This window comes from Variovorax sp. YR266 (assembly GCF_900107295.1).
Taxonomy (GTDB): Bacteria; Pseudomonadota; Gammaproteobacteria; order Burkholderiales; family Burkholderiaceae_C; genus Variovorax.
Genome location: NZ_FNPM01000009.1, coordinates 333495 through 388671 on the forward strand (window position 1 = coordinate 333495; position 55177 = coordinate 388671).

The following is a 55177-nucleotide window of genomic DNA, read 5'->3' on the forward strand; positions in this document are numbered from 1 at the left end:
GCTGAACAGGCTCAGCTCCATGCCGGGCGTGCCCTGCGTGACGCCGTCGCACATGGCGGGTACGCCGCCGGCCACCTGCGCGGTGGCGCCGAGGCGGCGAGCCTCCTGCTTGATGATGTCCGGGTAGCCCTGGTACGGCGCGTGGGCCGAGAGCATGTCGTTGTAGGCTGTGACGATGCCGATGTTGGGTGCGCGCTCGGTCACCACGCGGAACTTGTCGTTGGCCGGGATGCCGGCCACGGCGTGCGCCACGTTGGCGCAGCCCATGCGGTCGGAGCCGCGGTCGCGGGCGCGGATTTCGGCAAGGCGGGTGAGGTAGGCGCCGCGCAGCCCCTGGCTGCGCTCGCGGATGCGATCGGTAACGTCGCGGACGGTGGGGTTTGTGCTGCTGCTCATGGGGGTACGTGGCTCTTGCTGCATGTCGCCAGGGCGACTGTGGGCCTGGAGGCCCATGGTAACAAGCCGGGCGCGAAAGCCCGATGAAATCCGGGCGCCAGGCAATACGAATTTACCCATTCGAGCCTTGCAGGGAGGCGCACGCAAAAAAGCCCGGCGTCACCGGGCTTCTTCTCTGATCTGGCAATCGGAGCGCGTGGCGCTCAGTCGACCAGCTTCACCTCGACGCGGCGCGCCTCGGCGTTGTTGCCAGTGCCGGCCGTCACGGCGGGCTTCTGCAGGTCGACCTTGGCCGCCGGAACACCCAGGCCCACGAGCACGTCGCGCACCATCTCGGCGCGCTTCTTCGCCAGCTGTTCGTTGATGGCGGCGTCGCCGGTGGTGTCGTGGAAGCCCGAGATCACCGCCTTGCGGCCGCTCTCGACACCCTTGATGACCGCGGCCAGTGCCTCGGCGGCGCCCGGTGCGAGATCGGCGCTGCCGGTCGCGAAGTAGAAGCTCACCACGCCGTCGACCACGCGGACGCTGGCGCCGTCGGGGATCGTGACCGTCACCGTCTCTGTGACCTCGGCCACCTTGGGCGCAGCTCCGGGTGCGGGCGCCGAGATTGTCACTGCCGCAGCGGGCTTGGCGGCCGCCGGGTTGTGCCCCTTGTGCCAGAGCACGATGCCCACCACGAAGAAGATCACCAGGGCGATCAGCGCCATGACGAATCCGATGATGAAATTCTGCTGGCTGTCGTCGTCGCTCATTGCGGGTCTTGCTCCGTAGGAAAGAGGTCGGTAAATAATGGTGCGGTGAACCATGATCAGGAAATTGTAGGCGTCGGCCCTGACACCCCCGTGTCGGACCCTGCGCCGAACCCCGGTCCGCCGGGACTCGACCCCATGCCCAAGCCCCTGCGCGACCCGCAGCCGATGCTCGAGCGCGCCATCGCCGACTGGGGCGGGCATGAGGACCTCTGGCTCTTCGGCTACGGCTCGCTGATCTGGCGGCCCGAATTCAGCTTCACTGAACGCCGACCTGCCTGGGTGCACGGCTGGCACCGCGCGCTGAAGATGTGGAGCCGCGTGAACCGCGGCAGCGTGCAGACGCCGGGCCTCGTGTTCGGACTGCTCTCGGGCGGCAGCTGCCGCGGCATGGTGTTCCGCGTGCCGAAGGCCGAGGGCCTCGAAACCCTGGGCCGGCTCTGGCTGCGCGAGATGCCGACCGGCGTGTACGACCCCAGGTGGCTGCAATGCGGCACGGCCGAGGGCCATGTGCGCGCGCTGGCGTTCACGCTGTCGCGGCGCAGCCCCAACTTCACGGGCGAGCTCAGCGACGAGCGCTACCGCCACATCTTCGCCCACGCGGTGGGCCGCTACGGCAGCTCGCTCGACTACGCGCAGCAGACGCTGCTGGAGCTGCAGCGGCATTCGATCCACGACGCCGCGCTGGCACGGCTGGTGGCGCTGGCCGCGGCGAAGGAACAGGAGCAGCGCCAGTCAGGGAACGCTGCTGATTGCGATGCACCGCAGGCTCCGGTATATGTTCCGGGGTCTCCAGACAAATCCGAATCCTCCCAACCTTCCGGACCCTCCAAGGAAAACACATGAACCAACGTCGTCTCATCGCCACCGGCGCCGCCCTCCTCGCCTCGGCCCTCCTGGCCGCCTGCGGCAGCATGGGCGGCAAGCCGAGCACGGCCGTCGAACTGGTGCCGACCGCCGCGATCACGCCCAACCCGACGCGTGGCACGGTGACCTTCACCGCCCTCGAGCATGGCGTGCGCGTGTCGGGCGAGGTGCGCGGCCTGGTGCCGGGCAGCGAGCACGGCTTCCACATCCACGAAAAGGGCGACTGCGGCGACAACGGCAATGCCTCGGGCGGCCACTTCAACCCGACCGGCGGCACGCACGGCAAGTTCGCCGCGCCAGGCAGCCATGCCGGCGAACTGCCGAGCCTGCGGGCCGACGCCAACGGCATGGCGCGCTTCAGCGTGGAAGACCACGCGATCTCGCTGACCCCGGGCGCCGCCAACAGCGTGGTCGGCCGTGCGCTGGTGGTGCACCGCGACCCCGACGATTTCACGACGCAGCCGGCAGGCAACTCGGGCCCGCGCATCGCCTGCGCCGTGATCGCCAAGCCCTGATCGAATAGAAAAGGCTAGGCGTTCACGCGCGCCAGCCACAGCGCCTCGGCCTGCGCCAGCGCCTCGGGCGTGTCGATGTCGGTGACCACGCCGACATCGTCCACCGCCAGGTCGGCGACCGAATCGATGGCGCGCATCGACCGCAGGATGGACGATGCGCCGAGGCCTCCCTCCAAGGTAGCGAGCTGCGCGCCGCACCCGGCGGCAAAGCCCACCGGATGCCCGCGCTCTCCCCGGTACTGCGGCTGCACGGCATTCACCCGGCCGCCAAGGGCAGCAGCCACGGCCTGCAGCGTCGCGGGCAGCACCAGCGGCAGGTCGCCCGGCAGGATCAGCCAGCCCTGCGCGTCGGACGTGGCACGCACGGCAGCCGCGATCGAGTCGCCCATGCCGGGGTGCCCCGCGTCTTCCACATGCCACGGCAGGCCGCTGGCGCGCACCGCGTCGAGCGTGCGCTCCAGCACCGGCTTGCCGGCGAGCAGAGCCTTCAGCTTCGATCCCGTGCCGCCAGCTGCAATGAAGCGCTCGCCGCGGCCCGAGGCCAGCACGATCACTACCGGGGAATTCGCCTTCTGTGTCGTCATGGGCCGAGTATGTGCGCAACAATCCCGGCATGACTTCCCCTCTCTCCAATGACGCACTGGCGGCACTGCGCAAGAGCTACGAGCGAGCCGAGCTCGGCGAGGCCCACAGCGCCGGCGATCCGATGAAGCAGTTCGAACGCTGGCTCACCGAAGCCATAGACGCGCAGGTGCCCGAGCCCAACGCGATGACGCTGTGCACCGTGGGCAGCGACCTGCGGCCGTCGAGCCGCATCGTTCTCATCAAGGGCTACGACGCGCGCGGCATCGTCTGGTACACCAACTACGAAAGCCGCAAGGGCCGCGAGCTGTCGGGCAATCCGTACGCATCGCTGCAGTTCCACTGGGTCGAGCTGGAGCGCGTGGTGCGCATCGAGGGCCGCGTCGAGAAGGCGGGCGCCGAAGAGAGCGACGCCTACTTCGCAAGCCGCCCGCTCGACTCGCGCATCGGCGCCTGGGCCAGCCCGCAGAGCGAAGTGATCAGCGGACGCGACGTGCTGGTGAAGAACGCAGCCGTGTTCGCCGCCAAGCACCTGCTCTCGCCGCCGCGCCCGCCGCACTGGGGCGGCTATCGGCTGGTGCCCGACCGCTGGGAATTCTGGCAAGGCCGCAAGAGCCGGCTGCACGACCGGCTGCGCTACCGGCTCGAAGGCAGCGACTGGGTGCGCGAGCGCCTCGCCCCCTGAGCCGCGTCGTCAGGCCTCGCAGCCTACGACCTTGAATTCGACGCGCCGGTCCAGCGCGTCACTCGCATCATCGGCCCCCGTTCCGACGATGTTCTCGCGAAAGCCCATGCCCGATTCGCGCAGCTTCTTCGACAGCGGCGGCGCCTCGCCCACCAGTCGGGCCTTCACGCTCACCGCGCGCTGCAGCGACAGCCGCTCGTTCACCGCCTCCGAGCCCGTGCGGCTCGTGTGGCCCGTGACCACCACGCACGAATCGATCTGCGCCGCCTGCCGCGCAATCTGGCGCAGCCACATCGGATAGGCGGTGCTGATCTTCGGATCGGACAGGAAATCGGTCGAGCCCGGCTTGAACAGGAACTTCACGCTCAGGTTGTTGGTTTCGAGCCCCAGGCGCGCGATGGTGCCGAAGGTCTTCTCGGCATCGGCAGTGCGGCCGAGCTGCGATTGCGTGAGGTACAGCCCGCTGTAGATGCGCAGCTGCTGGCCGTCGGGCCGTTTCGACGCGGCCTCGTAGCGGCTCAGCGCCTCGCTCATGCGGCCGGCCTCGTAGGCAGCGGTGGCTTCCTGCAGCACGGTCGAGGTTGGCAGGCGCTCCAGGTACAGCGCGTCGGCGGCCTGGCCGGGTTGGGTTTCGGCGGTGCGGATGTAGCCTTCGACGCCGCGGTCCTTGCCGTTCACCGGGCTGTCGCGGAAGAAGGCGGTGGGCCGCGTGTCGAGCGCGGCATCGCTGATGCGCGTGACCGACTGCGCAATCACCACGCCGCTCTTGATCTCGGTCAGCGCAAGGTTCAGCCGGTACGGCCCGCCCGAGGCGTCCTTGTCGCGCACCAGCGTGCCGTTCAGCACGTACTGTGCGTTGCCGATTTCGCTGGCGTTGAACGGCGTGACGGTGAACTGCTTGAACTGTGCCTGCATGCGCTGGACGATGCGCTGTTCCGCCACGCGCGTCACCTCGGTCTGCTGGCCGCTCGCGCCTTCGAGCAGCGGGTCGATCACGATGCGGCGCTGCGTGAGCGTCGATTCCACCTTGGCCAGGAAGGCCGGCAGCTTCTGCGTCTGCACCATCAGGTCGTCCACTGCCTGGTTCACGGCCTGGTCGAAAGGCATGGCGTTGCCGGGCGCGGGGCGGTGCGCGCAGGCGGCGGCAAGTACGGCGGCTGCGCACAGCGCGAACACGCGCAGTGCCACGCGGACTCGTTGGGTGGTGGTCGTCATCAGCATTGGCTCCTCAATGTCTTCATGTCCTGGTCCGACAGCGGCTCGCCGACGGCGGCGCGCATGTTGATTTCGCTGCAGCGCTTCGATGGCGCGGCGCGCGGCGCGGCGGCTTCGCGTTGCACTGGCGGCGGTGATGGCGGTGCGGCCGGCTGCTGTGCGCGCGTCCTGATCACCGGCTTCGGCTTCAGCGGCGCCTCGTCCGTCTTTTCAGACTTCTCGGCGGGCGACGGCTCGGCCGGCTCGCGCGGCACGTTCGCCGACAGGCACGGCGTGCGGCACGGCTTGGCCGCGCCAGCGGGCTCCGCGGCCTGCGCGGGACGGCCGTGCAGCGCGATCACCATCGCGACCACCGCCATAGCAAGAAGGGGCGAAGAGCGCGCCGGGTGAATCATCAGCCGGCAAATGTAGGGTGCCGGCGGCCCCGCGCCATCTCGCCAAACGGCCACCCTGCCAAACGGCATAGGCACGCGGCGAAGCGCTCTAAGGCGAAAGTCCGCTCAACGCCAAGGAGAAGAGACCGAAGGACTCAGGGCAGCCACTGCACACACATCATCACGAGCGTGAGCGTGACGAGCCCCAGCACCGTCGACACAGCGACGCTGGCCGTCACCAGGTCTTCGGACGTGCGGTAGCGCTGCGAGAACAGGAACACGTTGGCGCCGATCGGCAGCGCCGCTGCCACAACCATCACCGTGAGCGGAATGCCGCGCACGCCCAGCAGCCAGCCGATGACGGCCACCAGCAGCGGATGCAGCAGGTTCTTCACCAGCGCCTGCACCAGCGCGCCGCGCCAGTGCCGGCCGATGGGCGTGAGCGCGAGCGTGATGCCCACCATCACCAGCGCGATCGGCCCGAAAGCCTGGCCCAGCAGCTGGATCGGCTTGTCGATGACCTCGGGCATGACCAGCCCGGTCTGCGCGAACAACAGGCCCGCGATGATCGGCATCGGCACGGGGTGAATGATGGCGTTGCGCAGCGCGCGCATCACGGTGCGCGCCATCGACGGCCGCTTGTCTGCGCCAGCGGCGCCAGCCTGCTCGCGCGCGACGGCCAGCTCCAGCACCACCGTGGCGCTCGTCAGCAGCACCAGCGAATGCAGCGAGATCAGCGTGAGCAGCACCACCATGCCCTCCTCGCCGTATGCGAGGCCGATCAGCGCGATGCCGATCATCACGGTGTTGCTGTAGGTGTTGGCCAGCGCGAGCACCGCCGCCGTGCGGTTGAACCCGCGCAGCGCCAGCGTGCCCGCGAACAGCAGGCCCGAGGCGATGAAGTACGCCGCCACGGGCTTGAGGCTCAACTGCTCGACGTGCACCGTGCTCATGGCGCGGAACAGCAGCGCAGGCGCGAGCAGCAGGAAGATGAGGTGCGACAGGTCTTTCACCGCATTGCCGCCGATCCAGCGGCGCTTGCCTGCCAGATAGCCGACAGCGATGAGCAGGACGACGGGAAGGAGCGAGGAGATGACGATGGAATTCACTCGGCGAGGATAGCCGAGGGACTCCTTCGTCTTCGCCCGCCCCCTTGCGCCCTTAGAACGTCACGCGCAGGCCGACCTTCAGCGTCCGCCCCGGCAACGGTGCGTTCGGATACACCGTCGTCGTCAGGATCGAGGTCGCGCTGTAGGCCAGCTTGTTCGTGATGTTATCCATGCGCGCATACCAGGTGAGGTTGGCGCGCTGCACCTTCATGCGGTAGGTGATGGCCGCATTCCACAGCGTGTATGCATCGGTTTCGCGCGCGCCCACCGACGGAATGCGGTGCTGCGCTGCGTTGTAGTCGAAGCCGAAGCGCGCGCCCCACGGGCCGTTGGCATAGGCCAGCGTTGCGCCCAGGCGCAGCGGCGCGATGCGCGGCAGCGGCTCGCCGGTGTCGAGGTTCTTCGCGCGCACGATGTCGCCGCGCCACTCGAGGTCGAGCGTGCCCGCGTCGCCCATGCGTGCGAAGCCGTCGGTGCCCAGCAGGCGCAGGTTGCCGTTGGCCTCGATGCCGGTGAAGCGCGCGCGCACGCCGCTGTAGACGTACTCAGCCAGCGTGTCGGTGGCGCCGGGCTCGGCCACGTTGCCCTCTTCATCGAGGTTGCGCCCCGATGCCGTCAGGCCGATGTAGTTGCTGAAGCGCGTGACATACGCGTTGACGCGGGCCGTGTTGGGCCCCGACTTCCATTGAGCGCCCAGGTCGAGGCCGGTGGACTTTTCCTTCTTCAGGTTCGGGTCGCCCACCTCCCATGCGGCCGTTGCCACGTGGGGGCCGTTGGCCAGCAGCTCGTAGTCTTTCGGCGCGCGCTCGGTATAGGCGAGGTTCGAAGTCAGCTGCCACTGCGGCGCGAGGTTGACCAGCGCACCGAAGGCCGCACTGTGCGGATTGAAGGTGCGCTCGCCAACAGCAAAGCGCGTGACCGTCGGATCGTCCGGGTAGCCCAGCGAGCGGATGCGGACCTGCTCGGTGCGCGCACCGAAACTCAGGCGGCCCCATGAAGTGCCGTATTCCTCGTACATGAACAGCGCGTTGGAGCGCGTGCGGCTGTGCGGTGCAAAGGCCTCCTCGCCGTCGGCGGCGAAGCGGTTGGTTTCGCTGCTGAAGCCGACCAGGCCTTCGAAGTTGCCGATCTTCTGGTGGCGCGCCTCGATGCGCAGGTCGTTGCTCATGTTCGAGAACGTGGTGCCGGCTTCGCCGCCCTCGAACTCGGTGTGGCGGTAGTCCGTATGACTCAGTTTCGCGTGGATGCTGCTGATGAAGCCGCCCGGGCGCCACTCGCCTTCGATCGCATAGCGGTCGGACTTCATGCCGATGGTCACGTCGTCTTCAGCCACGGTGCCGTACTTGCTGCGGTAGGTGCTGACCGAGGCGCCGATGTAGCCCTGGTCGAAGAACATCGTGCCGCCGACGGCGCCGCCGTGCGCTTCGTTGGCCGAGTTGCAGATCTTGCGCGCAGTCCACGGCGAGCCGGGCTTGCTGCATTCGAGCGTGATCGGCACCGACACGTCTTTCGAGTCGCGGTTGAAGGCGTCGACGTGGATCGCCAGGCGTTCGTTGCCGCCTTCGAGCACTACACCGCCGTTCTTTTCCTTGTTGCCGGTGGAGTAACCCAGGTCGGCGCGGCCGCCGAAGCCGTTGATCGGCTCCGTCGGAATGCGGTTGTCGATCACGTTGACCACGCCGCCGACGGCGCTGCCGCCGTACTGCAGCGCCGAGGGGCCGCGCAGCACCTCGATGCGGTCGGTCACAAGTGCATCGACCGGCACGGCGTGGTCGTAGCTCAGCGCCGAGGCGTCGGGCGCGCCGCCGCCGTTCTGCAGGATGCGGATGCGGTCGCCGTCCTGGCCGCGAATGATCGGGCGGCTGGCGTTGGGGCCGAAGTAGCTGCTGCTCACGCCGGGCACGTTGTCGAGCGTTTCGCCGAGCGTCGATTGGGAGCGCAGCAGCAGCTTGTCGCCCGACAGCGTGGTGGTCGGCGCGATCAGGTCGCTGGCGCCGAGCGGGTTGCCGGTGACGGTGACTTCGCGCAGGCTGGTGGCGTCGGCGGGTTGGGCCTGCGCCTGGGCCAGGCTTGCGAAAGAGGCAAGCGAAAGAACGGCAACGCCGATGGCGTTGCGAGGGAAATTGGGAGTCATGAATGGACACTCGTTGAAATCAAGGGACGACCGGCCGCCACCCACGCCAAGCGGGTGCGGCAGTCGGAACACATCGGAAATTCAGCGAGTGGAAGGCGGACCGCGTGCGTCGAACAGCACGATCCAGCGGGCGACGGCTTCGCCCTGCAGATACGCGAAGGTGGCCGACGGCAGCACCATCGGCAGCACCACCAGCGGCACGCCGGGCGCGCTGAAGCCGTGCGACAGCCGGTCGTACAGCCGGCACTCGGCGTCGGTCTTGTCGCCGAACAGCGCATGCAGCCAGGTGTGCCGCTGCGCCGGGGCGTGCGCGCCCGAAGCCACGGTAGTGGCAGCGGTCGCGCGCTCGGCGGACAGGGCCCAGGCGCGATCGCCCGGCACGTGCAGCGTGGCATGCACGAGGCCGAGCGTCGACGTCACCCACACTGCGACGAGCAGCATGAAGGCGACTGTGCGCGAGAGCCTCGTGTGCGTCATCTGCGTGCGACCTGCATCAGAAGTGCGTGGTCATGCTCACGTACAGGCTGCGCCGCGTGCCGTACTGCGGCGCACCCACGCCCACGCCCGTGCCGTCGCGCAGCAGGTAGCTCTTGTCGAACAGGTTCAGGATGGCGATGCGCCCGACGATGTCGCCGCCCGAAGCCTCCTTCCAGGTGTGCGAATAGGCGGCGTTGACCACCGCGTAGTGCGGCAGCGCCGCGCTGTTGGGCGCGCCGCCGTCGGGGGTGCGGCGCAGGCCGCTGCCGAAGATCAGGTCGCCGCTGACCTGGTTGTCGCCGAAGCGGTAGCTGGCGCCGCCCGACAGCGTGTAGGTCTGGTCGTGGTCCAGGTACACGTAGTGGTTGGCGATGTAGCTCAGCTCATCGGCGCCGAATAGCGACTGGCTCGACACGATGTCCTTGCCCATCGCCTTCTGGTAGGCGAAATTCGCGTAGGCCGACCAGTGGTCGTCGCTGTAGCGGGCCGACAGCTCCAGCCCGCGCGCGAAGCCCTTGGCATAGTTGAACGGCGACAGGATCAGCGCCTGGCCGAACTGGCCTTCGTCGAGCAGGTTGGTGATGTCCTTGTAGTACACGTCGGCCGACAGCGACAGGTTGGCATTCACCTTGTGGTCCACGCCCAGGTCGAAGTAATGGGTGCGCTCCGCCTTCACCGCATCGGAGTTGGCAACCTCCGGCTGGTTGGTGGTGCCCGCATACAGATTGATGCTCTGCTGCGAGGCCAGCTCCTGCGGCGGCGGCGTGAAGTAGCGCGCGTAGCCCGCGTGCAGCGCCGTGTCGTCCGACAGCTTGTACGCAAGGTTCAGCCGCGGGCTCCACTGGTGCTCCTTGGTGAAAGCGTCGACGCTGTCGTAGCGCAAGCCGTAGTTGAAGGTCAGCTTCGGGTCGATGCGCCATTCGTCCTGCAGGTAGAGGCTGGCGAGCTGGCCGACCTTGCTGGAGTTGTCGTTGATCAGCAGCGGCGTGTTGCCTACCTGCGCGCCGGTGTCGTCGACCAGGAACACGTTCACCGCATTGATGCTGCGCGTGGTCTGCCGCGTGTAGGCGCCCCCGAAGCGCAGCGTGTGGGCATCGTTCAGCTTGTACGACGCATCGGCCTGCAGGCCGTTGGACGAGTTGGAGCGCAGGGTGTCGGAGGCCACGCCGTTGTAGATCAGGTCGCCCACGGCGTCGGGCACGTAGTGCAGGCTCGAGTACTGGTGGAAGGCCGAGAGCTGGAAGTCCAGCGCGCCCACCGTCTTCTGGTATGACAGCGCGACGAAGCGCGTGGCTTCGGTCTGGCGCTCGCGCACATCGGACGACGGCAGCCCGTTGTAGCCCGTGCCCAGGTCGCTGTAGCCGGCCAGCGAGAAGGACGGCGTCTGGTTCGGGTTGGTCGGAATCTGGAACTTGCCGTTGTAGGTGCCGAACATCAGACCCAGGCGCGTATCGGCGTCGAGGTAGTACGAGAGGTTGCCGAAGGTCTTGCCCTGCCGTGTGCGGTCGTTCTGCGCGTTGAGCGTGGGCTGCGGGTTCTCGATGCCGTTGGTGTTGGACACCAGGCTGCCCGACAGGTAGTAGCTCAGGTTGCCGGTGGTGCCGTAGACGGAGCCGCTTTCTTCCAGCGTGTTGTGGCTGCCGAAGGTAAAGCCGAGCGAACCGCCGGGCTTGCCGAAGCCCTGCTTGGTCTGGATGTCGACCACCCCGGCAGTGCGCAGGCCGTATTGCGCGGGCAAGGCGCCGGTCAGGAAGTTGACCGAGTCGATGTAGCGCGTGTCCAGCGACTGGCCGAAGCCCGAAATACCTTCGGGCAGCTGCACGCCGTTGACGCGGTACTGCACGTTGCCGTGGTCGTCGCGCACATGCAGCGAGCCGGAAGCCTTCGAGTCCTTGGCCACGCCGGGCAGTGTCAGCAGCACGTCGTCGAGCGGCGTGGCGTCGCCCTTGCCGAGCGCGTCGATGGCCGCGCGGTCGATGCGGTAGACGGTCGCGCCGACCTCGGGCGAGAGTTCCATGCGCGCCTTCTTGAGGCGCTCGGACTGGATCTCCACGGTAGACAGCGTGCCTTCGGCGCTGGGCGCGACGGTGGTGGTCGTGGTGGTCGCGTCCTGGGCGAAGGCCGACCAGGACAGCAGTGAAAGAACGGCAATGCCAACGGCACTGCGACGGAAATTGGGAATCATGAATGGACACTCGTTGAATCGATGAACGATCTGCCGCAGCCCGCGCGATGCGGGCTGCGGCAGCCGGAACACAGGGAGATTCAGCGAGAGGAAGGCGGACCGCGCGCGTCGAAGAGCGCGATCCAGCGGGCGACGACCTCGCCCTGCAGATAGGCGAAGGTGGCCGACGGCAGCAGCATCGGCAGCACCACCAGCGGCACGCTGGGCACGGCGGAACCGTGCTCCAGCTGGTCGTACAGCCGGCATTCGGCGTCGGTGTGCTCGCCGAACAGGCTGCCCAGCCCGTGAGCCGCGTGGTCGTGCGCGCCGCTGCGCGATGCCTGCTGCACCTGCACCGCCGCCTCGGCGTGCGAGAGGCCCGGCACGTGCAGCGAACGGTGCATGACCCCCAGCGTGCCCGCAATCCACAGCGCGAACGCCAGCGCGACGATGAACGCGCGCGACGAACGGGAGGGAGACTGGCGGGCCATGCGCATGGGACGGAAGGCGATCAGGCCTTCAGGCGCGAGGCGAAGGTCTTCTGGAACTTCTCGACCTTCGGGCCCACGACGAATGCGCAGTAGCCCTGGTTCGGGTTGTTCAGGAAGTAGTCCTGGTGGTAGGCCTCGGCCGTCGAGTAGTTGGCGAGCTTTGCCACTTCGGTGACGACGGGCGAGTGATAGGTCTTGCTGGCCTCGATCTCGCGGATGACCCCTTCGGCCACCTCTTTCTGGGCGTCGCTGGTGTAGTAGATGCCGCTGCGGTACTGGGTGCCGACGTCGTTGCCCTGGCGGTTGAGCGTGGTCGGGTCGTGCACGACGAAGAAGATTTCGAGGATTTCACGCAGGCTGATCTGCGCCGGGTCGAAATCTAGCTTCACCACCTCGGCATGGCCGGTGCGGCCGGTGCAGACCTGCTCATAGGTCGGGTTGACGGTCTGGCCGTTGCAATAGCCCGATTCCACGTCCAGCACGCCCTGCACCCGGTCGAACACCGCCTCGGTGCACCAGAAGCAGCCACCGCCCAGCACGATGGTTGCGGTCGGCGACGGTGAAGTGGACATGGTGCTGCTCCGGCAGGTTGGAAAAAGACGAACCCGATATTGTCGCGGCTTGACGTGACGGATGCCGGTCACTACATTACTAACCCGCGAGTCATTAACATCATGCCCACGCCCCGCTCCTTCGTCGAAAAGATCTGCCCGGTGCACGCCAAGCGCGAGCGCCGGAAAGAGGCGCGTCCCGGCGAACTGCTGGCCGCCGCGCTCGATCTGTTCGTCGAAAAGGGCTTTGCCGCCACCCGTTCCGAGGAAGTGGCGGCGCGTGCCGGCGTCTCCAAGGGCACCCTCTTTCTCTACTTTCCGAGCAAGGAAGAGCTGTTCAAGGCCGTGGTCATGGAAAACCTCGGCGGCCGTTTCACGGAGTGGAATGCCGAGTTCGAGGCCTTCGAAGGCACCACGGCCGAGATGCTGCGCTACTGCATGAACGTGTGGTGGGAGCGCGTCGGCAAGACCCAGGCCTCGGGCCTGACCAAGCTCATGATGAGCGAGGGCGCCAACTTTCCCGAACTGGCGGAGTTCTACCGCCGCGAGGTGGTCCGGCCCGGCCACGAGCTGCTGCGGCGCATTTTCAAGCGCGGCATCGACAGCGGCGAGTTCGCGCCGATGGACATCGACCACGCGATCTATTCGGTGGTGGCGCCCATGGTCTTCCTCATGCTCTGGAAGCATTCGGCCATGGTCTGCGTCGACGGCGCATCGGCGCTCGACCCCGAAAAGTACGTCGCCGTGCAGGCCGACGTGGTGATCAACGGGCTCAGCGCGCACCCCGGAAGGCCGAGCGTGCCGCCGGTGTCACCGCCGGCACCTAAAATTGAAGGTTTGTCCTGAGCCCACTAGGAAAACCACGCCATGAACCCCACCCCCACCCTCGAGCGCTTGCGCTTCAACATGATCGAACAGCAGATCCGCCCCTGGGATGTGCTGGAAACGGACATCCTCGAACTGCTGGCCGAAATCCACCGCGAAGACTACGTGCCGGAAGAACACCGCACGCTGTCTTTCTTCGACATGGAACTGCCCCTGCTCGACGGCTCCGTGCCCGGCGAATTCATGCTGTCGCCCAAGGTCGAGGCACGCACGCTGCAAGACCTGCACATCCAGAAGCACGAATCGGTGCTCGAGATCGGCACCGGCTCCGGCTTCATGGCCGCCCTGCTGGGCGCCCGCGCCGCCCAGGTGCTGTCGCTTGAAATCAACCCCGTGCTGGCCGCCCGCGCCGCCGAGACGCTGCGCCGCAACGGCGTGACCAACGTCGAAGTGCGCAATGCCGACGGCGCCGTGCCCCTGGCCAGCGGCCCGAGCTTCGACGTGATCGTGCTGAGCGGCTCGGTCGCCCGCATTCCGCAGAACCTGCTGGGTTCGCTCAAGGTCGGCGGCCGCCTCTCGGCCATCGTGGGCGAAGAGCCGATGATGCGCGCCCACTTCGTCACCCGCTCGAGCGAAAGCAAGTGGGACACCATCCAGCCCTGGGACATCGTGGCCCCGCGCCTGCTGAACTTCCCCGAGCCCTCGCGCTTCTCGTTCTGAGCCGGCGGTTGACCGAATGATCGACCAAGTCCGCCCCGCCGACCTTGCCGCCTGGTTCGCCCAGAACGCCGATGCCACCCCCGTGCTGCTCGACGTGCGCGAGCCCTGGGAACTGCAGACGGCGAGCGTCGCGCCCCAAGGCTTCACCCTGGTGGCGATTCCGATGAACGAGATTCCCGGGCGGCTGGCCGAACTGAACGACGGCCAGTCCGAACTTCGAATTGCATGCCTGTGCCATCACGGCGCGCGCAGCCAGCGCGTGGCCGCCTTTTTGAACCAGAACGGCTTTGACCAGCTCGCCAACGTGGCGGGCGGCATCGACGCCTGGTCTTCGCACGACCCCTCGGTCCCGCGCTACTGATTCTTTCTTCAAGGACGTTCAATGCCTTCCAGGCCCCGGCTTTCGCCTCTTTCCGCAGCGCTCGCAAGCATCTTCGCAGCCCTGCTCGCATCGCCGGCCCTGACCCAGGCCCAGACACTGAACGAACTCTATGACGCCGCCCGCGGCTACGACGCCACCTACCAGGGCGCGCGGGCCCAGTACGAGGCCAACGTCGCGCGTGCCGCGCAGGCCAAGGCCGGCATCCTGCCCGCCGTGGGGCTCACGGCCGGCGTGACGCGCAGCGACCTCGACATCGACACTCTCACGGGCAGCGGCCGCGGCACCACCACGCCGCGCAACTTCAACACGCAGAACGTCGGCATCAACGCCACGCAGCCGCTGTACCGGCCCGCCAACTGGGCCACGTACGAGCAGGGCAAGCGCCAGGCCGACATCGCGCAGGCGGTGCTCACCATTGCCGAGCAAGACCTGATCGTGCGCGTGAGCCAGGCGTATTTCGACGTGCTCGCAAGCCAGGACAGCCTGGCGCTCGTGCGCGCGCAGAAGGTCGCCGTGGCCGAGCAGCTGGCGTCGGCCAAGCGCAACTTCGAGGTCGGCACCTCCACCATCACCGACTCGCGCGAGGCGCAGGCCCGCTACGACCTCGTGATCGCGCAGGAGATTGCGGCCGAGAACGACCTGCAGGTGAAGAAGATCGTGCTCGACCAGCTGGTCGGCCGCCCCGGCAGCGTGCCGGTGCCGCTGCGGGTGCCGGTAGTGCTGCCCGCCGCCGTGCCCGCGGACATCAACGCATGGGTCGCGCAGGCTGACGAGGTGCATCCCTCGATCCAGCAGGCCCGCCTGGGCCTCGACGTGGCCGGGCTCGAAGTGGACAAGGCCAAGGCCGGCCACAAGCCCACGCTCGACGCCAACCTGGGCTACAACGTCACGCGCAACCCGACGGGCACCAGCACCAGCACCGTGGGCACCCGCGTCAACGCGACCACGGTCGGCGTGACCTTCAACCTGCCGCTGTTCGCCGGCTTCGCCACCGAAAACCGCATCAAGGAAACGCTGGCGCTCGAAGACCAGTCGCGCAGCGTGCTCGACGGCACCCGCCGCAGCGTGGCGCAGGCCACGCGCGCGGCCTACCTCGGGCTCGTCTCTGGCGCAGGACAGGTGAAGGCGCTGGAAGCGGCCGAGGCGTCGAGCCAGAGCGCGCTCGACGCCAACCGGCTCGGCTACCAGGTGGGCGTGCGCATCAACATCGACGTGCTGAACTCGCAAAGCCAGCTGTACCAGACCAAACGCGACCTGGCGCAGGCGCGCTACAACGTGCTGCTGGGCAACCTGAAGCTGCGCCAGGCCAACGGCACGCTGACGACCGACGACATGAATGCGATCAACGCGACGCTGGCGAGCAACGGCAGCGTGCCGGCCGTGCCTTCGGCCACCGGGCCTGATCGCAGCACCTCGGTGCCGCCTGCGACAACCGTGACGCCGCCGAGCATTCCGGTGATCCCGCCGGTGCCGGTGCAGCCGTTCAATCCGCCGGCGCCGACGATGCCGACAGCACCCGTGCCGCCGGTGATCCTGAACCCGCCGGTTCGCTGAACGCGCGCCGCAGTCAGTCCAGCGTGGGCTCGGCCCGCGTTGGCTCTTCGTCCAGCGGCTCGCCTGCCGCCGTCACCGGCTCCGCCGCCTGCGCAATCGCCAGCACCGCGGCCGCTGTGCGCTCGGCAGCCCCACGGTTCGATGAAGAAAACGCCAGCGCGGCCTGTGCCATCGTGGCGCGACGCTCTGGGTTCTCGACCAGCTTCAGCGCGGCCGTCACGGCCTGCTCCATGCCCTCGACCCGCAGCGACGCACCGGCCGCCAGCGACAGCTGCGCCGCCTCGGCAAAGTTGAAGGTCGACGGGCCCATGATCACCGGGCAACCGCAGGCCGCCGGCTCGATCAGGTTTTGGCCGCCCAGCGGCTCGAAGCTGCCGCCGAGCAGCGCCACGTCGGCGAGGCCGTAGTACAGCGCCATCTCGCCCAGCGAATCGCCGAGCCAGATCTCTGCATCTGACGGCTGGCCCGCCGCGCTCCGGCGCGCGACGGCAAAGCCCTCGGCCTCGATCAGCGCCGCCACTTCGTCGAAGCGTTGTGGATGGCGCGGCACGATCATCCATTGCACGTCGTGCACGCGCTTGGCAATCGAGCGGATCGCGCCCTGCTCGGGCGGCACGGGCGAGGTTGCGCCGAAGCGCTTGAGCACTTCGAGCAGCAGTCGCTCTTCGCCGTCGCGCGAGCTTGCGAGCACGACCATCGGCTTGGGCAGGCGCTCGCGCAGCGACACGGCCGCGTTCAGCTGGCGCGCATCGGGCGTGGCGTCGAATTTGAGGTTGCCGTAGATGCCGGCCACCTTGGCGCCGAGCGACACCAGGCGGTGCGCATCGGCCTCGGTCTGCGCCCACACGGCCGTCAGGGCCGAGTACGCGGGCCGCGCCAGCCATGCAAGCCGTTCGGCCGAGGCCAGCGATTTCTCGTTGAGCCGCGCGTTGGCCAGTACCAGCGGAATATGGCGCTCCGCGCACGCGGCGGCCATCTCGGGCCAGACCTCGGTTTCCATCAGCACGCCGATGCGCGGCTGGAACTTGTCAAGAAAACGCGCCACCGCGCCCGGCGTGTCCCACGGCTGCCAGACCTGCGTGTCGCCGGGTTCGAGCAGCTTGGCGCCTTCTTCGCGACCGGTGGCGGTGCCATGCGTGAGCAGGATCGGAATGCCCGGGTACTGCCGCCGCAGCTCGGCGATCAGGATGGCGGCCGCGCGCGTCTCGCCGAGCGAAACCGCATGCACCCAGCACTGGGCCTGGCCGGTGGTGGCTTCGTCATAGTGGCCGAAGCGCTCTTCCACGGCCACGCCATAGCCCGGCTCGGCCTCGGCGCGGCGCCGCAGCTTGCGGCGCACTAGCGGTTGCACGACGGTGGTGAAGACGCCGTAGAGGCGAAGCAGCAGGGAACGCACGGGCTCAGTTCAATGAGAGGCTTCAGCCAGTCTGGCGTCGGGCTTGACGGTTCTCAACAAAGCCAGCATCTCGGCTTCGATGCGCTTCAATGCGACATCGGTCTGGCCTTCGAAGCGCAGCACCAGCACGGGGGTGGTGTTCGAGGCGCGGATCAGGCCGAAGCCATCGGGCCAGTCGACGCGCAAGCCATCGATGGTCGAGACCTTGGCTGGGGCCGCGAAGCTCGCGCCCTTCACGAGCTTGTCGACCACCACGTGCGGCTCGCCTTCGGCGCAGGCCACGTTGAGTTCGGGCGTCGAGAAGCTGGTGGGCAGCGCGTTGAGCACGTCGCTCGCGTTCGGGCTCTTGCTCAATATTTCGAGCAGCCGGCAGCCTGCGTAGGTGCCGTCGTCGAAGCCGAACCAGCGCTCCTTGAAGAAGATGTGGCCGCTCATCTCGCCGCCCAGCGGCGAATCGATTTCCTTCATCTTCGCCTTGATGAGCGAATGGCCAGTCTTGAAGATCATCGGCACGCCGCCCGCTGCCTCGATGGCCGGTGCCAGGCGCTGCGAGCACTTCACGTCGTAGATGATGGTGCCGCCGGGCACGCGCGACAGCACGTCCTGTGCAAAGAGTTGCATCTGGCGGTCGGGGAAGATGTTCTGGCCGTCCTTGGTGACGATGCCCAGGCGGTCGCCGTCGCCGTCGAAGGCCAGGCCCAGCTCGGCGTCGCCGGTGGCCAGCGCGGCCATCAGGTCCTTGAGGTTCTCGGGCTTGCTGGGGTCCGGGTGATGGTTGGGGAAGTCGCCGTCGACTTCGCTGAACAGCTCGGTCACTTCGCAGCCGATGGCGCGGAAGATGGCAGGGGCCGACGCACCCGCGATGCCGTTGCCCGAATCGACCACGATCTTCATCGGCCGCGCCAGCTTGATGTCGCCGGCAATGCGCTTGACGTAGGCCTCGGTCACGTCGACCTTGCGCACGCTGCCGCCTGGGGCGAGCTGAGCGGTGCCAGCTTCCATGGTCTTGCGCAGGCCCTGGATCTCGTCGCCGTAGATCGCGCGGCCGGCCAGCACCATCTTGAAGCCGTTGTAGTCCTTGGGGTTGTGGCTGCCGGTGACCTGGATGCCGCTCTTGCACAGCGTGTAGGCCGCGAAGTACAGCATCGGGGTGGTGACGGCGCCCACGTCGATCACTTCGACGCCGGTGGCCACCAGGCCCTTGATCAGCGCCTCTGCCAGCGCGGGGCCCGACAGGCGGCCATCGCGACCTACGGCCACCGACTTCTCACCGGCGGCGCGGGCTGCGCTGCCGAAGGCCCTGCCGAGCGCTTCCGCCACCTCCGTATCGAGAGTGACGGGCACGACGCCGCGAATGTCATAGGCCTTGAAGATCGACGCGCTGAGCTGCATGAAAGGCGTTTCCCTGTTGGTTTTGTAAACGGGGCATTGTAGGCAAGGCTCCAGATGCCCACATGTCCGAAAACGGCCAGTTGAAACGAGTCGAAACCGTATCATTTCCCCATGCCTACCAGCCACACCCCCACCGAAGCGCTCGAGAGCGACGCCTGCTACCTGGCGATGAAGACGCATGATGCGCGCTTCGACGGATCGTTCTTCACCGCCGTGACCTCCACCGGCATCTATTGCCGCCCGGTCTGCCGCGTCAAGCTGCCGCGCCGCGAGAACTGCCGGTTCTTCCGCCACGCGGCACAGGCCGAGGCCGCGGGCTTCCGCCCCTGCCTGCGCTGCCGGCCCGAGCTGGCCCCTCGTGCTTCAGGCGCAGCCAGCTGGTCTACCGAAGACGCCTCGCGCATCCTCGCGTTGCAGGCAGCACGGCTGATCGACGAGCCCGACGCCTGGTCGGAAGACGGCCCGGGCGCGGCGCAGATCGCGGCGCGGCTCGGCGTGAGCGACCGCCACCTGCGGCGCATCTTCGAGGTGCAGTTCGGCGTCTCGCCCCTTCAATATCTGCAGACGCGCCGCCTGCTGGCCGCCAAGCAGCTCATCGCCGACACCCGCCTTCCGATGACGCAGGTGGCGCTGGCAAGCGGCTTCGCCAGCGTGCGGCGCTTCAATGCAGCCTTTCTGGAGCACTATGGCCTGAACCCGAGCGCCCTGCGGCGCGCCGGTGGCGCCACCGTCGAAGGTGGCGAAGGCAAGGCCATCGAGGTGCGGCTGGGCTTTCGCCCGCCCTACGACGCCAACGCGATGCTGGGCTTCTTCGCGCGCCGTGCGCTGCGCGGCGTCGAAGTCGTATCAACAGCGGACGGCAAGGAGCCCGCCAAGGGCAGCACGCCCACCTATGTAAAGCTGACCCGTACGCTGCGCGTCCAGCAAGGCGGACAGGCGCATGCGGGCTGGCTGCAACTGCGCTTCGACCTCGAACGCGAGCAACTGCTGCTGTCGGTCAGCGATTCACTGGCCGCGGTGCTGCCCATCGTCATCAGCCGCGCACGCGCCCTGTTCGACCTCGACGCCGAGCCGATGGCCATCAATGCAGCGCTGCATGCGGCCTTTCCGCATGGCGACGGGCTGCGCGTGCCGGGCACGGTCGACGGCTTCGAGCTGGCGGTGCGCGCGGTGCTGGGCCAGCAGATCACGGTGGCCGCGGCGCGCACGCTGGGCTCGCGGCTGGTCGAGGCCTTCGGCGAGCCACTGGCTACGCCCATCGAGGGGCTGACCCGCCTGTTTCCCACGCCCGCGACCATTGCCGCCGCGAGCGGCGATGCGCTGGGCCAGCTCGGCATCGTGCGGCAGCGGCAGACGGCCCTGCACGCCATCGCACGCGAAGTCGCGTCCGGCAAGCTGGCGCTGCATGCGGGGGCCGACGTGCCTTCGACCATCGCGGCGCTGCAGGAACTGCCCGGCATCGGCGCCTGGACCGCGCAGTACATCGCGATGCGCGCACTGCGCTGGCCCGATGCATTTCCGGCCGGCGACGTGGCACTGCAAAAGGCGCTGGGCGTAACCACAGCGCGCGCAGCCGGCGAGGCCTCGCAAGCCTGGCGGCCATGGCGCAGCTACGCAGTGCTGCGGGCGTGGCATGCGCCCTCTTCCACTCCTGCAACCGCCACCGAAACGGCGGCTGCGGAACTCCCTCTCATCACTACGGCAGGCCTCGCCGCCTGAAACGTCATGAAATTCAAGAGCAAAGTCATCTACACCTCGCACATCGACACGCCGCTCGGCGGCATCACGATGGCGGCCACAGACCAGGGCCTGGCCGGCGTCTGGTTCGACCAGCAGCGCCACTGGCCCGACACCAGCGGCTGGATCACGAAGGACGACCACCCCGCGCTGGTCGAGGCGGCCGCGCAGCTGCACGACTACTTCGCCGGCAAGCGCGACAACTTCGACATGAAGCTCGACCTGTCGCACGGTACCGCGTTCCAGCAGAGCGTGTGGCAGCAACTGCTGGCCATTCCGGCGGGCGCCACCACGAGCTATGGCGCGCTCAGCGTCAACGTGGGCAACCCGGCCGCGGTACGCGCCGTTGGCGCGGCCGTGGGGCGCAACCCGATCAGCGTGATCGTGCCCTGCCACCGCGTGCTGGGGTCGGACGGCTCGCTGACCGGTTACGCTGGCGGGCTCGACCGCAAGACAGCCCTGCTAGAACTCGAAGGCGCGCTGTAAGAACATCCAACGAAGAAGAGACAGAGAGCGAAAGACGCATGACCACAACGAACAACAACATCGCAGCCGCCAAGCCCCTCGCACCAACCGCCTGGCTCATCGACCTGGTGCTGCTGGGCGCGCTCTGGGGCGCGTCTTTCCTCTTCATGCGCATCGGCGCCGCCGAGTTCGGCGCGCTGCCGACGGCCGCGGTGCGAGTGGCCATTGCCGCGCTGTTCCTGCTGCCCATCGCGCTGCTGCGCGGCCAAGGACCGTCTCTCGCCAAGCACTGGAAGGCCAGTTTCGCGGTCGGCGTCTTCAACTCGGGCATGCCGTTCGCGCTGTTCTGTTTCGCGCTGCTGACCATCAACACCGGCCTGGCCGCCGTGCTCAATGCCACGACACCGATGTTCGGCGCGCTCGTGGCCTGGGCCTGGTTCCGCGAGCGGCCTGCGGGTTCGCGCATCGTCGGGCTGGTGATCGGCTTTGCCGGCGTGGCAATGCTTGCCAGCCGCAGCGCCGGCCTGCATGCGGGCGCCAGTGGCAATGCCGCGCTCTTCGCGGTGCTGGCCTGCCTGGGTGCGTGCCTTTGCTACGGCATCTCGGCCAGCGCCACGCGGGCCCACCTGGGCGGCGTGCCCGCGCTGACCACAGCCACCGGCAGCCAGATCGGCGCCACGCTGTTCCTCGCCCTGCCCGCCTTCTGGCTCTGGCCCGCGCAGATGCCCAGCCTGCGCGCGTGGCTCGCGCTGCTGGCGCTCGGCATCGCCTGCACGGGCGTCGCCTACATCCTGTTCTTCCGGCTGATCGAACGCGCCGGTCCGGCGCGCGCGCTGACGGTGACCTTCCTGGTGCCGGTGTTCGCGCTGTTCTACGGCGCGGTGTTCCTCGGCGAGAACATCACGCAGTGGATGCTGATCTGCGCGGCCGTCATCGTCTGCGGCGTGGCGCTGTCGACGGGCATCGTCAAGCTGGGCTCGCCCCGCAAGGCCTCGGCCTGAGCGCGCTTCGGCGGGGTGCCTACACGGCGCCCGCGACGACGTTCACCGAGAGTGCGAGCACCAGCATGTTGAACGCGAAGGCCAGCACGCTGTGCAGCAACGTGATTCGCCGCATCTCCTTCGACGTCGCCTGCACATCGGACACCTGCGAGGTCATGCCGATCACGTACGAGTAGTAGAGAAAGTCGAAGTAGTCGGGGGCGTCGTCCTTGCCCGGAAAGTCGAGCCCGCCGTCGGGCGTGCCGCTCTTCTGGTCGATGTAGTAGCGGTGCGCGTAGTGAAAGGCGTAGATCGTGTGCATCATCAGCCACGAGCCCGCCAGCGCCACCAGCCCGAGCGCCACGTGCGCCGCGCGCTCCCAGCCGCTCAGTGCCTTCACCTGCTGCAGCAGCATGGCGATGGCCACCACGCTGGCGCCGACCACCACCAGCATCGAGACGAGGATCACCACGTTGGGCTGGTCCAGCGACTGCGCCCGTTCGCGCGTGCGCTTCGCATCGAAGGTGTCGGCCAGCCACCACGACAGCACCTGGTAGACCACCACGGCCACGCACCACCCGGCCAGCGCGCGCGCCATGCCGCCCATGGGCACCGGCATCAACGCCGCGGCGGTAGCGCAGCCTGAGACAGCGCCGTAGAAAAGACGTTGGGGACCGGTGGTGGTGGAAAGGTGTTTGCGCATGGCGGCACTGTAGCGCCGCGCAGTCTCCCGTCGTCGGCGTTCAAGGGAGTCATGCCCGGAGACATTCGCTTCTAGCGCTGTCTCTGCCCTTCTCCGTCCGACAGCAACGCTGCGCGCACTTCCTTCTTCAGCACCTTGCCCACCTTGGAGCGCGGCAGGTCGAGCCACACCTCGATCTGCTTGGGTGCCTTCACGCTGCCGATGCGCGACTTGACGAAGGCCTTGATCTCCTCCACGTCCAGTTGTCGCCCGGCATGCAGTTGCAGCACTGCCACCACGCGCTCGCCCCACTTCTCGTCGGGCAGGCCGACGACGGCGCTGTCCTGCACGTCGGGGTGCTGCATCAGCACCTGCTCGACCTCGGCAGAGTAGACGTTGAAGCCGCCCGAAATGATCATGTCCTTGGCGCGGTCCACGATGTAGAGAAAGCCATCGGTGTCGAGGTAGCCGATGTCGCCGGTGTGGTGCCAGCCGTGGCGCGAGGCCTCTTCGGTGGCGCGCGCGTCCTTGTAGTAGCCGAGCATCACGAGCGAGCCGCGCACCACGATCTCGCCGCTCTCGCCCGTGGGCAGTAGCGCGCCGTCGCCGTTCATCACGCCTACCTGTACGAGTGGCCCGGGCCGGCCGGCCGATGACAGGCGTTGGTGTGCGATGGTGCCGTCATTGTTGAAGTGGTCGCGCGGCGACATCATCGAGATCATCATCGGCGCCTCTGTCTGGCCGAAGAGCTGGGCCATGACGGGGCCGATCTTCTGCAGCGCCTCTTCGAGCCGCGCGGCCGACATGGGCGCCGCGCCGTACCAGAAGCATTGCAGCGAATCGAGCTTCGCATCTGCCAGCTGCGGGTGCTGCAGCAGCATGTAGATCAGCGTGGGCGGCAGGAAGGTGTGGGTGACGCCGTGTTCTTCGATGAGGCCGAGGAACTCGCCCAAGTCGGGCTTGGGCATGATCACGACCTGCCCGCCGAGCGCCATCACCGGCAGGCACAGCACGCCGGCCGCATGCGTGAGCGGCGCAAGCGCAAGGTAGACGGGCCGGCCCTCGAAGGGGTAGCCCATCAGCGTCAGCGCCGACATCGCCTCGAGGTTGCGCCCCGACAGCATCACGCCCTTGGGCTGGCCGGTGGTGCCGCCGGTGCCGGCGATCATCGCAACGTCGTCGACCACCGGCACATCGATGGGCGCATCGCCGGCATCCCCCAGCCATTGGTCGAGCGATGGCGCGAAGGGCTGCGGCTTGTCGAGGCAGACCAGCGTCGTCACCTTGGGCAGGTCGGCCCGCATCTGCTCGACCAGCGGTGCGTAGTTGCTGTGGAAGATCAGGCAGCTGCAGTCGAAGGCGTCGAGCACGTAGCGGTTCTCGGCAGCCTCGTTGCGCGGGTTGATCGGACACCACACGGCCGCAGCGCGCGACAGCCCGAAGACGCATGCAAAGGCGACCGGGTCGTTGCCCGACAGCACCGCCACCTTGCTGCCCGGGGCGATGCCGCTGCGCTGCAGCGCCCGCGCCACGCGGTAGCTGAAGCGCTGCACGTCGCCGTACGACAGCAGCACGGCCCCCATGCGCAGGCAGGGCGCCGCGGCTCCCAGCGAAGCGCCCTTGTCCAGGTAGTCGATCAGGCGCATGGGAGTCAGCCCAGCCGGGTGAGCACGGGCTCCTGCACCAGTCCGAAGCTGCGCAGCGCGCCCAGCAACTCGCGATGCCCGAAGGCCTGGCAACCCGAGGCGAAGCCGGCGCGCCGCGGCGCCTGCTGCAGCAGCGAGGCCGCCGCATAGGCCTGCAACAAGCCGGTCTGCTTGTAGTTGCAATTCCCGAAGATCACGCAGTGCATGCGGCCCAGCGGACCGGAGGCATGCACCGAATCGACGGACTTGTTGATGCGCGGGTTCTCGCGCGGGGGCATGGTGTTCATCACGCCTGCCGCCGTCTGGGCCAGTGCGGCGTAGCGATCCTCGTCGTTCATGCCTTCCGTGGCCTTGAGCGCGGCGGCCACGATGTGCGGCACGCCCTGCATCAGCGCCTTGTTGAAGACCCCGCCGAGCACCTTCACATTGGCCACGCGCGGATCGCGCTTGAACCATACCGGGTGCGAGGTGCCGCCCCAAGGCAGCGCCAGCGCTGCCTCATGCTGGCCGGGAATCGACAGGTGGTACAGGCCCGCGTCGGGTTGCCACTCCACGTACTCGTTCTGCTCCAGGTAGTAGGCCTTGGACGTGGCTGCGTTGACCAGGATGGTCTGAGTGGACGCGATGGTCGGGCTGCCGCCCCAGAACACAGCAATGTCCAGCGTGTCGAGCCCGGGCGTCTCCAGGCACAGCTGCGCCGCGATCTCGCCGGTGGTGTACATCTGCGCCAGGCCGGGCGAGAGCAGCAGGCCCGCGGCGGCGAACTTGGCGCCGTACTTCTGTTCGAGCGTGATGAGCCAGTCTTGCTCTCCTGTGGTGTCGGTGTAGTGGCATCCGGCGGCCAGGCAGGCCTCGACCACCTCGGGGCCGAACTTGGCGAAAGGCCCCACCGTGTTGAGCACCACCGAGGCACCGGTGAAGAGCTCGGTGAGCGCCGCCACCGAATGCTTCACCTCCACTACCTCGTAGCTCGCAGTCTCGATGCCGGGCACGTTGGATTTCATCGCCGCTTCCAGCTTCTGCGCGCTGCGGCCCGCGGCAACGAAGGGGATGTTGTACTCGCGCAGGTATTCGCACACCAGTCGGCCGGTGTAGCCGGAGGCGCCGTAGACGACGACGGGCTTCTTCTTGCTGCTGCTCATGTTGTGTCTCCTTTTTGTGCGCTCACATGCCCATGCCGCCGTCCACCGCGATGCCGGCGCCGGTGATGAACCGGGCCGCATCGGAGCAGAGGAAGACCACCACGTCGGCCATGTCGCCGACTTCGCCGAGACGGCCCAATGGCGTCTGGCCGATCACGTCGCCCACTGCCGCCTCGACACTGGGCGCGAGCCCCGCAGCGACGATGTCGCTGGCGAGCTTCATGCCCATGTCGGTGGGCACCAGCCCCGGGTAGATGCAGTTCACGCGAACGCCGTAGCCCAGCTTGCCGGACTCCACGGCCGCGACGCGCGTGGCGCGATCGACTGCGGACTTGGTCGCCGAGTAGCCGGCAATGGCCGGGAACGCAATGGTCGCCGCGACCGATGCGATGTTGACCACCGCCCCGCCGCCGCCCGCGCCGCCACCGGGACGCATCGCACGGAACGCGTGCTTCATACCGAGCAGCGTGCCCGCCACGTTCACGTCGAGCATGCGGCGCAGGTCGTCACCGTCGACGTCGATCACCAGCGAAGTGATCTCGATGCCGGCGTTGTTGACGAGGATGTCGAAGCCGCCGAGTTCCTTGACGGTGGTCTCCGTGGCCGAGGCCCAGTCGCCGTCTTTCGTGACGTCGAGCGGAACGAAGCCCACCTTCGCTCCCGACGCGGACAGCCTGGAAGCGGTTTCGCGCCCCAGGTCGGCGAGCACGTCGCCAATCATCACGGAGGCGCCGGCCACCGCCAGCGCTTCGGCAATGCCCGCACCAATGCCGCGCGCACCGCCCGTCACCAGGGCCTTGCGCCCTTTCAAGTCGAACTTGGCCATCACTTGTCTCCTGTAGATGTGTTGTGAGATGGAGCGGTCATCGTAGAAATCGACTTTACGGGTGTCAAGTTTTTCTTTGACGATTGTCAAAACTTCGTAAAATGACATGCGTGGCACGCCGGATGCGGGTTCTCCCGCTTGCGTGCTATGGTTTGGAATCACGAAGAAACACAGGGGCCGGCATGCATGCGGTCCGGCTTTCAATGACGACACATCAACGGCTAAAGAAACACGCTGAACGAGTGCCCAAGACGCGGGTCGACAAATTCTCGGAACGGCGCGCCGAACTGGGCGAAGCCGCGCTGACAACGCTGGCAGCACTGGGCTATGCACGCACCAGCCTGCGCGAGATCGCCCAGAACTCGGAGTTCTCTCACGGCGTTCTGCACTACTACTTCAGCGACAAGGTCGACCTGATCATCTGCAGCGTCAAGCAGTACAAGGCGCGCTGCGTCACGCGCTACGACCACGCGGTGGAAAGCGCCACCACCTACGACGAGCTGATGGATGGCTTCCTGCAGAGCCTTGGCGACACGCTGCGCGACGAAGGCCACGTGCATCGCCTCTGGTACGACCTCCGTTCGCAGGCGCTGTTCGAAGAAGCCTTCCGCGCCGATGTCGTGCAGATCGACAAGAGCCTCGAAGACATGATCTGGCGCATCATGAGCCGCTTTGCCGAGCTCTCGGGCGAAGCGCCCGGCATGCCGCCCTCGGCCACCTATGCGCTGTTCGACGGGCTGTTCCAGCAGGCGCTGCTGAAGCACCTGTCGGGCGATGCGAAGGCCATCGACAACATGCAGGCCGATGTGCGCCAGGCCATCTCGCGCCTGTTCGCTGCCCCTGCCAAAGCCGCAGCGCCGGCCCGCAAGCGCCGCGCCTGAAACGAAGGGCCGGGCGTCAGGGCCTTGGCCCTTTCGCCGGCGCGACGGCACGCGCGCCCGCCCACTGCCCGCTCTCGCACAGATCGCGCACCACGTCGCCGATCAGCGTGCACACGGCGCGCTTCGCGTTCGTGGTCGGCAAGTGCACCGACACGCACAGCCCGAGCGTGCGAAACATCGAAGGCGAGTCGATGCGGTGCGCAACGAGCCGGCCTTCCTGCACTTCGCGCTGGGCAAGCCCGAACGGCATGATGGTCGGCCCGAGCCCCGCTTCCACCGCCGCCTTCAGCGTGTAGACCGAATTGATCTCCGCGGCCACCTGCGCCGTGGAATGCCCCTCACGCTCCAGCACCGCATCGACCAGCCAACGCGTGCAGTGGCCGTGCGCATTGGCGGGCCACACCAGCGGCCGCGCAGTAGCCTGCGCAATGCTCACGTCGCCGGGCGGCAACGCATGCGGGCTCTGCGGCGATTCGAGGAACACGAAGTCTTCCTCCACCAGCGGGACGAACCGGATGTCCTCCGCCGGCATGGCGGGCGAGAACACCGCCACGTCGACCCGGCCGCGCAGCAGCTGGTCGGCCATGTTGCCGGTGAGTTCCTCGTTCAGATGCAGCACCACGTCGGGATAGCGCCGGGCCGCCGCGCGCATCAGCGGCAGCGCGATCATGGGCGACACGCTTTGCGGCAGCGCCGCCACCACCGAGCCCGCCACCGAATCGGCCGCGACGTGCACGGCGGCCTTGGCGTCGCTCACCTGCTTGGTGATGCCCTGCGCGTACTCGTAGAAGACCTTGCCTGCCTCGGTCATCGCCACGCCGTTGCGGCTGCGAAGCAGCAGCTGGGTGCCGAGCTCGGCTTCGAGCTCGGCCATCTGCTTGCTCAATGCCGACTGTGCAATGAAGAGTTGCTGCGCGGCGCGCGACAGGCTGCCGCAATCCACGATGGCAACGAAGTACTTGAACTGACGCAGCTCCATCGAAGGGCCTCCGGCCGCGCACTGCGGGGTGCAGGCGAGGCCGGGGATTCTAGGCCCACCCCTGCGCTCAGACCGGACCGACAACCTTTCCAGGGTTGAAGATGTTGTGCGGGTCCAGTGCCTGCTTCACGGCACGCATCAGCGCCACCGTGTGCTCTCCGTGCTCCTCGACCAGGTACTTCATCTTGTGCATCCCCACGCCATGCTCGCCGGTCGAAGTGCCGCCATGGCGCAGCGCGCGCTGCACAAGCCGGTGGCTGAAGGCCTCGGCGGCTTCGTTCTCCGCCGCGCTGTTCGGGTCCACCAGCACCAGGCAATGGAAGTTGCCGTCGCCGACGTGGCCGAACACCGGCACCAGCAGGCCGTGTTCGGCGATGTCGGCCTGCGTCTCCTCGATGCACTGCGCGAGCGCGGACAGCGGCACGCACGCGTCGGTGGTCAGGCTACGGCTGCCCGCCTTCAGCTGCAGGCAGGCGAAGTAGGCGTGATGGCGCGGCGTCCACAGGCGCGAGCGCTCCTCTGGCCGGTTGGCCCATTGAAAGGCGCCACCGCCGTGGTTGCCCGCAATCTCCCGCACGATGCCGGCCTGCTCGTCGATCTGCGCCTGGCTCGCACCGAACTCCAGGAACAGCGTCGGGTTCTCGCCCAGGCTGGTGTGGCTGTGCGCGTTCACGGCGCGGATGGTCAATGCATCCAGCATCTCGGCGCGCGCCAGGGGAACGCCCATCTGGATCGACTCGATCACGCAGTCGACCGCCGCGCGCACCGACGGAAAGTGCACCACCGCTGCCGCGTAGGCCTCGGGGTGCGGATGCAGCCGCACGGTGGCCTCGGTGATCAGCCCCAGCGTGCCTTCGGAGCCGCAGTACAGCTGCGTGAGGTTGTAGCCCGCCGAGCTCTTGCGTGCCCGCGAGGCGGTGTGCGTCGTGTCTCCGTTGGCCGTGACCACCGTCAGGCTCACGAGGTTGTCGCGCATGGTGCCGTAGCGAACGGTGTTGGTGCCGGAAGCGGCCGTGGCGATCATGCCGCCGATGGACGCATTGGCACCGGGGTCGACCGAGAAGAAAAAGCCGGTGCCCATCAGCTCCGCGTTCAGCTGCCCGCGCGTCACGCCGGCCTCGACCGTGGCCGTGAGGTCTCCGGGGCGAATTGCCAGCACCTTGTTCATCTGCGAGAAGTCGATGCACACGCCCCCCTCGACGGCCAGCAGGTGCCCTTCCACCGACGAGCCCACGCCGAAGCCGATGACCGGCACGCGCTCGCGTGCGCAGGCCCGCACCACGAACGCCGTCTCTTCGGTGCTGCGCACGAACACCACCGCATCGGGCGGCTGCGGCAGATAGGTCGACTCGTCGGTGCCGTGCTGCAGCAGCACGGCCGGGCTGGTGGAAAAGCGCTCGGCAAACTTGCGCTGCAGCAGCGCAACCAGCTCAGGCGACGGGGAACGCCGCGTGTTCGAACTCACGACCGTGTCCATGGGGTTCCTTCAAGGAAGCAGATAAACGGATCAGCGCTTCGGCTTGACGAACAGCACCAGCACCGCGCCAGTCACCAGCAGCCCCGCAAGCATGTGCAGGCCGGCATCGGTGCTCTGCGTCGCATCCTTGATGAGCCCGATGAGAAATGGCGCGCTGAAGCCCGAGAGGTTGCCGAAGGAGTTGATGAGCGCAATGCCCGCCGCCGCAGCAGCACCGCCGAGAAAGGCCGTCGGCATGCCCCAGAAGACCGGGAAGGTCGACATGATGCCCATCGTGGCCAGCGTGAGGCCGGCCATCGCGAGCGTCGCATTGCCGTGGAAGGCCACGCTCAGCACCAGGCCGATGGCGCCGACGATGGCGGCCAGCGCGCTGTGCCAGCGGTACTCGAGCCGGCGGTCGGCGCTGCGGGCCACGAAGTACATCGCGACCACACCGAAGGTCCATGGAATGGCGCTGAGAAGGCCGATGTCGAGCGCGCCCTTCACGCCGATCGCCTTGATGATGCTCGGCAGCCAGAACGAGATGCCGTACAGCCCCGATGTGTACGCGAAGTACACCAGCGCCAGCAGCCACACGCGGCCGTTGCCCAGCACGCTGAGGATGCGCGGCTCGGCCTTGCCGGCGTCTTCGGCGGCGATGTCGCGGGCGATGAGTTCGCGCTCGGCGGGCGTGAGCCACTGCACGTCCTTCACGCGGTCATCGAGGTAGCGCCACACCACCAGCCCCAGCGCCACGGTCGGCAGCCCCTGCAGCAGGAACAGCCACTGCCAGCCGGCCCATCCGTTGACGCCGCTCATGCCCTGCAGGATCCAGCCCGAGATCGGCCCGCCGAGGATGCCCGCGAACGGAATCGCCGCGAGGAACAGCGACGTGGCCTTGCCGCGCCGCGCGGCCGGATACCAGTAGGTGAGGTACAGGATGATGCCGGGGAAGAAGCCTGCCTCGGCCGCGCCGAGCAGGAAGCGGATCACGTAGAACGACATCGGCGAACTCACGAACATGGTGGCCGCCGAGAGCAGGCCCCAGGTGATCATGATCCGCGCGATCCAGCGGCGCGCCCCCACGCGGTGCAGCACGACGTTGCTCGGCACCTCGAACAGGAAGTAGCCGATGAAGAAGATGCCCGCGCCCAGCCCGTAGACCGCGTCGCTGAACTGCAGGTCGCCCTGCATCTGCAGCTTGGCGAAGCCGACGTTCACGCGGTCGAGGTACGCCACGATGTAGCAAACGAATAGCAGCGGGATCAGCCGCCATCCGACCTTGCGGTAGACGGCGTCGGAGGTGCTGTCGAAGCGGCCGCTGTAGGGCGGCGTTGCGATGGTGCTGGTGCTCATGGGTGCGTCGCTTTCGTTCGTTCTGGCCCGGTTGCAGCCAATAGTCTCGTTCGCACCCCGCCGCGCCGGTGCGGGTTTCTACGCAAGATTCATATGGATTGAAGATCCGCGTATCTCCGAACGAGATGCGCACGCCGCCGGTTCGCCGAAGTGTTGTTTCATCAGGGCTAACCCTGCAGTCAAGGCCCTGTTCCTCCGCCCCGATGAATGTAATAATTTAGTTACAACATTACCCATCAACCGGAAGAAGGCCTCCATGAATCACCGCACTCTTCGTCCTTCGCTTCACACCGTCGCTCGCGGTACAGCGGGGTTGCTTCTGGCAGTTGGCGCCTCGGCGCATGCCTTCGTGATCGGTGTCAGCGAAGGCGTGAGCTACAACGTGTCCGACGCGCAGGTCAGCGCCCGCTTCGAGCCCATCGCTGAAGTGCTGTCCAAGGCGCTCAAGCAGCCGGTGACGGTCAAGGTGCTCAACTCGTACAACGGCGCGCGCGACGCGCTGAAGCAGCAGCAGGTCGACTTCGCCTTCGTGCATCCGTCGCACGTGGCGCTCGCCGCCATCAAGAGCGGGCAGTACAGCGCCTTCGCCTGGACCACCGGCTACACCGACTACAAGGTGTCGTTCCTGTGCAAGGAGCAGCAGCCGATCTCCGACTGGAAAAGCGTGGCGGGCAAGCAGCTGGTCATGCCCGATGCCGACTCGATCACTGCGGTGATCACCCGCGCGATGCTGCGCGAACAGGGCCTGCAGGGGCCGACGGCGGTCAAGGTCACCAACACGCGCTTCCAGGAGGCCGTGCCCTTCTACGTGCAGAACGGCTTCGCAGCTTATGGCGCAACGGCCGCCTCCAGCGTGGTCAAGACCTGGAAGGACGGCGGGGGCAAGGTATGCGCGGAATCGCGCGCGGTGCCAATCAAGCAATGGCTCGCGTCGCGCAAGCTCGACGCGGCCACGGTGAGCGCGGCGCGCGATGCCCTGTTGAGCCTGGGGCAGACCGACGCAGGCAAGCGCGCGCTCGCGGCATCCAGCTATGTCGGCTTCGTCGCGCCTTCGGCCGACGTCGAGGCCTCGCTGATGAGCTGGCTGGGAATCTGAGGGCCAGGCAGAGGGTAAAGCCGCACGCGCACGCCATCTGCCCGACGCGGGCAGAATCCGGCGCTTGCAGTTTCCTCCCTCTCAAGGACTCCCTCCATGACCGATCTCTCGAGCTTCCCCATCACGAAGAAATGGCCCGCGCAGCACCCTGACCGGCTGCAGCTGTACTCGCTGCCCACGCCCAACGGCGTGAAGGTGTCGATCATGCTGGAAGAGACCGGCCTGCCCTACGAGCCGCACCTCGTGAGCTTCGAGACCAGTGACCAGATGTCGCCGGAGTTCTTGTCGCTCAACCCGAACAACAAGATCCCGGCCATCATCGATCCCAACGGCCCGGGCGGCAAACCGCTGGCGCTGTTCGAGTCGGGCGCCATCCTCATGTACCTCGCCGAGAAAACCGGCAAGTTCATTCCGCAGGACGCCGCCGACCGCTATGAAACCCTGCAGTGGGTGATGTTCCAGATGGGCGGCATCGGCCCGATGTTCGGCCAGCTCGGCTTCTTCAACAAGTTCGCCGGCAAGGACTACGAAGACAAGCGCCCGCGCGACCGCTATGTGGGCGAATCGAAGCGCCTGCTCGGCGTGCTCGACAAGCACCTGGCAGACCGCGCATGGATCATGGGCGACAGCTACACCATCGCCGACATCGCCACCTTCCCGTGGATCCGCAACCTGATCGGCTTCTACGAGGCTGCGGATCTGGTGGGCTTCAAGGATTTCAAGAACGTGGCGCGCGCGCTCGAAGCCTTCGTGGCGCGCCCCGCCGTGGTGGCGGGGCTGGGCATTCCGAAGCGGGGCTGATCCGGTCAGTTCGCGATCAATCCGCGATCAGTTCGCGGACAGGTCCATTAGCATGCGCGAGAGCAGATAAAGCCGCGGCACCACGCTCTCGACCTCCGCGTATTCCTCCGGCGTGTGGATGCCGCCACCCACAATGCCGAAGCCGTCGAGCACCGGCACGCCGACGCCCGCCACCAGGCTCGCGTCGGCCGCGCCGCCGCTACTCTCGATGGTGAGCTTCTTGCCGATCTCTCCATAGATGCCTTCGGCCATGCGCACCAGCTTGTCCGACGCGGGCAAACGCGGCATCGGGGGCAGGCCACGAATCAGGCGCACGCGCACTTCGGTCTCGGGAATGAGCTTGTTCTGCGAGATGCGGATCAGGTCTTTCTCGACACGATCGAACTCTTCAGGCGTGGCCACGCGCACGTCGCCCTTGGCGCTGGCCGTCGCGGGAATCACGTTGGTCGGGCCGTTGGCCGTGAGCACCGTGAAGTTGACCGTGGTCTTCTTCGCCGCATCCGCCGTCTTCGACAGCTGCAGCACCTGGTGCGCCACCTCCATCGCCGCGTTGCGGCCCGCCTCGGGCGCCACGCCCGCGTGAGCGGCCACGCCCTTCACCTCGATGAGTGCGGTGGCCGAGCCCTTGCGCTCGACCACGAGGCCGTCGGCCGGTCGGCCCGGCTCCAGGTTCAGCGCCACGTCATGTTGCTTGGCAATGCGCTCGATGAGCGCGCTGGTGCCGACGGAGCCGACCTCTTCGTTGGTGTCGAGCAGGAAGGTGATCTGCCCATAGTCCTTGAAGCCGATCTGCTTCAGGATCTTCAGCGCATACAGGCCGGCCACCACGCCGCCCTTGTCGTCCATCACGCCGGGGCCGTAGGCGCGGCCGTCCTTGATGTAGAAGGGCTTGGCTGCAGCCGTGCCTTCCTTGAAGACGGTGTCCATGTGCGCGAGGATCAGGATCTTCTTCTTGCCCTGGCCGGTCAGCGTCGCAACCACGTTGGTGCCGGGGTGCGGATCGGCCGGAAAGGTCTCGATGCGCGCGCCAAGCTTGCGCAGTTCGTCCACGGCTATCTCGCGGACCTTTTCCAGGCCCGCGGTGTCGGCCGAGCCCGAGTCGATGTTGACCATGCGCTCCAGCATCTTGACCGCCTCGTCCTTGCTTTGCGTAGCTGCGTCGAGCACGCCCTGATGCGGCTTCTGGGCCGCGGCGTTGCCGGCAAGCAGCATGGCGCACGCGAGCACGGCGCCGTGGCAGGCGGTGCGCGCCCAGCGGCGGGTTGATGTGGATGCCGAAGGAACCGGGAAGAGATGGCGCGAATGAATCGTCATGTTGTGCGTTCTGTGCTTTCTGTGGAGGGACGGTGGAAGCGGCGGCAGGCTATCACCCGCTTCGAGAACGGGTCAAGCACGATGCGGGCCGCGGCACACCGCACCGGCACGCACCTCTAGCCGGGAAAGTCTTCGCCGCGCAACTCGATCGGCTGGCCATGCGGTGTGCGGTCGGCCGCGTGGTCCCAGGCGTGGCGGTAGCGGGCCAGTTCGTCGTCGGAGCTGGCGCCCTTGCGGGCCACGAGACCTTCGAGCGCGGCGAGCCAGTGGCGGTAGTAGGTCTCGCCGGTGTCGGGGTCGCCCGCGGCCTGTGCGGCGGCGATCTGCCCGGCCAGCGCCTCGGCCCATTCCGGCCAGGTGAACAGGCCGCGTTCATGCAGCACCAGCGTCATCGCGAAGGCCTGCGCCTCCCACGGTGCATTGAACACGGGCCCATCGGCATCGCGCGGCATGCCGGGCGACAGGGGCATGTCGCTCACGACGTGGCCTCCAGATAGCTTTCCCACGCATCGACCGACACCGACAGGTTCTGGCGCGGCGCTTCGTCGCCCCAAAGCTCGGCTTCATCGAACTCCACCGTGTAGAGCCACTGCGGCTGCTCGCCGAGCCCCTGCGCATGACTGTCGGCGAACACATGTGCGCCATGTACGTGCACGATGGTGCCGCGCTTGCCCTGCACATAGCCCGGTAGCCGTGTGTGATGGTCGACCTTGCCGAGGTGGTGCATGCGCACCGGCTGGCCCATGGCGAAGCGCGCCGGGGCCGATGCCGGCCGCTCGGTCGGCGAGCCCTTGGCGAGAACGGCTGGCACGTTGGCCACCTGCAGCACGCGGGCCACGGGCGTGGGCGCGTGGCGCATTTCTCCGCTCGTGAGCTCGTCGGGAAAGACCTGCCCGCGCTGCAGCATCAGTTGCTCCAGTGCACTGAGCCAGATCTGGTAGTAGCTCAGGTCGCGATAGTCCGGCAGCGACTCACGCACGGCGCGGCTCGCATCGATGTTCCATGAACCGGTCGCGCCCATGGCCAGCACGAGCGCCAGGGCGCGTGGCTCCCAGGCCGCATGAAAGAGTTCGCCCTCGGACTCCGGCACCACCTTGCCGAAACCCGGCTGGCCGCCGAGGTCGGCTTTCGTGACGTAGCTCATGTGGCGCTCCCCTCTTCGGCAGGCAACTCGACCAGCCGCGTGCCAATCATCGAATCGCGCGAGACCAGCGCGGCGAGTTCGTCTTCGCCCAGGCTTTCGGTTCCGGCAGGGCGCTGCGGAATCACGAGGTAGCGCACCTCGGCGGTCGAGTCCCACACGCGGATGCGCGTGGCCTCGGGCAGCGTCGTGCCGAAATCGGCAAGCACGCCGCGCGGGTCTTTCACCACGCGCGAGCGGTACGGCGCGCTCTTGTACCAGGTGGGCGGCAGGCCCAGCACTGGCCACGGGTAGCAGCTGCACAGCGTACAGACCACCATGTGGTGCAGCTCGTCTGTGTTCTCCACCGCCACCATGTGCTCGCCCTGCCGGCCCGTGTAGCCCAGCGAGGCGATCGCCGCCGTGGCGTCGGCCAACAGCCACTGCCGAAAGGCCGGATCGACCCAGGCCCGTGCCACCACGCGTGCGCCGTTGCGCGGGCCGACGCGGGTCTGGTAGGTGTCGATCAGCGCATCGAGTGCGGCGGGGTCGATGTAGCCTTTCTGGGTAAGCACGCTTTCGAGGGCGCGGACGCGCAGGTCCATCTCGCCGAGTTCGCTGTGTCCGTGGGAGTGGTCATGGCCGGTCATCGGCCAATGCTAGCGCCGCCCCGTAAAATTCCCAACATGACCTCGCCCACCCGCCCCGTCCGCTCCCAGTACGAAGATTTCATGCGCCATGTCGACACTCACGGTGTCTTCAAGAGCGACCGCACGGGTACCGGCACCAAGAGCGTGTTCGGCCACCAGATGCGTTTCGACCTGAACGAGGGCTTCCCGCTGGTCACCACGAAGAAGGTGCACCTGAAGTCCATCATCCAGGAACTGCTGTGGTTCCTGACCGGCTCGAGCAACAACAACTGGCTCAAGGAGCGCGGCGTCACCATCTGGGACGAATGGGCGCGCGAAGACGGCGACCTGGGCCCGGTGTACGGCGTGCAATGGCGCAGTTGGCCCACGCCCGATGGCGGCCACATCGACCAGATTTCCGACGTCATCAAGACCCTCAAGACCAACCCCGATTCGCGCCGCATCATCGTGAGCGCGTGGAACGTGGCCGAGCTGTCGAAGATGGCGCTGATGCCTTGCCATGCCTTCTTCCAGTTCTACGTGGCACCGCCGCAGGCCGAAGGCGAACGCGGCAAGCTCAGCTGCCAGCTCTACCAGCGCAGCGCCGACATCTTCCTGGGCGTGCCCTTCAACATCGCAAGCTACGCGCTGCTCACGCACATGGTGGCGCAGCAGTGCGACCTCGACGTGGGCGACTTCATCTGGACCGGCGGCGACTGCCATATCTACAGCAACCACGCCGAACAGGTCGCGCTGCAACTGAGCCGCACGCCGTACCCGTACCCGACGCTGAACATCAAGCGCAAGCCGGACTCGATCTTCGACTACCAGTACGAAGACTTCGAAGTGCTGGACTACCGGCACGGCGATCCGATCAAGGCGCCCGTGGCGGTGTGAGCGGGATGAACAAGCCCAACATCAACATCATCTTCGCCCGCGCCGCCAACGGCGTGATCGGCGCGAACAACACGATCCCCTGGCACATCCCGGAGGACATGGCGCACTTCAAGCAGCAGACCGCGGGCGCGCCGGTGATCATGGGCCGCAAGACCTGGGACTCGCTGCCGCCGCGCTTCCGGCCGCTGCCGGGCCGACAGAACATCGTGGTGACGCGGCAGGCCGATTGGCAGGCCGAAGGCGCACTCCGCGCCAGCAGCCTGCAAGAGGCGCTGTCGCTTTGCGAATCGACTTCATCGAAGCCCGAGGCCGTGTGGGTCATCGGAGGCGCACAGATCTACGCCGAGGCCGAGCCGCTTGCGCACCGCGCAGTGGTGACCGAGGTTGCGCGCGACTACGAAGGCGATGCCTACGCTCCTGAACTCGACGCCGCCGCGTGGCGCGAGACACAACGCGAATCGCATGTCTCCGCCAAGGAAGGCCTGGGCTTCAGCTTCGTGACTTACGAGCGCGTCGCCCCCACGAAGAAATGAGCGACAGCGCCCCGCACCGCTCGCCCGTGCCGGACTTGCGGCGCCGGTCGCTGGTGGTGGGCGCAGCGCTGCTTGCGGGCCTTGCGCCGCTGCAGGCAGTGCAAGCGGCAGAGCCGCTCGAGCCCGACGAAGAAGCGCTCTTCATGACCGGCACGGCGCGCCCCACCGTCGACGGCAGGCTCGAAGTCGATATCCACGCGTGGATCTTCGAGCGCGAGCATCGCTGGGGGCTCAACACTGCCCTCGCACGCTACCTCGGCCTGAGCCTGAAGAAGCTCTCGCCCGCCGCGCGCCTGCGCTTCAACCAGCGCACCGCGCTGTTCCATGCGGAGTCGGAAGAAGACAAGGTGATCGACGTCGACTTCGACGGCAGCCCCGCGCGCGTGACGATGCCGCCATCGGGCAAGGACGGCCGCAGCAACCTGCGCATCGTGATCGACGCACCGCGCACGCCACTGCTGCCAACCTCGCCATCACCGCAGGAGTGGGTGCAGTTCCATGGCGTGACCGGCCCGGGTGAGCTGCTGCATCGCTTCAGGGGCCATGCGCTGGTCGTGCCCGCGCAGGGCGTGTCGGTCATCTCGGACATCGACGACACCATCAAGCGCACGCAGGTGCGCGACCGGCGCGAGATGCTGCTCAACACTTTCGCACGCCGCTTCGAGGCCGCGCCACGCATGGCGGCCTGGTATCGCGCGCTGGCGAAGACGCCCGACACGCGCTTTCACTACCTTTCGGCGAGTCCGATCCAGCTCTACCCGGCGCTCTCGGATTTCATCCGCAACGCCGACTTTCCCGCGGGCAGCATGCATCTGCGCGAAAGCACCACGTGGCGCACGCTGATTCCCGGCGAGCAGGATTCGCGCGAGCACAAGCTCGGCGTGATCAACCGGCTGCTCACCGAATTTCCGCAGCGCCGCTTCGTGCTGGTGGGTGACTCTGGCGAAGCCGATCCAGAGATCTACGCGCAAACGTTTCACTCGCATCCGCAGCGCATCGACAGCATCGTGATCCGCGACGTGACGGGCGAAGGCCGCACCTCCGATCGCTATCGCGCGACCTTCGAAGGCATCGATCCGGTGCGATGGCACATCGTGATGCCGGACACCACGGCGTGGCCCGTGCAAGCGCTCAACTAGCCGCCGAGTTACCGGAAACAAACTGGCGCCTTCGTGGCTCCAGCAGCGCGAAAGGAACACTTCGGTACACCCGAGGAAAGGCATGCGCGGCGGAGGGTTTAGACAGCGCTAATTGTTTGTGCGCACAATGCCGTAAACGCCCTCAACCAAAAGGAGACGGCTCATGTCCATGGAATTTCTACGGGTTATCGCCGAGCAGAAATTGCCATACGTTATTCACACGCCGGCTGACATCGACAGGCTGCGCGTGCTGCGTGCGGCAGAGTTGGTGACTGCATTCATTCCGCCTTCGGACCGCGCCCCCGATGCGCGCGCGATCCGCCAGTTGGCCCAGGTCGAATCGATCACCGCCAAGGGCAAGCTGGCACTGAACAAAGCCACTTCGGCATTCATCGAGCTCTAGCAAGGCGCCCCCGCGGCTTCGCACGAAGCCCGCGACGTTCGCGCCATTGACGCGGCCTCGCGCTGCGCTCACCCGGGTTCCCCGGGTCCTCCATTCCGGTTACACATCGCGCCATCCCGCGCACGCGGGAGCACGCGCGCGATAGCACCGCCCCCGCCTTCCTGTCATTGAACTTTGGTCCGATGCGCCGGCGGGCGCGTCTGCCTAGCAATCGGCTGCCTATTTGCGTGACAAAACCCTCATTTATGTAACTTTACAAAGCTCAGGCACTTGTTTTTGTTGAGGTTTGTCCAGCGCATGTGGGACCCCTCCCCAATTCTGGGGATTGTTAGCAAATATCTCGATTTGTATCTTCCGTCCGTCTTTGATGCATGCCGGGACTGCAACGGCAACGGACCGCGCACCGCCCCAACCAGGCGACGAGCGTCGAGAAATTTCAACGTGTGTTCTTGTCAATTCAACCTTTTCTGAGAGCGAAAAATGTCGAATAGCCTGCAAAACTGGGTAGGACGCAATCGTCCGCCGCGCGTCCAGATCACCTATGACGTGGAGATCGGCGACGCCGTCGAAAAGAAAGAGCTGCCGCTGGTCGTGGGCCTGCTGGCCGACCTGTCGGGCCAGCCCGCACAGCCACTGCCGAAGCTCAAGGAGCGCCGCTTCGTCGAGATCGACCGCGACAACTTCGATGAAGTTCTCGGCAACATCACCCCCCGCCTCGACCTCTCGGTGCCCGACACCATGAAGGGCGAAGGCAACCTGAAGATCGAACTGAACTTCAAGGAGTTCAGCGACTTCCACCCCGAAGCCATCGTGGACCAGGTGCCCCGCCTGGCCAAGCTGCTCGAAGCCCGCCAGCAACTGCGCGACCTGCTCGCCAAGCTCGACGGCAACGACGAACTCGACGACCTGCTCGAGCGCGTGCTGCTGAACACCGAAGACCTGAAGACGGTCCAGAGCCAGGCCAGGGCCGAAGCCGGCAGCGCACTAGCGCAAGCAGCCCCGGCCGCAGCCGCAGCCCCGCAAGCGGCTGCGGAAACCCAATCGTCCCCCGAAGCCGAAGCACCGGCAGCGTGATCAACCACGCCGGCCGCAGCCCTTCGGGCGCGACCCGGCAACTTTTGAATGGTGATAGAGATGGCCAACAAATCCAAAGCCGCTGAAGCCGGCAGCGCAGCAACCACCGTCACGACCAGTGACCTCGGTCTGCTCGACAAGATCGTCCTCGAAGGCAACATGACGACCGAGCCTTCGCAGGGCGCCTACGCGAAGAAGCTGATCGGTCAGCTGGCTTCGCAGATCCTCGACGAAGGCATGAAGACCAGCCCCGACAAGGGCGTGGTCACGCTGATCAACGAGCGCGTCGCCGAAATCGACCGCCTGCTGACCGACCAGCTCAACGCGATCCTGCACGCCCCCGAGTTCCAGGCCCTCGAAGCCTCCTGGCGCGGCCTGCACGACCTGGTGACCGGCACCGAGACCGGCAGCAACCTGAAGCTGCGCCTGCTCAACGTGAGCAAGAAGGACCTGCTGAAGGACCTGGAGACCGCCGTCGACCACGACACCAGCGTGCTCTTCAAGAAGATCTACGAAGAGGAATACGGCACCTACGGCGGCCACCCCTATTCGCTGCTGATCGGCGACTACTACTTCGGCCGCCACCCGCAGGACATCGCCCTGCTGGAGCGCATCTCCCGCGTGGCCGCCGCCGCGCACGCGCCTTTCATCGCAGCAGCCGCGCCCGCGCTGTTCGACTTCAAGTCGTTCACCGAACTCGGCATTCCGCGCGACCTGTCCAAGACCTTCGAGAGCGCCGAGCTCGCCTCGTGGCGCGGCTTCCGCGAATCGGAAGACTCGCGCTACGTCTCGCTGGTGCTGCCAAGCTACGCGGCTCGCCTGCCCTACGGTGCCAAGACCATTCCCGTCGAGAACTTCAACTACGAAGAAGACGTGGACGGCACCGACCACGGCAAGTACCTGTGGGCCAACGCGGCCTACCAGCTGGGCCTTCGCATCACGCAGGCTCACTCGCTGTACGGCTGGACCACGGCCATCCGCGGCGTCGAAGGCGGCGGCAAGGTCGACGGCATGGTGGCTCACGCCTACAAGACGGACGAAGGCGACATCGCCCTGAAGCCGCCGACGGAAGTGACCATCACCGACCGCCGCGAAAAGGAACTGAGCGACCTCGGCTTCATCGCCATCGTCAACTCCAAGGGCTCGAACACCGCGGCCTTCTTCGGCGGCCAGACCGTGAACAAGCCCAAGGTGTACGACAAGGATTCGGCCAACGCCAACGCGGCAGTCTCGGCTCGCCTGCCCTACATCCTGGCGGCCTCGCGTTTCGCGCATTACCTGAAGGTGATCGTGCGCGACAAGATCGGCAGCTTCCAGACGCAGGCCGACATGCAGAAGCACCTGAACAACTGGGTTGCCAACTACGTGCTGGTGAGCCCCTCGGCGCCGCAGGCCATGAAGGCCAAGTACCCGCTGAGCCAGGCCCGCGTGGACGTGACCGAAGTTCCGGGCAAGCCGGGCTCGTACCGCGCCATCGCCTTCCTGAAGCCGCACTTCCAGCTCGAGGAACTCTCGGCCTCGATCCGCCTGGTGGCCGACCTGCCGGCTGCCGCCGCCTGATCGCCCCTTCATTCATCTGCATCGACAGACGAACCAACAGATTTACTGAAAGAACATTCACATGCCTATCTATCTCAAGATCCCAGGTGTCACCGGCCAAACCCAGATCGAGGGCCACAAGGACGAACTGGAAGTCCAGAGCTTCCAGTTCGGCGCCGGCCTCGCCGTGACGGCGGGCACCTCCAACCAGGAACGCACCGCGGGCAAGCCCAGCTTCTCCGAAATCACCGTGACCCGCACCAGCGACTCGGCCACGCCCCAGCTGCTGCAGAAGCTCGCCGGTGGCGAGGTGTTCGCGGGCGACACCATCATCACCTTCCCGCGCGAAGACAAGAGCGGCCTGCTGCCCTTGATGGTCGTGACCCTGACCGACGTCATCCTCAGCGGCCTCTCCGTTTCCAGCGGCGGTGACCTGCCGCAGGAAAGCGTCTCCCTGAACTACGCGGCCATCAAGGTCGAGTACACGAAGCAGAAGGAAGAAGGCGGCCAGGAAGGCATCGCACCGTTCGGCTGGGATCTCTCGAAGAACGTCGCGGTCGCATGACGGCTCGACGCTGACACCCGGCGCCTACCGTGTCCGAACTCATCAAAGGGGGCGTCGCGCCCCTGTTCGACCGGCTGGCGTCGGCGCCGTCCGAGCACGCCCGCGGCGCTGCTCATCTCGAAACGATGGAGTCCTTGCAGGACTCCATTGGTCGTGAGCTGCGCCGTCTGTTCAACACGCGCTCGCCGCTGTCGGCTGCCGACTATGCGCAGGGCAGCGGCACGGTGCTGGAGTACGGCATTCCGGATTTCTCCGCGCTCAGCGCGCAGAACGCCGCCGACTTGCAGCAGCTGGCTGCCACGCTGCGCCAGGCGGTGCAGCGCTACGAGCCGCGCCTGACGGACGTGAGCGTGCAAGTGAGCGCCACGCCCAACCGGCATGAAGTTGCACTGGTGCGCATCGGCGCGCAGGCGCGGGCCGGGCTCGCGCTGCGCCACGTGGATTTCGAAATGCTGCTCGGCACGCCCGACAGCCTGATGAAGGTCGCCTGACGTGTCCGACATCCAGCACAGCGACCTGCTGCAGTACTACAAGCGCGAACTGTCCTACCTGCGAGGACAGGGGTCGGACTTCGCCCAGCGCTATCCCAAGGTCGCCTCGCGCCTCTCGCTGCACGGCGGCGAATCGCTCGACCCGCACACCGAACGACTGATCGAGTCGGTGGCCTTCCTGTCGGCGCGCGTGCATCGCGACCTCGACCAGGAATTTCCCGACGTCGCCTACGCGCTGCTCGACAACCTCTGCCCGTCGCTGGTACAGCCGCTGCCCTCGATGTCGGTGGCGCAGTTCGGGCTCGATCCGGCGCAGGGCAAGGTCACGGCGGGCTTTCGCGTGCCGCGCCACACCATGCTGCATGCGAGGACGCAAGCCACTCAGTCGCAGGAGTGCCGCTTCCGCACCGCATGGGACACCGTGCTGTGGCCACTGCGCATCGCGCACGCCGCCATCGACGCCGACGCCGTGCTTCGGCTCAGGCTCGAATGCAATACCGAGGCCGACTTCTCCGAGCTGGAGATCGACAGCCTGCGCATCCACCTGCAAGGCGACTGGATGACCACGATGCCGCTGTACGACGCGCTGGTGTCGGGCGTGAAGTCGGTAGGCATCACCCCCGAAGGCGGCGCGCTGCAGATGCTGCCGGCCGACGCATGGCGCGAGGTCGGCTTTGCCGAAGGCGAAGAAGTGCTGCCGCAGCCCGCCAACGCACAGCCCGCCTACGGCCTGCTGCAGGAGTACTTCGCGTTTCCGCGCAAGTTCCATTTCTTCGACCTGCATCACCTGCGCTCGCGCCTGGGCCGCGGACGCAGCTGCGAGCTGGTGTTCCAGCTCGATCGCGCCACCAGGGTGCTGCGGCACATCGACGCCGACAACTTCCAGCTCGGCTGCACGCCCATCGTCAATCTGTTCCCGCGCGTGAGCGAGCCGCTGGTGATGGACCAGCGCCACTACGAATACATGCTGGTGCCCGACCGCCAGCGCGACGCCACCACCGAAGTGCATTCGATCGTCTCAGTGATCGCCTCCGACCCGGACGCCGACAAGCCCGTCGACGTGCCGGGCTTCGCCGCACTCGGCCATGTGGACGGTGCACAGGGCGCGCAGGGCGGCGCGGTGTTCTGGGCCGCGCGGCGCGAGCCCTGCCTGCGCCAGAACATTCCCGGCACCGACGTGTTCCTGTCCTTCGTCGACCAGGGCAAGACGCACAGCCGGCCCGCGCAACCGGTGGTCTACGCGCACCTGCTGTGCACCAACCGGCGGCTGGCCGAGCAGGTGCCCGTGGGCGCGCGCCTGGTGGCCGAAGGCCCGTCGCAGCCCACGCAAGTGCGCTGCCTGTACGAGCCCACCGCGCAGCGCGATCCGCCGCTGGGCAGCGAAACGCTGTGGCGGCTGGTGTCGCTGCTCACGCTCAACCACCAGTCGCTGGTGGACGGCTCCACCGGCCGCGAGCAACTGCGCGAGATGCTGCTGCTGTTCGCTTCCGACAGCCGGCGCGACCATGCGCAGATCCGCGGCATCGCCGGGCTCTCGGCGCGGGGCGTCACCGCCCACGTGGGCACCGAAGCCTGGCGCGGCTACTGCCGCGGCACGCAGGTCACGCTCGAATTCGAGGACGACGCCTTCGTCGGCGGCTCGCCTCTCATGATGTCGGCCGTTCTCGCGCGCTTCTTCGCGATGTACACCTCGGTGAACTCCTTCGTTCGCCTCGTGGTGCGCAACGGCGAAGAGGTCAGAAAACAGTGGGCTCCGATGACGGGCCGGCAGGTGGTTCTGTGATCGAACAACTCACCGCCCGCCCGCAGGACTTCAACCTGTTCCAGGCCATCAGCCTGCTCGAGCGCGCCGCGCCCGAAGCGGTGCCCGTGGGCCGCTCGCAAGGCCCGCGCGAACGAGAGGCCGTGCGGCTGCATGCCTTCGTCACGCTGGCGTTCGAGGCCAGCGACGTGCGCGAAGTCGGCACTGACGCATCGACCGGCGAGCCCTTCGAGCTCACCACGCCCGCCCTTTCGCTGGGCGGCAGCGGCGGCCCGCTGCCGATGCCCTTCACCGAGATGCTGCTGGAGCGCCGGCAGCAGCGCGACCACGCGACGGGGGACTTCCTCGACATCTTCAACCACCGCTTCCTGGCCTTCCTGTACCGCAGCCGCCGCAAGCACCACGTGGCGCTCAACCCGCAGTCGCCTTCGAGCTCCACCCTGGCATCCACGCTCGATGCAGCCAGCGCACTGGGCCTGCGCGCAGGCGTGCGCGCACCCGACGGCTCCGCCCTGTGGCTGCGCCATGCCGGTCTGCTCGGCGGCGCGCCGCGCGGCATGACCGCGTTGCTGGCTTTGCTGCGCGACCGGCTCGGCGTGCAGGTGCACGGCACGCAGTTCCGCGGCCGCTGGCTCGCACTGGAACCCGATGCCTCGGCGCGGCTGGACATGCGCACGCCGCTGGGCGGCGGCGCCGTGCTCGGCAAGCGTGTGTGGGACCAGGGCGCCGGCATCCGCCTCACCTTCAGCCACCTGAGCCAGCAGCGCCTGCGCGCCCTGCTGCCGCGCGGCGCAGACCATGCGCTCGCCAAATGGCTGGTGCGCCGCTTCATCCCGCAAGACCTGAAGGTCGAGATGGAGCTGAGCCTCGCTCCCACCGAATTGCGCAGCAGCGTGCTCGGCGCCGCGAACCCGATGCGACTGGGCTGGACTTCATGGGTCGCGGGCCCGACCTTCCGCGGCGCACTGCCGCCCGTTCACCACACCCTGACCAGCGACGGCGGCGACGCGCCCGGCGCCTGACCCGAACACGCCTTATGGACATCGACATCCGCACCCTGCTCGGCCGGCTCAACCCGGAATGCAAGCGCGCCATGGAACAGGCCGCCGAGCTGTGCGTGCAGCAGACGCACTACAACGTCGACCTCGAACACCTGCTGCTGAAGCTGGTGGACAACGACGCACCCGACCTGCGGCTGGTGTTCGGCCGCTTCGGCCTGCGTCCCGACACCGTGCAGGCGCAGTTGCAGAAGTCGCTCGACACCTTCAAGCGCGGCAACGGCCGCACGCCGAGCCTCACGCCCGACTTCGCGCCGCTGTTCCAGGAAGCGTGGCTCATGAGCTCGATGCTGCTGGGCCAGCAGCACATCCGCTCGGGCACGCTGATGCTGGCGCTGCTCGATGTGGACCGCCTGCGCGGCCGCCTGGTCGATGCCGCGCCCGCGCTGCTGCAGATTCCGCGCGGCACGCTGCGCGACGAACTCGCCGGCCTGCTGCAGTCCTCGCCTGAAGATGCGGCCGCCTCGGCACTGTCCGCCGCGCCGATAGCCTCGGCGCCTGCCGCGAACCAGTCGGCTGCGCCATCGGCGCCAGACGCCGGTGCTCCGCCGCTGCAGATGCCCACCGCGCGCCGCAACAACTCGGCCACGCCCTCACTCGACCAGTACACAGTCGACATGACGCAGCTCGCGCGCGACGGCGCGATCGACCCCATCCGCGGTCGCGACGGCGAGATCCGCCAGATCATCGATGTGCTGCTGCGCCGCCGCCAGAACAACCCCATCCTCACCGGCGAGGCCGGTGTCGGCAAGACGGCGGTGGTCGAAGGCTTCGCGCAACGCGTGGTGCAGGGCGACGTGCCGCCCGCGCTGCGCCAGGTGTCTGTGCGCTCGCTCGACCTGGCACTGTTGCAGGCGGGCGCCGGCGTGAAGGGCGAGTTCGAGAACCGGCTCAAGTCGGTCATTGCCGAGGTCAAGGCCTCGCCCACGCCGGTGATTTTGTTCATCGACGAGGCGCACCAGCTCATCGGCGCGGGCGGCGCCGAGGGTCAGGGCGACGCGGCCAACCTGCTCAAGCCCGCGCTCGCGCGCGGCGAGCTGCGCACCATCGCGGCCACCACCTGGGCCGAGTACAAGAAATACGTCGAGCGCGACCCTGCACTGGCACGGCGCTTCCAGGTCGTGAAGGTCGAGGAGCCGAGCGAAGAAGTCGCCATCGACATGCTGCGCGGCATGGTCGAGACGCTGGAGAAGCACCACGGCGTGGAGATCGTCGACGACGCCGTGCGCGAGGCCGTCAAGCTCTCGCACCGCTACATCACCGGCCGCCAGCTGCCCGACAAGGCCATCAGCGTGCTCGACACCGCCTGCGCGCGCGTGGCCATCGGGCAGAACGGGCTGCCGGCCGAGCTCGAATCGGCCGCGCGCGACATCTCCACGGGCGAGAGCGAGCTGCGCGTGCTGCGCCACGAGGCCGCCACCGGTGGCGACCACCAGGACGCCATCGCCGCGCTCACCTCGCGGCTCGACGTGCTGCGCCAGAAGCACAAGCGCCTGTCCGACAAGGTCGACGAAGAGAAGCACGCGGTGATGGAAATCGTCGCGCTGCGCCGCAAGATTTCTGACAGCCTGCGCGACAACGCACCGCCGCCCGACGAAGAGAACGACCCCGCGCTGCTCACCGCCGCGTTGCGCCGCCTCGAGAAAGGCCTGGAGGCGCTGCAGAGCGACGAGCCCATGGTGCCCGTGTGCGTCGATGGCGTGATGGTGGCCGAAGTCATCTCCGGCTGGACCGGCATCCCGGTCGGCAAGATGATGACCGACGAGTTGCACACGGTGCTCAACCTGAAGGAGAAGCTCGCCGAGCGCGTGGTCGGGCAAGACGACGCGCTCGACGCCATCGCGCGGCGCGTGCGCACCTTCCGCGCCGACCTCGACGACCCCGGCAAGCCCGTGGGCGTGTTCATGCTGGTGGGGCCCAGCGGCGTGGGCAAGACCGAGACGGCCTTCGCGCTGGCCGACCTGCTGTACGGCGGCGAGCGCAACGTCATCACCGTGAACATGTCGGAGTTCCAGGAGGCCCACACCGTCTCCAGCCTCAAGGGCGCGCCGCCCGGCTACGTGGGCTACGGGCGCGGCGGCGTGCTGACCGAGGCCGTGCGTCGCCGCCCCTACAGCGTGGTGCTGCTCGACGAAATGGAGAAGGCCCATCCCGACGTGCTGGAGCTGTTCTTCCAGGTGTTCGACAAGGGCACGATGGAAGACGGCGAAGGCGTGCAGATCGACTTCAAGAACACGCTGATCCTGCTCACCTCCAACGCCGCGCAAGACGTGATCACGCAGGCCTCGCAGGGCGGCCGCAGGCCCGACCCCGAGGAGCTTGTGGAGCGGCTGCGCCCCGAGTTGCTCAAGCAGTTCAGCCCCGCCTTCCTGGGCCGGCTGGCGCTGGTGCCTTATCACCACCTGGGTGACGAGCAGATCCGCTCGATCGTGAACCTCAAGCTCGGCAAGCTGGCGCGGCGCTTCGCGCTGAACCACCACGCGACCTTCACGTGGGACGTGCAGGTGGAAGACGCCATTACCGCGCGCTGCACCGAGGTGGACAGCGGCGCGCGCAACATCGACCACATCCTGGCTCATGCGGTGCTGCCCGAGCTTTCGCGCCAGGTGCTGGAGCGCATCTCGATGGCCGCCGCGTTCACCGCGGTGCACATGGGCATGGACGGCGACGGTGCGTTCGCCTTCAGCTTCGAACCGGCAACGCTGAGCTGATAGATGAACATGCGCGAAGGCTTCACCCAGCACGCCGCCTTCCTGACGGTGAAGACCGTACTCGGGCCGGACGAACTGCTGCTCGACGCCTTCCAGGCCGCCGAGGGGTTGTCGCAGCTGTTCGCGTGCTCGCTCACCATGCGTTCCCCTTCGAGCGCGCTGAAAGCCGACGACCTGATCGGCACCTCGGCCACGGTTGTGCTGCAGCGGCCCGAGAAGGAAACCCGCTTCTTCAACGGCATCGTCTCGCGCTTCACTTACCTGGGCAGCAACCGGGACTCCGCGACCTACTCGCTCGAACTGGTGCCGCGCATGTGGCTGCTCACGCTGGGGCGCGACCGGGTGATCTACCAGAGCATGAGCACGCCCGACATCCTGCAGAAGGTGCTCGGCGAATTCGGCGTGGCCTTCAGCACGCAGCTGCAGGGCACCTACGCACCTCGCGAATACTGCGTGCGCTACGACGAGACAGCCTTCGACTTCATCTCGCGCCTGATGGAGGAGGAAGGCATCTTCTACTTCTTCACCTTCGCGGACGGCGCGCACACGCTGGTGCTGGCCGACAGCAACTCGGCGTGCATGCCCTGCCCCCACGCGGAAAAGCTCGTCATGCGCAGCAGCGAGGAAGGCTACGCGCACACTCATGCCGTCACCCGCTTCGAGTCGGACGCCCGGCTGGTGACCAAGGACCAGGCGGTGGACGACTACGACTTCCTCACGCCCGACACCGATCTGCGGGAGCAGCACGAGGGAAAGATCGGGCGCGGCCTCGACTACGAATATCCCTCGCGCGTGCCAGCGGCGGCCGGCGCGGCGCGCGCGCGCATCCGCCTGGAAATGCACCAGGCCGGCAGCCAGTCGGGCCGCGGCGACAGCCATTGCCACTACCTGACGCCGGGCACCACCTTCACGCTGGAAGAGCATTCCCGCGAGGATCTCAACGTGAAGCACGTGGTGCACAGCGTGCGGCACCACGCCGAGCGCGAGCACTACAGCAACAGCTTCGAGACCCTGCCTCCCGACCTGCCCTTTCGCCCGCAACGCCTCACGCCGCGACCGGTGGTGGCCGGCAACCATACGGCGCAGGTGGTGGGCCCGGCCGGCGAAGAAATCTGGACCGACGAGCACGGGCGCATCAAGGTGCAGTTTCCATGGGACCAGCTGGGCAAGAAGAACGACAAGAGTTCGTGCTGGATCCGCGTCTCGCAGATGTGGGCGGGCAAGGGCTGGGGCGCACTCTTCCTGCCGCGCATCGGGCAGGAGGTGGTCGTGAGCTATGTCGATGGCGATCCCGACCGGCCGCTGGTCTCGGGCAGCGTCTACAACGGCACGAACCCCACGCCGGTCACCCTGCCGGGCATGTCGTCGCAAAGCACGATCCGATCGCGCTCGACCAAGACCGGCGACGCGGGCAACGAGATGCGCTTCGAGGACAAGAAGGGCTCCGAAGAGTTCTACCTGCACGCCCAGAAAGACATGCGCGTGGAAATCGAGAACGACCTGACCACCACGGTGATGGCCGGCAACGAACTCCACACCGTCACCAAGGGCAACCGCACGGTCAAAGTCGACACGGGCAACGAAACCCACTCGGTGAAGGGCACGCGGGCGCTGGACGTCACGGGCAACGAGACGCACGACAACAAGGCCAACTTCACACAGACGGTCACCGGCAACTACGAGCTCAAGGTCACGGGCAACCTGGTGATCGACGTGACAGGCACCCTGCTCATCAAGTCGGCCCAGACGCTGGACCTGAAGGCCGGCACCGACCTGGGCGCCAACGCCGGCGTCAACTTCAAGGCCGAGGCCGGCGTGGCGCTGTCGGCCAAGGGCGGCGCCTCGCTGTCGAACGAGGCGCCCTCGATCAGCAGCAAGGCCTCGGGCATGAACGCCGTCGAAGGCGGCGGCATGGTCACGCTCAAGGGCGGGCTGGTGAAGATCAATTGAACGATTGAACACCATGGCACTTCCTTCTCTCCCAACAAAAGACCTGGCCTCGGTGCCCGAGGCCGTGGTGCGCGAAGCCCTCGACGGCGCCGGCCAGACGGTGGTGCGCGCGTCTTTCCTGGGCGATGTTCCGCACGGGCCGATGCAGGTGTTCTCGGCCGCGGGCAAGCCGGCAATGGAGGCCTCCTACCAGGCCGGCGTGCCGCACGGCGCCATGCGCCTGTTCGACGAACGCGGCCAGCTGCTGCAGGAAACGCAGCGCTTCGGCGGCGTGGCCGAAGGCACCACGCGCAGCTACTACCCCAGCGGCAAGCTCATGCAGACGCACCAGCACGTGCGCGGCACGCTGCATGGCGATGCCGTGGCGTACGCCGAATCGGGCGATGTCACGGCACGGCTGCGCTATGTGGCCGGCCGCCTCGAAGGCGAAGCCACCTACTACAACGAAGGCCGCATGGTGCGACGCGAGCAGTACCGCGCCGGCCTGCTCGACGGCGAAGTGCTCGACTATCTGGCAAGCGGCGGCGTGGCGCAGTCGTCCACCTACGTGGCCAGCGTGCTGCACGGCCCGCTGCGGCGCTTCTGGCCCAACGGCCAGCTGATGGAAGAAATCGCGTACCGCCAGGGCAAGCCGCACGGCAACCCGCGCCGCTTCGACCAGGCCGGCCGCGAGGTCGTGGAGACAGCCGCATCGCCGGGCTTCATGAAGAGCCTGGAAAAACTCGTGAGGGGAGGCTGAACCATGGGCATGCACGTCTGCACGGGGGCCACGCTGCAGTGCAGCTTCGGCGCCGCGCCTTCCAACCTCGTGGTGCTGCCCGTGAACGCGGTGGTCACCAGCGGCGTGCCGGCGGCCACCATCATGGACAACAAGCCGATCGCCAACATCCTGCCCTTCGGCACCTGCAACAGCATGTCGAACCCGATGGTGGCCGCGGCCACCGCCGCCGCGCTCGGCGCCTTCACGCCGATGCCCTGCATTCCGGTAACGGCCGCGCCCTGGGCGCCCGGCTCGCCCACGGTGCTGGTCGGCAGCATGCCCGCACTGCAGGACAGCTCGAAGCTCGCTTGCAACTGGGGCGGCGTGATCCAGGTCGTCGTGCCGGGGCAGTTCACTTCAATGGTCCCCTGACCGATCCCTACTTACTCATGTCTCAATACGTTTTCACGATGAGCTCCCGCATGGTCGCCATCACGGTGACCTGCCTGGTGCTGCTGTGCGTCCTCCTGTTCCTGATGGGCGTGGAGATCGGCAAGCTGCTGGCGCCTGCGCCCATCCCTTCGGCTCCTGCCGCCGTGGCGCCTGCGCCGCTGCAGTCGCCCTCCCCCGCACCTGCCCCCACAGCAGCGCCGGCTCCCGCCGCCTCCACCCAATGACCAAAGTAGATCAAAGCATGTCGAACAACACACGACACCTCACGGGCATGCACAGCGCGCTGCGTCGCCTCGCCCTTCCAACATTGCTGGCGCTGGCCGGCCTCTGCGCGGGTGGCCCCGCCAGCGCGGCGGGCGAACGGCCCGTGGCGCAGGGCGTGATCGCCGTGCCGGTCGCACTCGCTGCGCCTGTCGCCGTGGCGCCCGCGCCCGCATTCCCGGTCGAGCCGGCAGCCCCTGTCGCGCCACCGGCGCCCGTGCTCACCAACGGCCTCGTGCGCGTGCCCGACGGCCGCCTGCTCGCACCCGACATCGCGCGCATCGTGACGCGCGGCGAGCTCGTGGTGGCCATGCTCAAGGTCGACACGCCGCCGTTCTTCTTCTTCGACGACGCCGGCCAGTGGACCGGGCTCGAGGTCGGCCTGGCGCAGTCGCTCGCCAAGGAGCTGGGCGTCAAGCTGCGCTTCAACCGCGAGGCCGGCACTTTCAACGCGGTGGTCGACCTGCTGGCCAACGGCCAGGCGGACCTGGCCATCAGCAAGCTGTCGCGCACGCTGGCGCGCACGCAGACCATTGCGTTCAGCGACGCCTACCTCACGCTGAACCACTCGCTGATCCTGAACCGCGTGAAGTTCGCGCAGCTCTCGCACGGGCGCCCGCTGCCCGAGGTCATCCGCAACTTCAACGGCAGCATCGGCGTGATCGCCAAATCTTCTTTCGCGGACTACGCGCGCACCAACTTCCCGCACGCCAAGGTGCAGGAGTTTCCGACCTGGAATGAGGTGCTGGTGGCCCTGCACAAGGGCGAGATCGTGAGCGCCTACCGCGACGAGTTCGAGGTCAAGCGCGTGCTCAAGGCCGACCCGACCGTATCGCTCGTGCTGCGCACCGTGACGCTGAAGGACCTTGAAGACACCCTCGGCATCGGCGTTGCCGTGACCGACACCACGCTGCTGGCCTACGTCAACCAGTTCCTCGCCCAGCGCACCGAGAAGCTGGACATCCAGAAGGTGCTGCAGGCACTCGACCGCTGAGCCGCAAAGAACACGCACCCATCATGAATTCCTCCAAGCTCTACGCCTTCGTCCTCAACCCCTGGGTCGTGATCATCAGCCTCGGGGCCGGCGTGGCCTTCGGCATGCTCGCGCCCCCGCTCGCGACCACCCTCAGCTTCGTGGGCGACATCTACGTCGACCTGCTGAAGATGATCACGCTGCCCTTCATGGTCTCGGCCGTGATCTTCAGCCTGCAGCGGCTGTTTCGCGACGGCGGCACTGCCAGCCTGCTGGGCCGCGTGGCGCTGGTGTTCCTCGCGTTCTCGGCCTTCGTGGCCATTGCCGGCGCGGCCACGCTGCTGCTGCTTCGCCCCGGCGAGAACCTGCCGGCCAGCACCATGCAGACCTTCGGCCAGATCGTCGGCGGCGACCTGAGCGCCAGCGACACGGCCATGAGCCTGCGCGGCACCGACGAAGTGAAGAAAACCGCCAGCTTCGCCGACATGCTGGTGAGCCTGGTGCCTGCCAACATCTTCACGGCCCTGGCCAACGGCGACACGCTGAAGACGCTGGTGTTCGCGCTGCTGTTCGGCCTGGCGGTGGGGCACGTGCCCACGCGCATTTCAGACGGGCTGACCCAGGCGCTCGAAACCGTCTATCACGCCTGCCAGACGCTGATGCGCTGGCTTAGCTTTCCGCTGCCGGTGGTGCTGTTCTGCATGAGCGCGGCACAACTGGGCAAGACGGGCATCGAGCCGCTGCGCGCGATGGGCGCCTTCGTGCTGGCCTTCCTGGTGGTGTCGACGGTGCTGCTGGCGGTGGCGTGCGTCATCATCTGGAAGCGCTCCAACGGCACGCTCGGGCAGACGCTCAACGCCATGCGCGGCCCCTTCGCGCTGGCGCTGGCCACGCGCAGCAGCGCCACCTGCATGCCGATCATGATCGAGAGCCTGGTCACACGGCTGGGCTTCGCGCGCTCGCGGGTTGAATTGCTGGTTCCGCTCACGGTGTCGCTGCTGCGCATCGGGCCCGTCGTGTACTACGTGTGCGCCACGCTCTTCATCGCGCAGATCTACGGGCGCTCGCTGTCGCCGGTGGAAATCGGCATCGTGCTCACATCGTCGGTGCTCGCGGGCTTTGCCTCTGCGGGCATGACGGGGCTGGTGACGGTGTCGCTGATCGGCATGACCTGCACCTACCTGGGCCTGCCCTTCGAAGCGGCGTTCATCCTGTTCCTGGCGGTGGACCCGGTGTGCGACATGCTGCGCACGCTGGTGCTGGTCATCGGCAACACCGCGGCCGTCGCTGTCGTGTGCCCCCGGCCACTGAAGATCTAGAGGGCACGCACTCATGTCACGCATCGGCGTTCTCGGCGGCATGGGCCCATCGGCAACGGTGGACTTCATGGAAAAGATCATCCAGCTCACTCCCGCCACGCGCGACCAGGAGCACTTGCCGGTGATCGTGGCGAACCTGCCGCACGTGCCGGACCGCTCCAGCGCCATCCTGGGCACGGGGCCCGACCCGCTGGGCGCGCTGCTCGCGGGCATCGACGTGCTCAATGACATCGGCGTGGGCGTGGTCGCGATTCCCTGCAACTCGTCGCACCACTGGTATGCGCAGATGGTCGAGCACAGCCGGGCGCCGGTGATCCACATCGCGCAGTCATGCGTGGCCGCCATAGCCACGACACCGGGCGAACGGCCGGTGCGGGTGGCGGTGCTCGCCACGCGCGGCGCGCTGGCCTCTGGCTTCTACCAGCAGGCGCTGCGCGAACGCGGCATCGACTTTCTGGTGCCCGACGCCACGAACGGCCAGGACCATGTGGACGCCTGCATCCGCGCCGTGAAGGGTGGTGACGTGCAGGCCGGCGCGGCAGCCTTCGAGCTTGCGCTGGAAGCGCTGTCCGCCACCGGCGCCACCGTGGTGATCATGGGCTGCACCGAATTGCCGATCGCCGCGAAGGCAGCGAACGCCGCCGGGCACAGCACGCTGATGCTGATCGACAGCTCGCTGGAGCTGGCCCGCGCCACCGTCGCCTTCGCACTCGACAAAGGATGGAACAAGCCGACATGGGTTTCCTGACTCGCATGTCCCACAGCCTGCTCGCCCTGCTTCTGTGCATGGCGGCAGGCGGAGTCGTGGGCGTCTATGCGCCCGTGGTGGGCGACGTGGGGTACACGGCAGCGCAGGTCTACCTGGCCATCGTGAGCATGGCAGCCATTCCGCTGCTGGTGGTCGCCACTTTCTTCGGCCTGCGCCAGACCATGGGGCTGCCCTTTCCGGGACGGCGCATCGCGATGATCGCGGGCCTTGCGCTGCTGCTGGTGATGAGCTGCGCGGGCACCGGGCTGGCACTGGGCTGGGTGAACGCACCGGGCGCGCACCTGGACGCCGAATCGCGCGAGCACCTGGGCGAACTGGTGCAGCAGGCCGGCGACGGCGGCGACCTCGAAATGCGCCTGCACGACAGCAGCACGCAGGCAACGGCCATCGAGCGCCCCCGCGTCACGCTGGTGCCCGACAACTTCTTCCGCGTGCTGGTGGAGGGGCGCTCTCTGGGCATCCTGTCGTGCGCGCTGCTGTTCGGCCTGGCCTTTGCCGCGCTGGCGCGCACGCAGCACGCCGCGCTCAACCACATGTTCGAGGGCATCTACCGCACGCTCGAACTCATCATCGCGCGCGCCAACATCCTGCTGCCTGTGGTGGCCTTCGGTATGTCGGCGCACGTGTTCGCGCAGACCGACGCGGTGACGATCCGCGCCATGAGCGGCTTCCTGCTGCACTTCGTGGCGCTGGTGGCGCTGCTGGCCGCGGGCGCCATCGCGGTGATCCACCAGCGCGGCAACCAGCCGCTGGCCGATGTGCTGCAGCACCTGAAGACGCCGATGCTCGTGAGCCTGATGTCGTCGAGCACCACGGCCAGCATTCCGCACACCATCGAGGCGATGAGCGCGCGCCTGGGCTTCAGCCGCGGCATCGTCGAGCTGGTGGTGCC

At 67.4% G+C, this 55177-nt stretch carries 56 protein-coding genes (2 of these 56 only partly in view); 32 read left to right on the plus strand and 24 right to left on the minus strand.

Annotated features, from left to right (window positions below):
• Positions 1-396, minus strand: partial view of a phosphogluconate dehydratase gene (gene edd, locus BLW48_RS24195; RefSeq protein WP_093058254.1) — the start only. It extends 1446 nt beyond the left edge of the window; only the first 396 of its 1842 coding nucleotides appear in the window; it begins with the start codon at positions 394-396; the stop codon falls past the left edge of the window.
• Positions 397-599: 203 nt separating this feature from the next.
• Positions 600-1148 carry an OmpA family protein gene (locus BLW48_RS24200; protein WP_093058253.1) on the minus strand — a complete coding sequence of 183 codons (549 nt, stop codon included), beginning with the start codon at positions 1146-1148 and terminating at the stop codon, positions 600-602.
• A gap of 135 nt (positions 1149-1283) precedes the next feature.
• Between BLW48_RS24200 and BLW48_RS24205 the strand changes: the two genes are divergently transcribed.
• A complete protein-coding gene (locus BLW48_RS24205) occupies positions 1284-1991 on the plus strand; it encodes a gamma-glutamylcyclotransferase (RefSeq protein ID WP_093177996.1) in 708 nt (235 codons plus the stop codon).
• Positions 1988-2527, plus strand: a complete 540-nt coding sequence (locus BLW48_RS24210; protein ID WP_093058251.1) for a superoxide dismutase family protein — start codon at positions 1988-1990, stop codon at positions 2525-2527. Before BLW48_RS24205 ends, BLW48_RS24210 begins: the two co-directional genes overlap by 4 nt.
• Positions 2528-2541: 14 nt before the next feature.
• Here the strand turns inward: BLW48_RS24210 and BLW48_RS24215 are convergent, their stop codons facing one another.
• A complete protein-coding gene (locus tag BLW48_RS24215; RefSeq protein ID WP_093078836.1) occupies positions 2542-3111 on the minus strand; it encodes a nucleotidyltransferase family protein in 570 nt (189 codons plus the stop codon).
• Between the two features lie 29 nt (positions 3112-3140).
• Between BLW48_RS24215 and pdxH the strand changes: the two genes are divergently transcribed.
• On the plus strand, positions 3141-3794 hold the full coding sequence (gene pdxH / locus BLW48_RS24220; protein WP_093177911.1) for a pyridoxamine 5'-phosphate oxidase: 654 nt from the start codon (positions 3141-3143) through the stop codon (positions 3792-3794).
• A 9-nt stretch (positions 3795-3803) separates the two neighbouring features.
• On the opposite strand, the gene BLW48_RS24225 is transcribed toward pdxH, so the two are convergent.
• The 8 genes from BLW48_RS24225 to msrA all read right to left on the minus strand — a co-directional run bounded on the left by BLW48_RS24225 (position 3804) and on the right by msrA (position 12330).
• The gene (locus BLW48_RS24225; protein WP_093177913.1) at positions 3804-5015 is read right to left on the minus strand and encodes an OmpA family protein; all 1212 of its coding nucleotides are present in this window, start codon (positions 5013-5015) and stop codon (positions 3804-3806) included.
• Entirely contained in the window at positions 5009-5368 is a 360-nt protein-coding gene (locus BLW48_RS35475) for a hypothetical protein (RefSeq protein WP_177142392.1), read from the minus strand. Before BLW48_RS35475 ends, BLW48_RS24225 begins: the two co-directional genes overlap by 7 nt.
• A gap of 170 nt (positions 5369-5538) precedes the next feature.
• Positions 5539-6492: an AEC family transporter gene (locus BLW48_RS24235; RefSeq protein ID WP_093058248.1), complete on the minus strand. Its 954-nt coding sequence runs from the start codon at positions 6490-6492 to the stop codon at positions 5539-5541.
• Positions 6493-6544: 52 nt separating this feature from the next.
• Entirely contained in the window at positions 6545-8626 is a 2082-nt protein-coding gene (locus BLW48_RS24240) for a TonB-dependent receptor (RefSeq protein WP_093177917.1), read from the minus strand.
• An 81-nt stretch (positions 8627-8707) separates the two neighbouring features.
• Positions 8708-9103, minus strand: a complete 396-nt coding sequence (locus BLW48_RS24245; protein ID WP_093177919.1) for a hypothetical protein — start codon at positions 9101-9103, stop codon at positions 8708-8710.
• Between the two features lie 16 nt (positions 9104-9119).
• Positions 9120-11288, minus strand: a complete 2169-nt coding sequence (locus BLW48_RS24250; protein WP_093177920.1) for a TonB-dependent receptor — start codon at positions 11286-11288, stop codon at positions 9120-9122.
• An 80-nt stretch (positions 11289-11368) separates the two neighbouring features.
• The gene (locus BLW48_RS24255; RefSeq protein ID WP_256330891.1) at positions 11369-11758 is read right to left on the minus strand and encodes a hypothetical protein; all 390 of its coding nucleotides are present in this window, start codon (positions 11756-11758) and stop codon (positions 11369-11371) included.
• Between the two features lie 20 nt (positions 11759-11778).
• On the minus strand, positions 11779-12330 hold the full coding sequence (gene msrA, locus BLW48_RS24260; protein WP_093177924.1) for a peptide-methionine (S)-S-oxide reductase MsrA: 552 nt from the start codon (positions 12328-12330) through the stop codon (positions 11779-11781).
• Positions 12331-12432: 102 nt separating this feature from the next.
• On the opposite strand from msrA, the gene BLW48_RS24265 reads away from it, so the two are divergent.
• The 4 genes from BLW48_RS24265 to BLW48_RS24280 are packed head-to-tail and all read left to right on the plus strand — an operon-like array spanning position 12433 to position 15790.
• Entirely contained in the window at positions 12433-13155 is a 723-nt protein-coding gene (locus tag BLW48_RS24265; protein WP_093177925.1) for a TetR/AcrR family transcriptional regulator, read from the plus strand.
• Between the two features lie 21 nt (positions 13156-13176).
• Positions 13177-13854, plus strand: coding sequence for a protein-L-isoaspartate O-methyltransferase family protein (locus tag BLW48_RS24270; RefSeq protein WP_093058243.1), 678 nt, complete (start codon positions 13177-13179; stop codon positions 13852-13854).
• Between the two features lie 16 nt (positions 13855-13870).
• Positions 13871-14215, plus strand: coding sequence for a rhodanese-like domain-containing protein (locus BLW48_RS24275; protein ID WP_093058242.1), 345 nt, complete (start codon positions 13871-13873; stop codon positions 14213-14215).
• Positions 14216-14236: 21 nt separating this feature from the next.
• Entirely contained in the window at positions 14237-15790 is a 1554-nt protein-coding gene (locus BLW48_RS24280) for a TolC family outer membrane protein (protein ID WP_093177927.1), read from the plus strand.
• A 13-nt stretch (positions 15791-15803) separates the two neighbouring features.
• Here the strand turns inward: BLW48_RS24280 and BLW48_RS24285 are convergent, their stop codons facing one another.
• The gene (locus BLW48_RS24285; RefSeq protein ID WP_093058240.1) at positions 15804-17186 is read right to left on the minus strand and encodes a 3-deoxy-D-manno-octulosonic acid transferase; all 1383 of its coding nucleotides are present in this window, start codon (positions 17184-17186) and stop codon (positions 15804-15806) included.
• Between the two features lie 9 nt (positions 17187-17195).
• A complete protein-coding gene (locus BLW48_RS24290) occupies positions 17196-18578 on the minus strand; it encodes a phosphomannomutase/phosphoglucomutase (protein WP_093177929.1) in 1383 nt (460 codons plus the stop codon).
• A 111-nt stretch (positions 18579-18689) separates the two neighbouring features.
• On the opposite strand from BLW48_RS24290, the gene BLW48_RS24295 reads away from it, so the two are divergent.
• Genes BLW48_RS24295 through BLW48_RS24305 form a run of 3 tightly spaced genes read left to right on the plus strand, consistent with a single transcriptional unit; the run spans position 18690 to position 21781 of the window.
• Entirely contained in the window at positions 18690-20297 is a 1608-nt protein-coding gene (locus BLW48_RS24295) for a DNA-3-methyladenine glycosylase 2 family protein (protein WP_093177931.1), read from the plus strand.
• A 6-nt stretch (positions 20298-20303) separates the two neighbouring features.
• Positions 20304-20801, plus strand: coding sequence for a methylated-DNA--[protein]-cysteine S-methyltransferase (locus BLW48_RS24300; RefSeq protein WP_093078854.1), 498 nt, complete (start codon positions 20304-20306; stop codon positions 20799-20801).
• A gap of 38 nt (positions 20802-20839) precedes the next feature.
• Positions 20840-21781 carry a DMT family transporter gene (locus tag BLW48_RS24305; RefSeq protein ID WP_093058236.1) on the plus strand — a complete coding sequence of 314 codons (942 nt, stop codon included), beginning with the start codon at positions 20840-20842 and terminating at the stop codon, positions 21779-21781.
• Between the two features lie 19 nt (positions 21782-21800).
• Here BLW48_RS24305 and BLW48_RS24310 read toward each other — a convergent pair whose 3' ends face one another.
• From BLW48_RS24310 to BLW48_RS24325, 4 genes are all read right to left on the minus strand, one after another.
• Positions 21801-22463: a DUF1345 domain-containing protein gene (locus tag BLW48_RS24310; protein WP_093177932.1), complete on the minus strand. Its 663-nt coding sequence runs from the start codon at positions 22461-22463 to the stop codon at positions 21801-21803.
• Positions 22464-22534: 71 nt separating this feature from the next.
• Positions 22535-24088 (minus strand): AMP-binding protein, encoded by a 1554-nt coding sequence (locus BLW48_RS24315; protein WP_093177934.1) that lies wholly within the window; start codon positions 24086-24088, stop codon positions 22535-22537.
• A gap of 5 nt (positions 24089-24093) precedes the next feature.
• Positions 24094-25230 carry a DUF5938 domain-containing protein gene (locus BLW48_RS24320; protein ID WP_093177936.1) on the minus strand — a complete coding sequence of 379 codons (1137 nt, stop codon included), beginning with the start codon at positions 25228-25230 and terminating at the stop codon, positions 24094-24096.
• A gap of 22 nt (positions 25231-25252) precedes the next feature.
• Positions 25253-26056, minus strand: coding sequence for an SDR family NAD(P)-dependent oxidoreductase (locus BLW48_RS24325; protein WP_093177937.1), 804 nt, complete (start codon positions 26054-26056; stop codon positions 25253-25255).
• Positions 26057-26298: 242 nt separating this feature from the next.
• On the opposite strand from BLW48_RS24325, the gene BLW48_RS24330 reads away from it, so the two are divergent.
• A complete protein-coding gene (locus BLW48_RS24330; protein WP_218137519.1) occupies positions 26299-26937 on the plus strand; it encodes a TetR/AcrR family transcriptional regulator in 639 nt (212 codons plus the stop codon).
• Positions 26938-26953: 16 nt separating this feature from the next.
• On the opposite strand, the gene BLW48_RS24335 is transcribed toward BLW48_RS24330, so the two are convergent.
• From BLW48_RS24335 to BLW48_RS24345, 3 genes are all read right to left on the minus strand, one after another.
• Positions 26954-27916, minus strand: a complete 963-nt coding sequence (locus BLW48_RS24335) for a LysR substrate-binding domain-containing protein (protein ID WP_093058230.1) — start codon at positions 27914-27916, stop codon at positions 26954-26956.
• A gap of 67 nt (positions 27917-27983) precedes the next feature.
• The gene (locus BLW48_RS24340; RefSeq protein ID WP_093177941.1) at positions 27984-29393 is read right to left on the minus strand and encodes an FAD-binding oxidoreductase; all 1410 of its coding nucleotides are present in this window, start codon (positions 29391-29393) and stop codon (positions 27984-27986) included.
• Positions 29394-29423: 30 nt separating this feature from the next.
• Complete coding sequence (locus BLW48_RS24345) at positions 29424-30728, minus strand: MFS transporter (RefSeq protein WP_093177942.1); 1305 nt, start codon at positions 30726-30728, stop codon at positions 29424-29426.
• Positions 30729-30984: 256 nt separating this feature from the next.
• On the opposite strand from BLW48_RS24345, the gene BLW48_RS24350 reads away from it, so the two are divergent.
• Together BLW48_RS24350 and BLW48_RS24355 are read left to right on the plus strand one after the other, a co-directional pair.
• Positions 30985-31824 carry a phosphate/phosphite/phosphonate ABC transporter substrate-binding protein gene (locus BLW48_RS24350; RefSeq protein WP_093177944.1) on the plus strand — a complete coding sequence of 280 codons (840 nt, stop codon included), beginning with the start codon at positions 30985-30987 and terminating at the stop codon, positions 31822-31824.
• A 96-nt stretch (positions 31825-31920) separates the two neighbouring features.
• Complete coding sequence (locus BLW48_RS24355) at positions 31921-32625, plus strand: glutathione S-transferase N-terminal domain-containing protein (RefSeq protein WP_093177945.1); 705 nt, start codon at positions 31921-31923, stop codon at positions 32623-32625.
• Between the two features lie 27 nt (positions 32626-32652).
• Here the strand turns inward: BLW48_RS24355 and BLW48_RS24360 are convergent, their stop codons facing one another.
• The 4 genes from BLW48_RS24360 to nthA all read right to left on the minus strand — a co-directional run bounded on the left by BLW48_RS24360 (position 32653) and on the right by nthA (position 35709).
• Positions 32653-33939 (minus strand): M20/M25/M40 family metallo-hydrolase, encoded by a 1287-nt coding sequence (locus BLW48_RS24360; RefSeq protein ID WP_093058225.1) that lies wholly within the window; start codon positions 33937-33939, stop codon positions 32653-32655.
• Positions 33940-34055: 116 nt separating this feature from the next.
• Complete coding sequence (locus BLW48_RS24365) at positions 34056-34409, minus strand: nitrile hydratase accessory protein (protein WP_093177998.1); 354 nt, start codon at positions 34407-34409, stop codon at positions 34056-34058.
• A 5-nt stretch (positions 34410-34414) separates the two neighbouring features.
• Positions 34415-35083 (minus strand): nitrile hydratase subunit beta, encoded by a 669-nt coding sequence (gene nthB / locus BLW48_RS24370; RefSeq protein WP_093177947.1) that lies wholly within the window; start codon positions 35081-35083, stop codon positions 34415-34417.
• Positions 35080-35709 carry a nitrile hydratase subunit alpha gene (nthA, locus tag BLW48_RS24375; RefSeq protein WP_093177948.1) on the minus strand — a complete coding sequence of 210 codons (630 nt, stop codon included), beginning with the start codon at positions 35707-35709 and terminating at the stop codon, positions 35080-35082. Before nthA ends, nthB begins: the two co-directional genes overlap by 4 nt.
• 36 nt (positions 35710-35745) lie before the next feature.
• Between nthA and BLW48_RS24380 the strand changes: the two genes are divergently transcribed.
• From BLW48_RS24380 to BLW48_RS24470, 19 genes are all read left to right on the plus strand, one after another.
• Complete coding sequence (locus tag BLW48_RS24380) at positions 35746-36585, plus strand: thymidylate synthase (RefSeq protein ID WP_093177950.1); 840 nt, start codon at positions 35746-35748, stop codon at positions 36583-36585.
• A gap of 5 nt (positions 36586-36590) precedes the next feature.
• Entirely contained in the window at positions 36591-37118 is a 528-nt protein-coding gene (locus BLW48_RS24385; RefSeq protein WP_093177951.1) for a dihydrofolate reductase, read from the plus strand.
• Positions 37115-38257: a phosphatidate phosphatase App1 family protein gene (locus tag BLW48_RS24390; RefSeq protein WP_093177953.1), complete on the plus strand. Its 1143-nt coding sequence runs from the start codon at positions 37115-37117 to the stop codon at positions 38255-38257. The genes BLW48_RS24385 and BLW48_RS24390 overlap by 4 nt, the downstream gene beginning before the upstream one ends.
• 163 nt (positions 38258-38420) lie before the next feature.
• Positions 38421-38660 carry a hypothetical protein gene (locus tag BLW48_RS24395; protein WP_007829428.1) on the plus strand — a complete coding sequence of 80 codons (240 nt, stop codon included), beginning with the start codon at positions 38421-38423 and terminating at the stop codon, positions 38658-38660.
• A 480-nt stretch (positions 38661-39140) separates the two neighbouring features.
• The gene (gene tssB, locus BLW48_RS24400; RefSeq protein WP_093177954.1) at positions 39141-39734 is read left to right on the plus strand and encodes a type VI secretion system contractile sheath small subunit; all 594 of its coding nucleotides are present in this window, start codon (positions 39141-39143) and stop codon (positions 39732-39734) included.
• A 60-nt stretch (positions 39735-39794) separates the two neighbouring features.
• Complete coding sequence (gene tssC / locus BLW48_RS24405) at positions 39795-41294, plus strand: type VI secretion system contractile sheath large subunit (protein ID WP_093058321.1); 1500 nt, start codon at positions 39795-39797, stop codon at positions 41292-41294.
• A 61-nt stretch (positions 41295-41355) separates the two neighbouring features.
• Positions 41356-41838 (plus strand): Hcp family type VI secretion system effector, encoded by a 483-nt coding sequence (locus BLW48_RS24410; RefSeq protein WP_093058217.1) that lies wholly within the window; start codon positions 41356-41358, stop codon positions 41836-41838.
• 29 nt (positions 41839-41867) lie between these two features.
• On the plus strand, positions 41868-42329 hold the full coding sequence (tssE, locus tag BLW48_RS24415; RefSeq protein ID WP_093078879.1) for a type VI secretion system baseplate subunit TssE: 462 nt from the start codon (positions 41868-41870) through the stop codon (positions 42327-42329).
• A 1-nt stretch (position 42330) separates the two neighbouring features.
• Positions 42331-44112 carry a type VI secretion system baseplate subunit TssF gene (gene tssF / locus BLW48_RS24420; RefSeq protein WP_371127565.1) on the plus strand — a complete coding sequence of 594 codons (1782 nt, stop codon included), beginning with the start codon at positions 42331-42333 and terminating at the stop codon, positions 44110-44112.
• Positions 44109-45113, plus strand: coding sequence for a type VI secretion system baseplate subunit TssG (gene tssG / locus BLW48_RS24425; protein WP_256330892.1), 1005 nt, complete (start codon positions 44109-44111; stop codon positions 45111-45113). Before tssF ends, tssG begins: the two co-directional genes overlap by 4 nt.
• A gap of 14 nt (positions 45114-45127) precedes the next feature.
• On the plus strand, positions 45128-47860 hold the full coding sequence (gene tssH / locus BLW48_RS24430) for a type VI secretion system ATPase TssH (protein ID WP_093177958.1): 2733 nt from the start codon (positions 45128-45130) through the stop codon (positions 47858-47860).
• Between the two features lie 3 nt (positions 47861-47863).
• Complete coding sequence (locus BLW48_RS24435) at positions 47864-49810, plus strand: type VI secretion system Vgr family protein (protein WP_256330893.1); 1947 nt, start codon at positions 47864-47866, stop codon at positions 49808-49810.
• A 13-nt stretch (positions 49811-49823) separates the two neighbouring features.
• A complete protein-coding gene (locus BLW48_RS24440; protein WP_143047775.1) occupies positions 49824-50549 on the plus strand; it encodes a toxin-antitoxin system YwqK family antitoxin in 726 nt (241 codons plus the stop codon).
• Positions 50550-50552: 3 nt separating this feature from the next.
• On the plus strand, positions 50553-50942 hold the full coding sequence (locus tag BLW48_RS24445; protein ID WP_093177961.1) for a DUF4280 domain-containing protein: 390 nt from the start codon (positions 50553-50555) through the stop codon (positions 50940-50942).
• Between the two features lie 38 nt (positions 50943-50980).
• A complete protein-coding gene (locus tag BLW48_RS24450; protein ID WP_256330894.1) occupies positions 50981-51187 on the plus strand; it encodes a hypothetical protein in 207 nt (68 codons plus the stop codon).
• Between the two features lie 17 nt (positions 51188-51204).
• The gene (locus BLW48_RS24455) at positions 51205-52218 is read left to right on the plus strand and encodes an ABC transporter substrate-binding protein (protein WP_093177963.1); all 1014 of its coding nucleotides are present in this window, start codon (positions 51205-51207) and stop codon (positions 52216-52218) included.
• A 23-nt stretch (positions 52219-52241) separates the two neighbouring features.
• Positions 52242-53516 carry a dicarboxylate/amino acid:cation symporter gene (locus BLW48_RS24460; RefSeq protein WP_093058209.1) on the plus strand — a complete coding sequence of 425 codons (1275 nt, stop codon included), beginning with the start codon at positions 52242-52244 and terminating at the stop codon, positions 53514-53516.
• 13 nt (positions 53517-53529) lie between these two features.
• A complete protein-coding gene (locus BLW48_RS24465; RefSeq protein ID WP_093177965.1) occupies positions 53530-54264 on the plus strand; it encodes a cysteate racemase in 735 nt (244 codons plus the stop codon).
• Positions 54252-55177 carry the 5' portion of a dicarboxylate/amino acid:cation symporter gene (locus tag BLW48_RS24470; protein WP_093177967.1) on the plus strand. It continues 541 nt past the right edge of the window, so 926 of the gene's 1467 nt are visible here — the first part of the coding sequence; the start codon lies at positions 54252-54254; its stop codon lies beyond the right edge, outside the window. Before BLW48_RS24465 ends, BLW48_RS24470 begins: the two co-directional genes overlap by 13 nt.

What these genes read in the sequence shown, in the direction of transcription:
- BLW48_RS24200 (WP_093058253.1), bottom strand. Translation starts at nt 1,148, where the DNA reads ATGAGCGACGACGACAGCCAGCAGAATTTCATCATCGGATTCGTCATG.
- BLW48_RS24205 (WP_093177996.1), top strand. Translation starts at nt 1,284, where the DNA reads ATGCCCAAGCCCCTGCGCGACCCGCAGCCGATGCTCGAGCGCGCCATC.
- BLW48_RS24210 (WP_093058251.1), top strand. Translation starts at nt 1,988, where the DNA reads ATGAACCAACGTCGTCTCATCGCCACCGGCGCCGCCCTCCTCGCCTCG.
- BLW48_RS24215 (WP_093078836.1), bottom strand. Translation starts at nt 3,111, where the DNA reads ATGACGACACAGAAGGCGAATTCCCCGGTAGTGATCGTGCTGGCCTCG.
- pdxH (WP_093177911.1), top strand. Translation starts at nt 3,141, where the DNA reads ATGACTTCCCCTCTCTCCAATGACGCACTGGCGGCACTGCGCAAGAGC.
- BLW48_RS24225 (WP_093177913.1), bottom strand. Translation starts at nt 5,015, where the DNA reads ATGCTGATGACGACCACCACCCAACGAGTCCGCGTGGCACTGCGCGTG.
- BLW48_RS35475 (WP_177142392.1), bottom strand. Translation starts at nt 5,368, where the DNA reads ATGGCGGTGGTCGCGATGGTGATCGCGCTGCACGGCCGTCCCGCGCAG.
- BLW48_RS24240 (WP_093177917.1), bottom strand. Translation starts at nt 8,626, where the DNA reads ATGACTCCCAATTTCCCTCGCAACGCCATCGGCGTTGCCGTTCTTTCG.
- BLW48_RS24245 (WP_093177919.1), bottom strand. Translation starts at nt 9,103, where the DNA reads ATGACGCACACGAGGCTCTCGCGCACAGTCGCCTTCATGCTGCTCGTC.
- BLW48_RS24250 (WP_093177920.1), bottom strand. Translation starts at nt 11,288, where the DNA reads ATGATTCCCAATTTCCGTCGCAGTGCCGTTGGCATTGCCGTTCTTTCA.
- BLW48_RS24255 (WP_256330891.1), bottom strand. Translation starts at nt 11,758, where the DNA reads ATGGCCCGCCAGTCTCCCTCCCGTTCGTCGCGCGCGTTCATCGTCGCG.
- msrA (WP_093177924.1), bottom strand. Translation starts at nt 12,330, where the DNA reads ATGTCCACTTCACCGTCGCCGACCGCAACCATCGTGCTGGGCGGTGGC.
- BLW48_RS24265 (WP_093177925.1), top strand. Translation starts at nt 12,433, where the DNA reads ATGCCCACGCCCCGCTCCTTCGTCGAAAAGATCTGCCCGGTGCACGCC.
- BLW48_RS24270 (WP_093058243.1), top strand. Translation starts at nt 13,177, where the DNA reads ATGAACCCCACCCCCACCCTCGAGCGCTTGCGCTTCAACATGATCGAA.
- BLW48_RS24275 (WP_093058242.1), top strand. Translation starts at nt 13,871, where the DNA reads ATGATCGACCAAGTCCGCCCCGCCGACCTTGCCGCCTGGTTCGCCCAG.
- BLW48_RS24280 (WP_093177927.1), top strand. Translation starts at nt 14,237, where the DNA reads ATGCCTTCCAGGCCCCGGCTTTCGCCTCTTTCCGCAGCGCTCGCAAGC.
- BLW48_RS24290 (WP_093177929.1), bottom strand. Translation starts at nt 18,578, where the DNA reads ATGCAGCTCAGCGCGTCGATCTTCAAGGCCTATGACATTCGCGGCGTC.
- BLW48_RS24295 (WP_093177931.1), top strand. Translation starts at nt 18,690, where the DNA reads ATGCCTACCAGCCACACCCCCACCGAAGCGCTCGAGAGCGACGCCTGC.
- BLW48_RS24300 (WP_093078854.1), top strand. Translation starts at nt 20,304, where the DNA reads ATGAAATTCAAGAGCAAAGTCATCTACACCTCGCACATCGACACGCCG.
- BLW48_RS24305 (WP_093058236.1), top strand. Translation starts at nt 20,840, where the DNA reads ATGACCACAACGAACAACAACATCGCAGCCGCCAAGCCCCTCGCACCA.
- BLW48_RS24310 (WP_093177932.1), bottom strand. Translation starts at nt 22,463, where the DNA reads ATGCGCAAACACCTTTCCACCACCACCGGTCCCCAACGTCTTTTCTAC.
- BLW48_RS24315 (WP_093177934.1), bottom strand. Translation starts at nt 24,088, where the DNA reads ATGCGCCTGATCGACTACCTGGACAAGGGCGCTTCGCTGGGAGCCGCG.
- BLW48_RS24320 (WP_093177936.1), bottom strand. Translation starts at nt 25,230, where the DNA reads ATGAGCAGCAGCAAGAAGAAGCCCGTCGTCGTCTACGGCGCCTCCGGC.
- BLW48_RS24325 (WP_093177937.1), bottom strand. Translation starts at nt 26,056, where the DNA reads ATGGCCAAGTTCGACTTGAAAGGGCGCAAGGCCCTGGTGACGGGCGGT.
- BLW48_RS24335 (WP_093058230.1), bottom strand. Translation starts at nt 27,916, where the DNA reads ATGGAGCTGCGTCAGTTCAAGTACTTCGTTGCCATCGTGGATTGCGGC.
- BLW48_RS24340 (WP_093177941.1), bottom strand. Translation starts at nt 29,393, where the DNA reads ATGGACACGGTCGTGAGTTCGAACACGCGGCGTTCCCCGTCGCCTGAG.
- BLW48_RS24345 (WP_093177942.1), bottom strand. Translation starts at nt 30,728, where the DNA reads ATGAGCACCAGCACCATCGCAACGCCGCCCTACAGCGGCCGCTTCGAC.
- BLW48_RS24350 (WP_093177944.1), top strand. Translation starts at nt 30,985, where the DNA reads ATGAATCACCGCACTCTTCGTCCTTCGCTTCACACCGTCGCTCGCGGT.
- BLW48_RS24355 (WP_093177945.1), top strand. Translation starts at nt 31,921, where the DNA reads ATGACCGATCTCTCGAGCTTCCCCATCACGAAGAAATGGCCCGCGCAG.
- BLW48_RS24360 (WP_093058225.1), bottom strand. Translation starts at nt 33,939, where the DNA reads ATGACGATTCATTCGCGCCATCTCTTCCCGGTTCCTTCGGCATCCACA.
- BLW48_RS24365 (WP_093177998.1), bottom strand. Translation starts at nt 34,409, where the DNA reads ATGCCCCTGTCGCCCGGCATGCCGCGCGATGCCGATGGGCCCGTGTTC.
- nthB (WP_093177947.1), bottom strand. Translation starts at nt 35,083, where the DNA reads ATGAGCTACGTCACGAAAGCCGACCTCGGCGGCCAGCCGGGTTTCGGC.
- nthA (WP_093177948.1), bottom strand. Translation starts at nt 35,709, where the DNA reads ATGACCGGCCATGACCACTCCCACGGACACAGCGAACTCGGCGAGATG.
- BLW48_RS24380 (WP_093177950.1), top strand. Translation starts at nt 35,746, where the DNA reads ATGACCTCGCCCACCCGCCCCGTCCGCTCCCAGTACGAAGATTTCATG.
- BLW48_RS24385 (WP_093177951.1), top strand. Translation starts at nt 36,591, where the DNA reads ATGAACAAGCCCAACATCAACATCATCTTCGCCCGCGCCGCCAACGGC.
- BLW48_RS24390 (WP_093177953.1), top strand. Translation starts at nt 37,115, where the DNA reads ATGAGCGACAGCGCCCCGCACCGCTCGCCCGTGCCGGACTTGCGGCGC.
- BLW48_RS24395 (WP_007829428.1), top strand. Translation starts at nt 38,421, where the DNA reads ATGTCCATGGAATTTCTACGGGTTATCGCCGAGCAGAAATTGCCATAC.
- tssB (WP_093177954.1), top strand. Translation starts at nt 39,141, where the DNA reads ATGTCGAATAGCCTGCAAAACTGGGTAGGACGCAATCGTCCGCCGCGC.
- tssC (WP_093058321.1), top strand. Translation starts at nt 39,795, where the DNA reads ATGGCCAACAAATCCAAAGCCGCTGAAGCCGGCAGCGCAGCAACCACC.
- BLW48_RS24410 (WP_093058217.1), top strand. Translation starts at nt 41,356, where the DNA reads ATGCCTATCTATCTCAAGATCCCAGGTGTCACCGGCCAAACCCAGATC.
- tssH (WP_093177958.1), top strand. Translation starts at nt 45,128, where the DNA reads ATGGACATCGACATCCGCACCCTGCTCGGCCGGCTCAACCCGGAATGC.
- BLW48_RS24435 (WP_256330893.1), top strand. Translation starts at nt 47,864, where the DNA reads ATGAACATGCGCGAAGGCTTCACCCAGCACGCCGCCTTCCTGACGGTG.
- BLW48_RS24440 (WP_143047775.1), top strand. Translation starts at nt 49,824, where the DNA reads ATGGCACTTCCTTCTCTCCCAACAAAAGACCTGGCCTCGGTGCCCGAG.
- BLW48_RS24445 (WP_093177961.1), top strand. Translation starts at nt 50,553, where the DNA reads ATGGGCATGCACGTCTGCACGGGGGCCACGCTGCAGTGCAGCTTCGGC.
- BLW48_RS24450 (WP_256330894.1), top strand. Translation starts at nt 50,981, where the DNA reads ATGAGCTCCCGCATGGTCGCCATCACGGTGACCTGCCTGGTGCTGCTG.
- BLW48_RS24455 (WP_093177963.1), top strand. Translation starts at nt 51,205, where the DNA reads ATGTCGAACAACACACGACACCTCACGGGCATGCACAGCGCGCTGCGT.
- BLW48_RS24460 (WP_093058209.1), top strand. Translation starts at nt 52,242, where the DNA reads ATGAATTCCTCCAAGCTCTACGCCTTCGTCCTCAACCCCTGGGTCGTG.
- BLW48_RS24465 (WP_093177965.1), top strand. Translation starts at nt 53,530, where the DNA reads ATGTCACGCATCGGCGTTCTCGGCGGCATGGGCCCATCGGCAACGGTG.